Source organism: Actinotalea soli (genome assembly GCF_017565425.1).
Lineage (GTDB): Bacteria > Actinomycetota > Actinomycetes > Actinomycetales > Cellulomonadaceae > Actinotalea > Actinotalea soli.
This window is the reverse complement of the sequence record NZ_JAGEMK010000008.1, coordinates 56,279-111,811: the sequence shown is the minus strand read 5'-3', so window position 1 is coordinate 111,811 and position 55,533 is coordinate 56,279. Positions and strand designations below refer to the sequence as shown.

Sequence of the window (55,533 nt, the reverse complement as noted above, 5' to 3'; positions counted from 1 at the left end):
CCAGGTCGCGCAGCAGGCCCTGCACCGAGCGGCCCGCACGCGGGACGCGCGCCCGTACGTGACGGTCGACCACCTCGACGCCGCCCGGCCCGGGGACCAGGGTCGCGAGTCGCTCGGCGGCCGCGCTCAGCTGGGCGGGGTCGTGCACCTCGAGGTCGACCAGGTCCCCGGCCACCTGCGCCTTGAGGTTGTCGGCGGTGTCCGAGGCGACGATGCGGCCCTGGTCGATGATGATGATCCGGTCGGAGAGCGCGTCGGCCTCGTCCAGGTAGTGCGTGGTGAGCAGCACGGTGACCCCGAGCCGGTCCCGCAGGCCCCGGATGTGCTCCCACAGGTTCGCTCGGGCCTGGGGGTCCAGGCCCGTGGTGGGCTCGTCGAGGAAGACGAGCTTGGGCTCGTGGATCAGGCCCATGACGATGTCGAGGCGTCGCTTCTGCCCGCCGGACATGTTCTTGGGCATCCGCGCCCACAGCCCCGGCAGGTCCATCTGCTCGAAGAGGGCCTTGCCCCGCTCCTCGACCAGGCGCTGGGGCAGGCCGTAGAGCATCCCGTGGTCGACCACCTCGTCCCCCGCGCGGGCCCCGCTGAAGGCGCCGCCCGCCTGCGAGACGTACCCGATGCGACGTCGTACCTCGACCGACTGGGTCGCGACGTCGTAGCCCGCGACGGTCGCGGTGCCGGCCGTGGGCCGCAGCAGGGTGGTGAGCATGCGCAGCGTCGTCGTCTTGCCCGCGCCGTTGGGGCCGAGGAAGCCGACCACCTCGCCCTCGCTCACGTCGAGGTCGACGCCGTCCACGGCGCGGACCTCCTCGCGCTGCCGCCCCCGCTTGGTGTGGAAGGTCTGGACCAGACCGCGTGCATGGATCACGAGGATCCCCTCCCGTCGATGAGTGCCCGGGCCCACCCGACGCCGGACAGCGCGACCCTCCCGGGTCCCTCGGCGCGCGTCAACGACAATTCGGGCGCACCGGGTCGCACGAGAGAAGACCGGGTCGATCGAGGAAACTCATCGGGGTCTGATGATCGGGCGGCGGTGACACCCGTCCACGCACAGCGTCCTCACAGGTGCGGTTGCTAGCGTTCACCGCGAGGGCCCGCCGCTGCCCCCCCTGCGCGGCGGGCCCTCCTCCCTGCACGAGGCGGCCCGGCTCCCTGCACGAGGAGGCCCGGCCGTCAGCCTGCCGTCGTGGGTCGCCGCTCCATCGGCACGTGCGGGATGCCGTCCTCGTCGTAGTTCTCGCCCGCGCGGACGAACCCGTACCGGCCGTACCACTGCTCGAGATGGGCCTGGGCGCCCAGGTGGATGGTCGCCGTCGGGCCGCACAGCGTGATGCCCTCCTCGAGCAGCCGTCCGGCGACGCCGCGACCGCGGGCAGCGGGGCTGGTCGCCACGCGGCCGATCGACGGGGAGTCGCTCCCGGTGCGCAGCACGCGGATGCAGCCCAGCACGGCGCCGTCCTCGTGGGCCCACACCTGGAGGGTGTCGGGGAGCAGGTCCTGCCCGTCGAGGTCCGGGTACGGGCACTCCTGCTCGACGACGAACACGTCGACCCGCAGCTGCAGCAGGGGGTAGAGCTCGGCGGCCGTGATCTGCGTCGCGGTCCTGGTCTCGATCGTGATGCCCACGCGGGGATGGTACGGGGCGCGGGGCGCCGTCGTCGGGCCGGATCACCCCAGCCCGAGCACGTCCCAGCCCAGCCGCAGGATCAGCCCGCCGACGACGACGAGGAACACCGCCCGGACGAAGGCGCTGCCCCGGGCCACGGCCATCCGCGCCCCGACGTAGGCGCCCAGGATGTTCGCGACGCCCATCATCAGCCCGAGCACCCACAACGGGGCGCCCTGCAGGGCGAAGATGATCAGCGCGCCGAGGTTGGTCACCGTGTTGATGATCTTGGCGTTGGCCGAGGCCTCGAGGAAGGCGTACCCCAGCAGCCCCACGAGCCCGATCACCAGGAAGCTGCCCGTGCCGGGACCGACGAGCCCGTCGTACGCGCCGATCCCGAGGCCCAGCGCCGCTGCCGTCCCGGTGTGCCGCACGCCGGAGTACCGCAGCCTCGTGACCCGCCCCGCGCCGGGGCGGGCCACGGTCCACACCGCGACGACCACCAGGGCCACCAGCACGATCGGCGTGATGACCTCCCCGGGCAGGAAGCTCGCCAGCGCCGCCCCGCCCGCTCCGCCGAGCAGGGCTGCGAGCGCCATCGGCGCCGCCGTCCGTAGCCCGGGCTGGACGCGTCGGTAGAACACGGCCGCGCTCACGCTCGTACCCATGATCCCCGCGAGCTTGTTGGTCGCGAGGGCCTGCAGCGGGCTGATCCCCGGGACGAGCAGCAGCGCGGGCAGCTGCACGAGCCCCCCGCCCCCGACGACGGCGTCGATCCAGCCCGCGAGCAACGCCGCGGCGAGCAGCAGCAGGATGGTGGTGGTGTCGAGGTCCGCGACCCCGGCGACGACGTGGTTCACGCCGCGAGGCTAGCCCCGCCCCCGCCCCACCCGCGCACCCCGCCCCCACCCCAGCCCCACCCCAGCCCTCCCGTTCGCCGAGGTCGCACATCTGCACCGAGGTCGTCCATGCGCGCGTGCGTCCTCAGTGCAGAAGTGCGACCTCGGTGCTGGCCGGGCTGGCGGTGCTGGCAGGGCTGGCCGCGGAGGGGGCTGGGCTAGTGGGTGAGGGCGGGGCGGGGCGTGAGGCGGAGGCTTGGGAAGGTGCGGCGGACGCGGGCCGCGAGGACGTGCGGGCGCGCAAGGTCCTCCTTGGTGAGCCTGAGGAGGCGCCACCCTTGGTCGAGGAGCGCGTCCTCGCGCCGCTTCTCCTCGATGACGACGTCGGCCGGCTGGTCGGCGTACTTGCCGCGGCCGTCGTACTCGGCGAGCACCCGTTCGGCGGGCCAGCCGAGGTCGGCCCAGAAGGTGCCGAGGTGCGTCTGGACCGGGACCTGGGTCTGCGGGCGGGGGAGTCCGATCTCGACGAGCTCAAGGCGAGCCAGGCTCTCCCCGGCCGACTCCGCGCCGTCGTCGGCGAGATCGAGGGTCAGCCGGGCCCGGACGACGCCGCGGCGGCCGGGCATCGAGGCGAGGAGCCGGGCGCACCTCTGCCGGTCCGCGCCCCGGCGGAGGGCAGCATCCGCGACGACCACCCCGCCACGCACCGACTCGGCCATCGCGCAGTCGACCACCGTGCGCTCGAGGCTGGTGACCCGCACGCCATGGAGGACGACGACGTCGTCGGGCGAGAGGTCGCGTCGGTGGCGGACGACGTCCGGGCTCGCGCCCGACCGCGCGCGGAAGTGCTGGACGACGTGGGTGACCGTCGGTGTGCGGAGCGTCGGTAGCCCCCAGAGCAGGGCGGCTGACGTGTGGCTCAGGACGGTGTCTGCGGTCAGCTGGGTACCGAGCGCGGCGATGCGCGCGAGGGCGAGGGCCCGGCGGTGGTCAGCGACCTCGAGTGTCGTCGCGTCGACGAAGGCTCCCGGCCGGACGCGCACCCACGTGCCGTCCCGCACGAGGCCCGCCACCACGGACCGATGATGGTCCCGTGCCAGGTGCACCCGCGGCAGCGGCGACGCCACGGCACCCAGCGCCCCGGTCTCTCGTGCCCTCGTCCCCTGTGCGGCCGGACCCCACGGTCCCGCCACCTGCGCCCCACCTCGCGTCCCCACCCCCCGACCCTCCCGTGCCGCGCCCTCGCCAGGCAGGTTGTCCACATCCCCCACATCGAGGTCGCACATCTGCGCCCAGGACGCACCGGAGCAGGTGCGTCCTCGCGGGGGACGTGCGACCTCGGCGGGGTGTGGGAGGTGGGCGGGACGAGCGTGGGGGTCAGGTGCTGAGGGCGTGCAGGGATCGGCCGTGGGGGTCGCTGCGAGCGCGCGGCACCCCGTCGACCATGACGACGAAGCGGGGGTCGCTCGCGCCCGGGGTCGGGGCAGCGCTCGCGGGGAGCACGCGCTCGCCCTCGTTGCTGACCCAGTGGCCTGGCAGTGCCGTGACCATGTCGACGAAGGCTGAGCGGGCGTCGGCGTCGAGGTAGGCGAGCACGGCACTGTGGACCACGACGAGGGTTGCGTCAGCGGGAGCCTCGGCCGCGACGGACGGCAGGGTCTCGAGCAGGTCCCCCGCGACGACGCGTGGTGGCTCCCGCCGGGCGACGGCCAGCGCAGCCCGCAGCCGGGAGCGCCGGTCCTCGTGCTCGGGCCAGACGAGTGTCTCGAGCCAGGCCCTCGCGTCGGGGTCGGTGACGGCGACCGGTGCGAGGTCGATCCCGGCGCGCCACGCGACCTCGGGCATGCGGGTGGGCGCCGACACCCCGGGTCCGAGCGAGCAGGGCAGGACGACCTCCGACCGCCCGTCCTGGGGGTCGAGAGCGGTCCCGTCGTCGTACCGGTAGGAGTACCTGTCCGGGAGCAGGCACAGCCCGGCCGACGCCCCGACCTCGAGGAGGGCGAGGGGCTGCGGGAGCTCGGCCAGGAAGGGCAGGAGGACCGCGCACCGGCCGGCCTCGTTGGTCTGCGTCGAGCGGGCGAGGATCGTGGCCTGCACCTCGGGCCACCGATCGAGCAGCGTCGCGCGGAGGCTCGCGTAGGTCCCTGCGGCACCATGCCACCGTGCCGCTGCGAAGACGAGGTTCGGCTGCCGCTTGCCTGCCGGCAACGTCGCGATCAGATCCGCGACGACGTCGTCCTCGCTGAGTGCGAGCGCCCATCGCTCGAAGGTCGGGGAGCTGCCGCGCGCCTCGCGCTCGCCGAACGCCCGGTAGGTCGCCGCGACGGCGGCGGTGCCCAGGTGGATCGTCGGGTCCATGGTCCCAGGATGGGCCACCTGACGCCGTCGTCCGTCAGTCGTGTGCGTCGTCCGTGCCGAAGCCCGGCTGGGTGGCGCGGTCCTCGAGCGGCTCGAGCTCCTGGAACACGGTGATCTGCAGGCCGGCGGGCGCCTCCAGGCGGGCGTTCAGCGATCGCCACGGCGTCACGGTCGGGGGCGCCAGCTCCTCCGCGCCGACCTCGACCAGCGCCTGCGTGGTCGCCTCCGCGTCGTCGACCTCGAAGGCCACGCGCAGGTGCGGGGCGACCTGACGCCCGACCTCCACCTCGTCGATCATGCGCTTCTGGGCGGGGTTGGCGATCTCCAGGGTGGCGCGACCCGCGTCGAGGATCGCCACGCGGGCGCCGCCCTCCCCCTGGAACGCGGCCTGCTCGGGCAGCCCCAGCACGTCGCGGTAGAAGGCGAGCGCCTGCTCGTAGTCGGCCGCCTCGACCACCAGCCGCAGCTGCCGCACCGGGCTGACCGGTGCGGGGTTCGTCAGGGCGAGGTCGGCCGGCACCGGGCTCGCCGTCGGGTCAGGGGATCGCGCGTCGTCGTCGCTCATCTCGCGACGGTAGGACGTGACACCGGTGTCAGGTGCCAGCATGGGTGGTCCTGATCGAGGGAGGGGTGGTTGTGCGGATCGGCGAGCTCGCGGCGAGCACCGGCGTCAGCCCCCGGTCGCTGCGCTACTACGAGCAGCAGGGCCTCATCACGAGCGCACGGACCCCCGCGGGCCACCGGCGCTACGACCCGGCCATGGTCGACGCCGTCATCCGGGTGCAGGAGCTGTTCGCCGCCGGGCTCTGCAGCTCGAAGATCGCCAGCCTGCTGCCCTGCCTGCAGGCGCCGCAGCGCGCGCGCACCCCGGCCTTGCTGGCTGACCTCCTCGAGCAGCGCGCGCGCCTGGACGCCGCCGAGCGTGAGATCCGCCGTGCCCGGCAGGTCCTCGACGAGGTCATCGACGCCCTGGACGACTGATCTGCAGGCTGGGCGACTCGCACCTAGACGACCCCGCCCCGCCCCGCCAGCCCCGACCCGCCGGTCCCGCGCGGCCAGCCCCGCTCGGTCCTGCGCCCGATGTGCGACGTCGCGGGCTGCAGGAGGAGGGGGAGGGGGGACCTCTTCTCAGGCTCCTAGCACTGGCCGCGGCGGCCCAGGCCAGCGGTGACCAGGGGCTCGTCCGGGCCGCTACCTGCGTCGAGGACGATCTCGCCGTTGTCCACGCAGGCGAGGTACTCGGCGACGTCGAGCCGGCGCAGCTGGAAGGTCCCGTTGCCCTCGAGCAGCGCGGACCCCCCGACGTCCACCACGTACGAGTCCGGGCCCCACGAGGGCTGCCGGCCCTGGCAGCTGCCGCCGTCGCTGTTCGGGTAGCCGGCAGCCGCCCGCCTGACGTCGCGGATGATCAGGTGCTCAGCCACGTCTACCGAGCAGAGCGACAGCGTGCCCGCGTCCTTGACGGTCAGGCCTCGGTGCGCGGTGATCTCGCTCAGGTCGATCCGCGTCCCCGGCTTGCTCGGCAGGTTCAACCACCCGCCCACGCTCACCTCGCGCAGGATGGCCGCCCCGAGCACGGTGACGTTCAGCGACTGCCCGACGTCGGCCTGGTAGAAGTCGATCCCGTTCGACCGGCCCATCACCGAGCCCACCACCGTGGCCTCGGTGAGCGCCAGGTAGCCGGCGTCGTCGAGCCAGACCCGCCCGTGCACGGTGCTGGCGGTCAGCGAGGCCGTCTCTGAGCTGATGAGGTCCCCGACGACGGAAGACCGGGTGACCCGGACCGAGCCGCCCCGGTCGACGAGCAGGTCCCCATGGATCCCGACCAGGTAGATCGAGCAGGTCGCGCCGTCGGGGACGCGGACGTCGGAGTACACCTGCTGGCTCTGGATGAGACCGGTGCAGAGCAACGGTTCTCCGGTGGTGGCGGGTGCCGCTGCTGCGGCCAACGCTCCCGCCACGGCGGTTGTCACCGTGAGCGCGAAGGCGCAGAGGGCCCGCGCGAGGCGTCGTGAAGGTGCGGTCATGGTGTCCCCCTGCTCGTTACAGCTCGTGCCGCGCCGCCACGCTGGTCATCCGCGGTGGGATCCAGTGTGCGGGGGCCGTTCGCTCATCACCAGCCCGGTCGTGGGTGGGCGACGCGCGTAGCGGTCGGTCTGTCGTCGGTGTGCGGTCCTCGGCGACGGGCAGGATGGCCTGATGCTCCCCGCCCGACGACGCCGTCACGAGCTCGTCCAGGCCTCGCTCGCCGCCCGCGACGACGACGAGCTGGTGGCTGCCCTCCGTGCCGCACCCACCGGCGTCGCCGGCGTGGGCGGTGGCACCTCGGTGCTCGACGTCGACGGTGTGCCGGTGTTCGCCAAACGGATCCCGATCACCGACCGGGAGCTGGCGCATCCCCGCAGCACCGCGAACCTCTTCGGTCTGCCGACCTCCTGCCAGTACGGGATGCACCGCCTCGCCGGCCCGGGCTTCGGGGCGTGGCGCGAGCTGGCCGCCACCACCTCCGTCACCGAGGGGGTCCTCGCCGGTGAGTCCGAGTCCTTCGCCCTGCTGCACCACTGGCGGGTTCTGCCGGGCCGCCCGCCTGTCGCGCCCGAGCACCGGGACGTCGAGGCGGTCGTCGCCCAGTTCGGGGGCGACCCGGCCGTGCGGATCCGGCTCGAGGAGCTGGCGGCCGCGACCTCCAGCCTCGTGCTCTTCTCCGAGCACCTCCCCGATGCGCTGGCCGACAGGTTGACCGACCCGCTGGGCAGTGCCGAGTGGCTCGCGCGGCAGCTCCTCGAGATCGTCACCTTCCTGCGTGGCCGCGAGCTGCTGCACATGGACGGGCACTTCGGGAACCTGCGGGCAGACGGCGACAGGATCTACCTCGTCGACTTCGGGCTGGCGATCTCACCACGGTTCGACCTGTCCGAGGCCGAGCGGGACGTCGTCGCGCAGAACGCCGACCACGATCCCGACTACGCCGCGATGCGACTGGTCAACTGGCTGGTCACCACGGTGTGCGGAGTGCCGGTGCCGACCAGCGGGGGACCGGTGGCCCGCAACGCGTACGTGCGCCGGTGCGCCGAGGGCGAGATCCCGTCTGCGGTGCCGGAGCCCGTGGCAGGCCTCCTTGCCCGGCACGCGGCTGCCGCGGCCCGGATGAACGAGTTCTGCTGGCGCCTGGTCGACGGTGACATCCGTGCTCAGTACTCCGGCCGCAGGGCTGGACCGTAGCCGGACGAGGCGAGGCTGAGCCGCGTGAGAGCGGGCGCGCCGCGGCCCGCAGTGGGACGGGCGCTAGGCCCGCCGGATCTGACCGAGGTCGCACACCTGCATCGGGAACGCACGTGTACCAGGGCGACCTGGGTGCAGACGTGCGTCCTCGGGAGGTGACCCGGGTCAGGCGGGCACGGGCCGACGGACGTCGACAGGCGTGCCGAACTCCGTGCGGACCCCGCGGGAGAACAGCACCGAGTCGGGGGGCCGGTGCGCCGTCGTCGAGAGTCCGCACGCCTCGACGAGCCGGTCGTCCAGGGTGAGCAGCTCGGCGGCGCGCAGCGGCCAGGTCTCGTGACGGTTGGGCACGTAGAGGGTGCGACCGAACGCACGCGCGTGCAGGCCCCAGCGTGCGGTGAGGAACTCGGCGACCGGGTCGCCGGGCGCGAGCGCCTCGCCCGGCCGGACGACGACGCGCGTCGTGGCGTCCCGCGGGCCTGGCCAGCGGCGCTGCGAGGCGTACGTGAGGACACCGTCGGCCTCGGTCACGCGCATCCGCGCCCACGTGTACGGGAGGGCGAACACCCCACGCGCGCCGAGGACGAACGCCAGCCGGGACGCCTCGAGCGTCAGGAAGACCACGCCCCGACGGCCTCGCTCGTCGACCGAGTAGAGGCGGACGTTGGTCTCGGGGAAGGTCCCGAGCCACGGGAGCCCGGGCCCACGCGCGGCCCCCGCACCGACCATGCGGAAGGGCACGAGGCCGACCCAGCTCGACCCGTCGTGGACGTCCGGTCGCGTGCCCGGCGGCATGAACGGCGCGACGACGTCGGGTGCGACGCACCAGTGGACGAAGGTGAGGTCGCGCCACGACTGCCGCATGATCGGCCGACCACCCAGCGCGGGCGCTGTCGCGGTCACGGGCTGGGAGGGCATGACGCCACTATGCACCTGCGACCGGGCGGGGCGACCCCCGTGGCGAGCAGGATGACTGCAGCATGGTGACGGCGACCGGCTGCGCGACGCGATCGACCTCGTCCGTGAGACGCAGCTCGCTCCCGAGCAGGTGCGTGCGGCGGCGGCTCTCGCAGGCCGTCCGTCGGCGGGGGAGTCGCTGCTCTCGGTGGTCTACGGCGAGTGACGGGTGGGCGCGTCCGGGTGGACGTCGATGCAGGCGGTCGTCGTCAGTCCCAGGTGATCGACAGCACGCGGCTGCCCTCCGGGACGGCGGGAGCGCCGACACGGTGCTCGACGACGTAGCCCTCGACGAGGCCGTCGGACTCGAGCCAGTCGGTGTCGACGAGGCCGGCGAGATCCTCGGCGTCGAGGCTGGTGCACACCGCGACCGCCTCGGCGAGCACCAGGTCGCTGCCCTCGGCCGTCTCGTCGTGGAGCTGGACCCGCACCCAGTCGACGTCGGGGTGCGCCTCGACCGAGCGCAGCCGCTCGGCGATCGCCGCGAGGGCCGGCCGGCCGTACCCCCACTGGTTGGGCGCGAGCGACTCCTCCTCGTCGTTGCCGAGGAAGAACTCGTCGATGGTGAGGAGCGGCAGGGCGTCGTCGACCGTGCGAGACAGGACGTCGTCGAGGGAGATCATGAAACGCGAGGGTAGCGGCGGGCTGCGGGGTCCGACGGAATAGCCCCCCCGTGGCTGAGGTTGAGCCTGGTGGACTCAACTCTAGGCCTCTGAACTTGCGCAGCACGGCGGAGCGCCGCAGACTTGAGCGCAGCAGGCTCAACCACGTAGAGGAAGGCACCACCCATGGCACGAGCAGTCGGCATCGACCTCGGCACCACCAACTCCGTCGTCTCCGTCCTCGAGGGCGGCGAGCCCACCGTCATCGCGAACGCCGAGGGCGCCCGCACCACCCCGTCGGTCGTGGCCTTCTCCAAGACCGGCGAGGTCCTGGTCGGCGAGATCGCCAAGCGCCAGGCCGTCACCAACGTCGACCGCACCATCAGCTCGGTCAAGCGCCACATGGGCACCGACTGGAAGGTCGAGATCGACGACAAGTCCTACGGCCCGCAGGAGATCTCGGCCCGCGTGCTGGGCAAGCTCAAGCGTGACGCCGAGGAGTACCTGGGCGAGCCCGTCACCGACGCGGTCATCACCGTCCCGGCCTACTTCAACGACGCCGAGCGCCAGGCCACGAAGGACGCCGGTCAGGTCGCCGGCCTGAACGTGCTCCGGATCGTCAACGAGCCCACCGCCGCGGCCCTGGCCTACGGCCTGGACAAGGGCAAGGAGGACGAGCTGATCCTCGTCTTCGACCTCGGTGGCGGCACCTTCGACGTCTCCCTGCTCGAGGTCGGCAAGGACGAGGACGAGTTCTCGACCATCCAGGTCCGCGCGACGCACGGCGACAACCGCCTCGGCGGCGACGACTGGGACAACCGCATCGTCGAGCACCTGATCAAGCAGGTGAAGAACAACAACGGGGTCGACCTGTCGAAGGACAAGATCGCCCTGCAGCGTCTGCGCGAGGCCGCCGAGCAGGCCAAGAAGGAGCTCTCCTCCGCGACGAGCACCAACATCTCGATGCAGTACCTGTCGATGAGCGAGAACGGCCCGATCCACCTCGACGAGAAGATCACCCGGGCCCAGTTCCAGGAGATGACCAAGGACCTCCTCGAGCGCACCAAGGCCCCGTTCCAGCAGGTCATCAAGGACGCCGGGATCTCGGTCAACGACATCGACCACATCGTCCTCGTCGGCGGCTCGACCCGTATGCCGGCCGTGGCCGACGTCGTGCGTGACCTGACCGGTGGCAAGGAGCCCAACAAGGGCGTCAACCCCGACGAGGTCGTCGCCGTGGGCGCTGCCCTGCAGGCCGGTGTCATCAAGGGTGAGCGCAAGGACGTCCTGCTCATCGACGTCACCCCGCTGAGCCTCGGCATCGAGACCAAGGGCGGCGTGATGACCAAGCTCATCGAGCGCAACACGGCCATCCCGACCAAGCGCAGCGAGATCTTCTCGACGGCGGACGACAACCAGCCCTCGGTGCTCATCCAGGTGTTCCAGGGCGAGCGGGAGTTCGCGCGGGACAACAAGCCGCTCGGCACCTTCGAGCTCACGGGCATCGCCCCGGCCCCGCGCGGCGTGCCGCAGATCGAGGTCACCTTCGACATCGACGCCAACGGCATCGTGCACGTCTCCGCCAAGGACCGCGGCACCGGCACCGAGCAGAAGATGACCATCACGGGTGGCTCGGCCCTCCCCAAGGAGGACATCGACCGCATGGTCAAGGAGGCCGAGGAGCACGCCGCCGAGGACAAGCAGCGTCGCGAGGAGGCCGAGACCCGCAACCAGGCCGAGGCCCTCGCGTACTCGACCGAGAAGGTCCTGGCCGACAACGGCGACAAGGTCCCCGACGACGTCAAGACCGAGGTCGAGGCCGCCGTCGCCGAGCTCAAGACCGCCCTCGAGGGCGAGGACATCGAGGCCGTCAAGACCAAGCAGGCCGCGCTCTCGGCCGTCAGCCAGAAGATCGGCGAGGCCATCTACCAGGCTGACGAGGCCGCGGGGGCGACCGAGGGGGCGGCGACCGACGCGCCGACCGAGGGCAGCGCCTCGGACGAGGACGTCGTCGACGCCGAGATCGTGGACGAGGACGAGCGCAAGTGAGCGACCAGCACACGCCGCCGGTCGGGGACGAGGACTCCGACCGGCCGCGGTTCACCGACAAGCGACGCATCGACCCCGAGACGTACGCGGTGCGTGAGCAGCCCACCCCGGCTGGCACGCCCGACGACGCCCCGACGGGCGAGGCCGTCCCGGACGACGCCTCGAGCCTGATCGACGACGAGCCCGCCGTCGAGGGCGACCTCGCGGCGGCGCAGACCCAGGCCGCCGAGCGGCTCGAGGACCTGCAGCGTCTCCAGGCCGAGTACGTCAACTACCGGCGCCGCGTCGACCGGGACCGTCAGGTCTCGCGGGACAAGGCCGTCAGCGACGTCATCGAGTCCCTCTTCGGGGTGCTCGACGACATCGAGCTGGCCCGGCAGCACGGGGAGCTCGCCGAGGGGCCCTTCGCCTCGATCGCCGAGAAGCTCGAGGGAGCCCTCGGGCGCTTCGGCTGGGAGCGGTTCGGCGCCGTGGGCGAGGCCTTCGACCCGAACGTGCACGAGGCCCTCATGCACTCCCACTCGGACGAGGTCAGCGAGCCGACGGTCGTCCAGGTGCTCCAGCCCGGCCACCGGGTCGGCGAGCGCGTGGTGCGGGCGGCGCGGGTGGCCGTGGCCGAGCCCGAGTCCTGAGAGGCGTGCGACGAGAGCAGGGAGGGGGTAGGCGATGACAGGCCAGGACTGGTTCGAGAAGGACTTCTACGCGGCGCTCGGCGTGCCCAAGAACGCGGACGCGAGCGCCATCAAGAAGGCGTACCGGAAGAAGGCCCGGAGCCTGCACCCCGACCAGAACCCCGGGGACGACGCCGCCGAGGCGAAGTTCAAGGAGGTCGGTGAGGCCTACGCGGTGCTCTCCGACCCCGAGCAGCGCCAGCAGTACGACGCCATCCGCGCGATGGCCGGTGGCGGTGCCCGGTTCTCGGCCGGCTCGGGCGGGCCCAGCGCGGCGGGGGGCGCCGGCTTCGAGGACCTCTTCGGCGGGCTCTTCGGCGGCGGGCACCCCGGCGGTGGCCCGGCGACCTCCGGGGGCGGGCCCCGCGTCCGGTACTCCCAGGGCGGGGCGCCCCCGGGCGGCGCCGGCGGCGCTGGCTTCGAGGACATCCTCGGTGGCCTCTTCGGTGGCGGCGGTGCCCGTGGCCAGCAGCGCGGGACCGACCTCGAGGCCTCGACCACCCTGCCGTTCCGCAAGGCGGTCGACGGCTCGACCATCACGCTCTCGGTCGAGGGGCGTCGGGTCAACGCCCGCATCCCCGCGGGGGTGCGGGACGGTCAGAAGATCCGCCTGCGCGGCAAGGGTCGGCCCGGGGCCGGGGGAGCCCCGGCCGGCGACCTGGTCATCGCGGTCAAGGTCGAGCCGCACCCCGTCTTCACCCTCGACGGGCACGACCTGCGCGTGACGGTCCCGGTGACCTTCGCCGAGGCTGCCCTCGGGGCCGAGGTCGACGTGCCGACCCTCGACGGCGGGACCGTGCGGGTCAAGGTGCCCGAGGGCACGCCGTCGGGCCGGACGCTGCGGGTGCGCGGCCGCGGGATCACCGTGGGGGAGCGCACCGGGGACCTGCTGGTCAGCGTCCAGGTGGCTGTCCCGCAGCGGTTGTCCGACGCCGCCCGCACGGCGGTCGAGGAGTTCGCGAGGGCCACCGAGGGTGCGGACGTCCGCAGCGAGCTGCGGGCACGAGCGGTGCAGTGACATGGCGACGGGGTACGACGCACCAGTCTTCGTGATCTCGGTCGCGGCTGACCTCGCCGGCATGCACCCGCAGACACTGCGTCAGTACGACCGCCTCGGGCTCGTCTCTCCCGGACGAGCCCGAGGCCGTGGCCGGCGCTACTCCCTGCGGGACGTCGAGACCCTCCGCGAGATCCAGCGGCTCTCCCAGGAGGAGGGCATCAACCTGGTCGGCATCAAACGGATCCTCGCCCTCGAGGCGGAGGTCGAGCGCCTGACCGAGCAGGTCGAGAGGCTCCGCGCCGGCGCCGAGCCCGGTCACCGCGTCTTCGCGGCCGGCCCCCAGGGCGAGGTCGTCGCCCTGCCCCGCGGGCACCGTCCCGCACGGGTCACCTCGAGCGGCGCCCTGGTCGTCTGGCGGCCGTCAGGGCGCTGAGCTCGCCGTCCCCCCGACCGCGGGTGATCCCCACGTCCCCGGGCTGCGGTCGCACCGCCGTCCTCACCGGGTGAGGAGGGCCAGCGCGTCCGCGACCAGCCTCGCCTCGTCGTCGTCGATGGCGAGCTTGGTGAAGCCTCCGCGCCGGCCGAGCACCGCGAGTCCGTGGAGGGTGGCCCACACGGTCCGCGCGAGGACGCGCGGGTCCGCCCCCGGAGGCAGAGCCCCGGCGTCCTGCGCGGCGACGACGGCGTCCACGAGGACCTCGAAGGTCGGCACGCCCGAGGCCAGCACGGCGGGACCGCGGTCGGTGAACATGATCCCGAAGACCGCCGGGTGCTCCCGCGCGAAGCGAAGGTAGGCCACACCGAGCGCATCGAGCCGCTCGCGGGCGTCGGTGGTCGAGCTCGCCGCCTGGGTGAGCGCGCGGCCGAACTCGCGGTAGCCCTCTCCGCAGAGCTCGTCGACGAGCGCGTCCTTGTCCGCGAAGTGCCGGTAGGGCGCCGCGGTGCTGACGCCGAGGCGCCGCGCCAGGGCGCTCAGGCTGAAGCTGTCCGCCCCGCCCTCGGCGAGCAGCTCGCGCGCGCCGTCGAGCAGAGCCTCCCGCAGCGCCCCGTGGTGGTAGCTCGTGCGCGCGGGTCGAGGGGTGGACGGCATGTTGACGACCGTAACATCGCGCCATATGTTGCGACCGCTTACAATGTGAACGGCTCTCGCATCGGAGGACCCCGTGGTCTCGACCCAGCCCGCCCTGCCCCAGCCCAGCCCTGGCCCTCTCCGGCCCGGCGGCCCGCGGGCCCGATCGCCCTCGCGGCGCCCCTCGCGCGGCCGCGCCGGCCTCGCCCTCACCAGCGTTCTCGCGCTCGGCGTCGCGGTGTTCTCCCTCGGCCTGTACGGGACGGCGAGCCTCGACCAGCTCGCGGAGGACGGCGTGGGCCTCGGGGGCGCCTACGCGGCGGCGGGCCCCGTGTTCCAGGGTGCGCTGTACGTGCACATCGTCACGGCATCGGTCGCGCTGCTCCTTGGTCCGCTGCAGTTCGTCGCCGCCCTGCGACGGCGCGCCCTGGGGCTGCACCGGGCCGTCGGTCGGGTGTACATGTTCTCCGTGGGTCTCGGCGGCCTCTCGAGCCTGGTCCTCCTCCCGGTGAACTCGGCAGGGTTCGTCGGGGCCTTCGGCTTCGGGGCGCTCGCGGTGCTCTGGCTCCTCACCGGCCTCCGGGCCCTGCGGGCCGTCCGCTCCGGGGACCTGGCCGGGCACCAGGCGTGGATGATCCGCAACTACGCCCTCACCTTCGCGGCCGTGATGCTGCGGCTGTGGCTCGGGGTGCTGATCGGGGTCCAGGTGCCGTTCGCCGGGCCGGAGACCGACGCCGAGGCACTGTTCTCGAACGCCTACGCGGCGGTGCCCTTCCTCTGCTGGCTGCCAAACCTGGTCGTCGCCGAGTGGCTCGTGCGGCGCCGGGGCCTGCCCTCGTACGCCCTGCCGGCCCAGGTCCCGCAGCTGGGGTCTGCCGACTCGACATCTGGGGGCCGAACGGGTGAAGATCAGGCCCCTCGCGGCGTCGTCACGTCACGGGCCGCAAGCCTCTGACCGGCACTTCCGCCGCCGGGGCCGGGGACGAAACGGACATATCCAGTGTGGCTCCCGGTGACGTAACTACACGGTTGCAACACAAGTCCTAGTGGCACTTGGCGGGGGGCACCACTAGAGGTAGTGTTGTTCTCGCCGCAGACGCGAACTGCGGGACGAACCATCTGGGAGATACCACCGTGACGATCACCGTCTACAGCAAGCCGAACTGCGTGCAGTGCGTGGCCACCTACCGCGCCCTGGACAAGGCGGGCCTGGACTACACGATCGTCGACCTCACGACGGACACCGAGGCCTTCGACATGGTCGTCTCGCTGGGTCACCAGGCAGCGCCCGTGGTCGTCGCCGGTGAGCAGCACTGGTCGGGGTACCGGCCCGACCGGATCTCGGGACTTCTCGAGACCCGCGCGCTCGCCAGCGCCTGACGACCACTCTCGCGGTCCCGGCGCTCTGAGCGTCGCCACCGCCACCCCGGCAGTCCACCGCCGGCAGCACCACCCCTAGCGCCACCGGCCGGTTCTGGTCGGTGGCGCGTCGTCCCACCGGGGAGCAGAGAGGTCGACCATGAGCTCGCTCGTGTACTTCTCCAGCGTCTCGGGCAACACCCAGCGTTTCGTGGAACGGTTGGGCCTGCCGGCCCGCCGGATCCCTCTGCGTCCCACCGACCCCTTCCTGCGCGTCGACGAGCCGTACGTGCTCGTCGTCCCGACGTACGGAGGCGGCAACGAGGGGGGCGCAGTGCCTCGGCAGGTCATCAAGTTCCTCAACGACCAGCACAACCGGGGCCTTCTGCGCGGCGTCATCGCCGCGGGCAACACCAACTTCGGCGAGGCCTTCTGCATCGCCGGCGACATCATCAGCGCGAAGTGCCAGGTCCCGTACCTGTACCGCTTCGAGCTTCTGGGAACGAGCGAGGACGTCGAGCGCGTCCGCGACGGATTGGAGCGGTTGTGGCAGCAGCAGTCACAGATACCAGCGTGACGCAGGGGTTGGACTACCACGCCCTCAACGCGATGTTGAACCTGTACGGGCCGAACGGGGAGATCCAGTTCGACCGTGACCGTGAGGCGGCGCGCGAGTACTTCCTCCAGCACGTCAACCAGAACACGGTCTTCTTCCACGACCTCGAGGAGAAGCTCGACTACCTCGTCGAGAACAAGTACTACGAGCCTGAGGTCCTGGCCAAGTACGACCGCTCCTTCGTCAAGACGCTGTTCCAGTACGCGTACTCGAAGAAGTTCCGGTTCCAGACCTTCCTGGGCGCCTTCAAGTACTACACCTCGTACACGCTCAAGACCTTCGACGGGAAGCGGTACCTCGAGCGCTTCGAGGACCGCGTCTGCATGGTCGCCCTGTCCCTGGCCGAGGGTGACCAGGACTTCGCGATCTCCCTGGTCGACGAGATCGTCTCGGGTCGCTTTCAGCCCGCGACCCCCACGTTCCTCAACCTCGGCAAGGCCCAGCGCGGCGAGGCGGTCTCCTGCTTCCTGCTGCGCATCGAGGACAACATGGAGTCGATCGCCCGCGGCATCAACTCCGCCCTACAGCTGTCCAAGCGCGGCGGGGGCGTGGCCCTGCTGCTGTCGAACATCCGCGAGCACGGCGCCCCGATCAAGCACATCGAGAACCAGTCCTCGGGCGTCATCCCCGTGATGAAGCTCCTCGAGGACTCCTTCTCCTACGCGAACCAGCTCGGGGCCCGTCAGGGTGCGGGTGCGGTGTACCTGCACGCCCACCACCCGGACATCTTCCGGTTCCTGGACACCAAGCGGGAGAACGCGGACGAGAAGATCCGCATCAAGACCCTCTCGCTGGGCGTCGTTATCCCCGACATCACCTTCGAGCTCGCCAAGAACAACGAGCCGATGTACCTGTTCAGCCCCTACGACGTCGAGCGCGTCTACGGGGTGCCCTTCGCGGACATCTCGGTCACCGAGAAGTACCACGAGATGGTCGACGACGCGCGCATCCGCAAGACCAAGATCAACGCGCGTGAGTTCTTCCAGACCCTCGCGGAGCTGCAGTTCGAGTCCGGGTACCCGTACGTCATGTTCGAGGACACGGTGAACCGGGCCAACCCGATCAAGGGCAAGATCACCCACTCGAACCTGTGCTCGGAGATCCTCCAGGTCTCGACGCCGTCGACGTACAACACGGACCTGTCCTACGAGCACGTGGGCCGGGACATCTCCTGCAACCTCGGCTCGATGAACATCGCCCTGGCGATGGACTCCCCGGACCTGGGCAAGACCGTCGAGACCGCGATCCGCGCCCTCACGGCCGTCTCGGACCAGACCTCGATCGACTCGGTGCCCTCGATCCGCCGCGCCAACGCTGGTGGCCACGCCATCGGCCTGGGGCAGATGAACCTGCACGGCTACCTCGCCCGGGAGCGGATCTACTACGGGTCCGAGGAGGGCATCGACTTCACGAACATCTACTTCTACACGGTCGCCTACCACGCGATCCGGTCCTCGAACTTGCTGGCCAAGGAGCGCAACCAGCGGTTCGACGGCTTCGAGGAGTCGGCGTACGCCACCGGTGAGTACTTCACCAAGTACACCGAGCAGGTCTGGGAGCCGGCCACCGAGCGGGTGCGTGAGCTGTTCGCCGAGGCCGGCGTGCACATCCCCACCCAGGAGGACTGGCGCGAGCTGTCCGCCTCGGTGCAGGAGCACGGGCTGTACAACCAGAACCTGCAGGCCGTGCCGCCCACCGGCTCGATCTCCTACATCAACAACTCGACCTCCTCGATCCACCCGATCGTGTCCAAGATCGAGATCCGCAAGGAGGGCAAGATCGGGCGCGTCTACTACCCGGCGCCCTTCATGACCAACGACAACCTGGACTACTACCAGGACGCGTACGAGATCGGCTACGAGAAGGTCATCGACACGTACGCGGCGGCGACCCAGCACGTGGACCAGGGCCTGTCCCTGACGCTGTTCTTCAAGGACACCGCCACCACGCGTGACGTCAACCGGGCGCAGATCTACGCTTGGCGCAAGGGCATCAAGACGCTGTACTACATCCGCCTGCGCCAGCTCGCGCTGCAGGGCACCGAGGTCGAGGGCTGCGTCTCGTGCATGCTGTGACGGCTCTGCCCGCCACGGCTGCCGCGCCCGCGCCCCGCCTCACCCGCCCCCGAACGAACGCCTGAGGATCACGATGGAGAAGCTCAAGCTGGTCAGCCAGGTCTCGGCGATCAACTGGAACCGCCTCGAGGACGACAAGGACCTCGAGGTCTGGGACCGCCTGGTCGGGAACTTCTGGCTGCCCGAGAAGGTGCCGGTCTCGAACGACATCCAGTCCTGGAACACCCTGACCGAGCACGAGAAGACGCTCACCATGCGCGTCTTCACGGGCCTGACCCTCCTGGACACCATCCAGGGCACGGTCGGCGCGGTCAGCCTCATCCCGGACGCCCGCACCCCCCACGAGGAGGCGGTGCTCACCAACATCGCCTTCATGGAGTCGGTGCACGCGAAGTCGTACTCGTCGATCTTCTCGACCCTGTGCAACACGCGGGAGATCGACGAGGCCTTCCGCTGGTCGGAGGAGAACGTCAACCTCCAGCGCAAGGCCGAGATCGTCATGAACTACTACCGGGGTGACGAGCCGCTCAAGCGGAAGGTCGCGAGCACCCTGCTCGAGTCCTTCCTCTTCTACTCGGGCTTCTACCTGCCGATGCACTGGTCGAGCCGAGCCAAGCTCACCAACACCGCCGACGTGATCCGGCTGATCATCCGTGACGAGGCCGTCCACGGGTACTACATCGGCTACAAGTACCAGAAGGGCCTCGCCGAGCTGACCTCGGCCGAGCAGCAGGAGCTCAAGGACTACACGTTCGAGCTGCTCTTCGAGCTGTACGACAACGAGGTCGAGTACACGCAGGACCTCTACGACGGCGTCGGCCTCACCGAGGACGTCAAGAAGTTCCTGCGCTACAACGCCAACAAGGCGCTGATGAACCTCGGGTACGAGGGCCTCTTCCCCAAGGACGAGACCGACGTCAACCCGGCGATCCTCTCCGCCCTGTCGCCCAACGCCGACGAGAACCACGACTTCTTCTCCGGCTCGGGCTCGTCCTACGTGATCGGCAAGGCCGTCAACACCGAGGACGACGACTGGGACTTCTGAGCCCAGCCCAGCACCGCCGTGGGGCCCGGGGGCCCCCCCGGGGGCCCCGGGCCCGACGGCGTTCTCGACGTGTGGGCTCAGCCCCCGAGCCGCTGCCACAGGAACGTGTACGCCAGGGCCGCCATGTGCGCCGCCTGGGCGTTGGTCGCCGCTCCGCCGTGCCCGCCCTCGATGTTCTCGTAGGAGAGCACCTCGCGGCCGCCGTCGATCAGCAGGGCCGCCATCTTGCGGGCGTGGCCGGGGTGCACGCGGTCGTCGCGGGTCGAGGTCGTGAACAGCACCGGGGGGTAGGCGCGTTCGGGGTCGACCAGGTGGTACGGGGAGAAGGTCTGGACGAACTCCCACTGCTCGGGGTCGTCGGGGTCGCCGTACTCGGCCATCCACGAGGCGCCGGCGAGGAGCTGGTTGTAGCGGCGCATGTCCAGCAGGGGCACCTGGCAGACGATCGCGCCGAAGAGCTCAGGGTACTGGGTCAGCATGTTGCCCATGAGCAGCCCACCGTTGCTGCCGCCCTGGGCGCCGAGCTGGGCGTGGGTGGTGATGCCACGCTCGACGAGGTCGCGGGCCACGGCGGCGAAGTCCTCGTACGCGCGGTGGCGGTCCTTGCCGAGGGCGGCCTGGTGCCAGCCCGGCCCGAACTCACCGCCGCCCCGGATGTTGGCGACCACGTACGCACCGCCCCGGGCCAGCCAGGCACGACCCACCCCGCCCGAGTACGCGGGGGTCAGGGAGATCTCGAAGCCGCCGTACCCGTAGAGCAGGGTCGGCACCGGGCCCTCGGCGGCGACGGGACGCACCAGGAAGTAGGGGATGCGCGTGCCGTCGGCCGAGGTCGCCATGTGCTGGGCCACGGTCAGGCCGCTCGCGTCGAAGAAGGCCGGCCCGCGCTTGAGGTGCTCGACCTGCACGGCCGACGTCGGGTCCGTGGCCTCGGTGGCCCCACGGGCGTCCGCGACCTCGCCCAGGCTCACCCGGGAGAAGGTGGTGGGGGTCAGGTAGTCGGTGCCCGTGAGCCACAGGTCGTCCGAGTCGTTCGAGTCGACCGCGGCGACGCTCAGCGTCCCGAGGGCCGGGGCGCCGACGTCGGCCGCCCCGAGGGTGCGGCGGGACCACCCGCCGTCGCGCGGGGTGAGGACCTCGAGGTGGTGGGTCACGTCGTCGAGCACCGTGAGGACCAGGTGGCTGCGGGTCCAGCTGGTCCCGGCCAGGGAGGAGGAGGGCGTCGGGGTGAACAGGGCCTCGAGGTCACGGCCGCCGGCCAGGAAGTCGACCAGGCGGGTGCCGAGCAGGGCCCCGGCCGGGTGGGTGGCACCGTCGACCTCCCAGGGCTCGCGCAGCTCGACCAGCAGCCACTCGCGCTTGAGGCTGACCTCGGCGCTGGTGGGCACCTCGAGGCGGGTCGCGACGTCGTCGGGCCCCAGGAGGTAGACCTCCTGGTGGTAGAAGTCCAGGGCGCGGACCACGATGTCGCGCTCGAAGCCGGGGGTGCGGTCGTGGTGGGCGCTCACGGCGAGGTCCTCGACCGTGCCCTCGAAGACCACCTCGGCCTGCTCGAGCGGCGTGCCGCGGTGCCAGCGACGTGCGATGCGCGGGTAGCCCGAGGTCGTGGTCGAGCCCGGGCCGGTGTCGGTCGCGACGAACAGGGTGTCCCGGTCGATCCAGCTGACCCCGCCCTTGGCCTCGGGGCGCACGAACCCGTCGGTGACGAAGGTGCGGGTCTCGAGGTCGAACTCGCGGGTCACGTCGGCGTCCGAGCCCCCGCGGGACAGGTCGAGCAGGGCGCGGGTCGAGCCCGGGCGCAGGCGGCTCGCGCCGTGCCACACCCAGCTCTCGCCCTCGGCCTCGGCCAGGGCGTCCAGGTCCAGCAGCACCTCCCACGTGGGGGTGGGTGTGCGGTACTCGTCGAGGGTGGTGCGTCGCCACAGCCCGCGCACGTGCTCGGCGTCGCGCCAGAAGTTGTACAGGTGACCGTCGGCCTCGACGACCACGGGGATCTTCTCCTGCGAGTCGAGGACCTCGAGGACCTCCCCGCGGATGCGCTCGAGCTCGGGCCCCTCGAGGGCGGCCATCGCCTCGGCGTTGCGCTCCTCGACCCACCGCAGCGCCTCGGGGCCCTCGACCTCCTCGAGCCAGAGGTACGGGTCGGCGGGGGCGGTCGCCACGGAGCTGTCGCGCGGCCCGGAGGACGGTGAGGTGGGGGAGGTCACCGGGTCATCCTTGGGTGCGTCGACCCTTCCCGGCAAACGAACGGGCCAGGGTCCACGTCACACCTAGCGGCGCAGGTCGTCCAGGAGGTTCACGGCCCGGGCGTGGGTCTCGGGCAGGGGCTCGATCCAGATGCGCGGGGGCTGGCGCATGAGCTCGGCGATCTGGAGCCGGTCGGCGTGCTCGTTGACCTGGTCGCGCATGCGGCGCACGGTCTCGCCGAGCTCCCAGTCCCGCCCGACGAGGACGGCGAAGGCCCCGCCACCGAGCGCGGCCATCGGGTGCCCGGGGGCCAGGGCTGACGTGAGCGCGCGGCCCATCGCGGCCGACCGGGCCATGCGCCGCCACGGCGGGACGTCCCCGGCGGCGACGTCGATGAGGACCAGGCAGTGGGTCATGAAGGCGTGGTGGGCGTGCTTGCCGGCGAGCCCGTAGGTCTCGGCGAGGCGGACACCCAGGTAGTCGACGGTCGGCAGGCCGGACTCGGCGTCCATGCAGCCGCCGTGCACCGCGGTGGTGTCCTTCGCGGCGGACCAGCCCTCGCACAGCGAGCGCAGCACGTCGAGGCCGGGCTCGGCGTCGACCAGGCGGTACAGGACGGCCAGATCGTCGAGGGTCTCGGCGATCCCGACCCCGGCGGCGCCGCGCACCTCGCCCAGACGGAAGGCAGGGGCGGTCGCGTCGCGGCGTGCGCTGACTGCCTCGGTCAGGGCGTCGACGGCGGGGTGGTACCAGTCACCGGGTCGCAGCCAGACGGAGTCCACCGTCGTGGCGCGCCACTGCTCGCGCAGGCTCGCGGCCGGCGCGTCGTGGAGCTGCTCGGAAGGTCTCACGGAGGATGAGAGCGGCGAACCGTCGAGTCATGACGCGACTCCGGGAAAAAATCTTCGCGCCCTGCAAAGTCCCAGCGTGCCGGACGTGCGGTGTCATCCCTCGGACGGCGGCAGCCACGGCTTGACGCAGCATGAGAACCTGTGCGATGGAAAACCGTGCACCGGGCGCGGTGAGGAGGCCGGCGTGACGAGCATCGCCAGCGGTTGGGAGCTCGCTTCCGACGCCGAGCTCATCACCGCGGTGCGCTCCGGGGAGTCCGCGGCCTTCGGCACGCTCTACGAGCGGCACGTCGACGCTGCCCGAGCCGTCGCCAGACAGTACTCGAACTCCGCGGCCGACGCCGAGGACGCCGTCGCCGACGCCTTCTCCAACGTCTTCGCCACCGTCCAGCAGGGCGGCGGGCCCGACGTCGCCTTCCGGGCCTACCTCTTCACGGCCCTGCGGCGGGTCGCCCTCAAGCGGATCGAGACGGGCCGTCGCACCGAGCCCACCGACGACCTCGAGGCCTTCGAGACGGCGGCCGGCGCGGTCGAGTCGACCGAGGAGCCGACCATGGTCGGCTTCGAGCGCGGCCTGGTCTCCGACGCGTACAAGTCCCTGCCTGAACGGTGGCAGGCGGTGCTCTGGTACACCGAGGTCGAGGAGCTCAGCCCGGCCGAGATCGCTCCGGTGCTCGGCCTGACCGCCAACGGCGTCGCCGCACTGGCCTACCGCGCCCGGGAGGGCCTGCGCCAGGCCTACCTCCAGCAGCACCTCGCCGCCCCCCAGGACGAGGCCTGCACCATCGTCAACCCCAAGCTCGGCGCCTACGTGCGTGGTGGCCTGGCCAAGCGCGAGACCGCCATGGTCGAGCTGCACCTCGACGACTGCGGCCACTGCCGCGGGCTCGTCCTCGAGCTCGGCGACGTCAACCACGGCATGCGCGTGGTCATCGCCCCCCTGGTCCTCGGTGGCGCGGCGTACGTGGTGCTGCACGGCCTGGGCTTCGGCGGTGCGGTCGGTGCCAGCGCGACGGCGGTCTCGGCCTCCGGGGCGACGGTGGCGGCCGGGACGGGCAACGGCGCGGGTGGCAGCGGGGGCACGGGCACCGGTGGCGGTACCGGCACGGGCGCGGGAGGTGCCGGGGCCGGTGGTTCCGGCGCAGGTGCCGGCGCGACGACCGCTGGAGCGGGTGCCGGGACGACGGCGGGCGGTGCGGGCGTCGGCGGGACCGTCGCAGCAGCCGGTGCGGGTGCCGGGGCGACCGGGGCCGTCGGTGCCGGAGCGGCGGCGGCCACCGGCATCGTCGCCGCGATCGCCGGGGCGCCGCTGGCCCTGGGGCTCGTCGCTGCTGCCGTGGTCGTGGCGGGGGCCGTCGGTGTCGCCGGTGCCATGGGCGTGTTCTCCGGTGCCGAGCCCGGGCCCACCGCCGTCGAGCAGCAGACCGACCCGGACACCGGCACCACGGGCGACGAGACCGTCGCCTCCGGCGAGGACCTTGGTGGCACCGACCTCTTCGAGGACCCCTCGACCACACCTGACGAGACAGCCCCAGAGGTGGCCGACCCGACGGACCCGACGTCGATCCCGCCGTTCACGCCGCAGCCCCCGCCGGCCGCGGAGCCGCCGACGGCCGGAGACACGGCGCCCGCTCCCGAGCCCGCGCCGGTGCCCGACCCCGCACCGGTGCCTGGCGAGCCGGTGCCCGAGCCGCAGGCCCCGCAGGAGCCGCCCCCTGGTCCCCCTGCGCCGCCCGCAGAGCCCGAGACGCCACGCGGCCCGGCCGTCGTGACGATCGGTGGGTCGGTCGCGGAGACCTCCGTCTCCTCGGGCCCGGCCTCGGTGGTCGACATCCCCATCACCAACGAGGGCCAGGTCCTGTCGGGTGCCGTGCTGATCGCCTTCGACTTCCCGGCCGACGTTCCGGGATCCGTCGAACCGATCGTCACCGCTCCCGGGTTCGGCAGTGCACGGACCTCGGTGTCAGCGTCCTGGTCCTGCGAGCCGGGCGGTGCCGCCTCCCAGACCTGGACCTGCGAGACCTCGGGGATCGCGCCGGGGGCGACGGCCAGGCTGAGCGCGCGGGTCACGCTCGGGTACAGCTCCACCCCCAACACCGACACCACCGCGTCGATCGGGCTGCGGACCTGGATCCAGGGCGACGGGCAGGTGCATCGCGCGACGCTGAGGGGCCGTGTGACCTCGGCACCGGCCGACGTGAACCTCGAGATGACGGGATCCGCGGACCCCGTGCTGCCGGGTGCACCGCAGTCGCTCACGGTGCGCGCCACCAACGTCGGGGGGACTGACGCGCGGGCGGTGCAGCTCCGCGCGTCCGTCCCGGCGGGTCGTCTCCAGGTCGCGCCGTCGGCCTGGGCGCCCTGCGACGGGCAGCTCTGCGCGACCGTGGACGTCCCGGCAAGCGGAGCCGTCGCCGTCCCCCTCCCCGTGAGCGCCGCGCCCGGTCTGCTGGACGTCGACGAGCAGGTCGACGTCCAGGTGCGGGCCGGCGAGAGGGAGGCGGTCCAGGCGGTCTCGGTGCGCTCGGCCCCGGCCGCGCTCGCGGTGACCCCGGTCGACGTCGGCCCGGATCCTGTGCGGCTCGATGCCCCGAGGACCGTCCGGTTCGAGGTCACCAACACCGGCGGCACCACCAGCGCGCCGGCGCAGGTGCGCCTCGCGGGCGTGCCCGCCGGGCTGTCGGTGACCACCCCGGACGGCGCTGCCTGGACCACGTGCGGCACCAGCACCGTGTGCGCCGACGCCGGGGTGATCGCCCCCGGGGGCGTCGCGCCGACCACCGTCTCGGCCGTGCTCGCGTCGGGCACCGCCCGGCCCGGGGCCGCTGACCTGTCCGTCTCGGTGGGGGCCGCGGGCCAGGACGTCCCGGGCGGCACCCTGCGGGTCGTCGTCCAGGGGCCGGCCCGGCTCGCCGTGGCAGCGCCGAGCGAGGTCGTGGTGGAGCACGGAGATCAGGTGCCGCTGTCCCTGCGGGTCACGAACAGCGGTGAGTCGGTGGCCACGGGCGTCACCATGACGGTCCAGCTCTCCGACAGGATCGGGTGGACCAGTCAGAGCAACGCGTGGAGCTGCTCCCAGTCGGGCCTCGCGGTCACCTGCGCCCTCGGCGGTCCGGGCATCAGCCCTGGCGGTGAGGCGGTGCTGGCCGGACGGCTCTCCGCGCGGGACAACAGCCACCACGACCGGACGCCGACCCTCGCGGTCACCGCGCGGGCGGACGCAGGGGTGCAGTCCGGTCCGCAGGAGATCGACGTCATCCGCGAGTGGCGGCGGGGCGCCTGGTACGAGAACGGCGACCGCGTCATCCACAACGGCGTGCTCTACGAGAGGTACGGCGGTCCGGGCGAGGCGGGGACAGAGCCGTCGGGCCTCCTCACCTGGTGGCGCGTCGTCCAGCTCCGTCCCTGACGGGCGCCGGCGCCCGCGTCCTCACCCCTCCGCGACGGCCTCCGCGGACCCGTCTCCCGGCTCACCCCGTGACGCGGCCTGCAGGGCCGCATCGACCAGGTCCTCACCGGACACGAGCTCGAGCGTGAGCCCCGACGTCGCAGGCTCGTCGAGCATGCCGACGAGCACGGCGGCGACGTCCTCGCGGGGCACCTGCTCGCGCGGGACGCTCGCCTCGAGGGTCACGTGGCCGGTGCCGGCGTCGTCGGTCAGCCCGCCGGGACGCAGGATCGTCCAGTCCAGGTCCCGCGTGCGCAGCTCGACCTCGGCGGCGTGCTTGGCCTCGAGGTAGGCGCGGAAGGTCTCGTCCTCGACCTGGTCGGCCTCGTCGGCCCCCATCGAGGAGACCAGCAGGTAGCGGCGCACCTGGGCCTGCTCGGCGGCGTCGGCCAGGAGCACCGCGGCCGCGCGGTCGACCGTGTCCTTGCGGGCGGGGCCCGAGCCCGGGCCGGCGCCGGCGGCGAAGACCACCGCGTCGGCGCCGTCGAGCACCGCCGCCACCTCGCTCGGCGTGCTGTGCTCGAGGTCGAGCACCACGGCCTCCGCGCCGATCGCGGCGAGGTCGGGAACGTGGTCAGGGTTGCGGACCAGCCCCACGGCCGTGTCGCCGCGGGCGGCGAGCATCCGGCTCAGGTGCATGGCGATCTTCCCGTGGCCTCCGGCGATGACGATGCGCATGCCTCCCACGCTAAGCCCGCGGGGGCGAACCAGCGCGGGCAGGCCCCAGCCGCTGGGCCCACCGCGACCACGGCGGGGTGTCCCGCCAGTTGACGGCCAGGGTGCGGAACGCGCGACGGAACCGTCGTCGGAGCAGCTCCCCGCCCTGCAGCGACCTGCCGGAGACGCCCACCCGCAGGGTCGGGTCGTAGCGCACGACCAGGCGCGGCCCCAGCACGAAGGACAGGTCGACGTCGTCGTGCAGCTCGGGGTCGGTGCGGTGCACCTCGGCACTCACCGCCTCCCAGCGGGAGCGGCGCATCGCCATGTTCGAGCCCCAGAGCGGCCGGTGGGCGAGGGCGGCGTGCATGGTCACGTAGTAGGACCACAGGTACAGGCGCCCGTGCAGCCTCGAGCGGCCCGGGGGCAGGTCGTAGAAGTCCCCCGAGCCGGTGAGGGCCTCGAGCTCGGGGGAGTCCTCGAAGGCCCGCGCGATGCGGACGAGCCAGTCCGCCGGGGGGCGGGAGTCCGCGTCGCACCGGACGACGACCTCGCCCCGGGCCGCGTCGTAGCCGGTGGCGGCGGCCGCGGGGATGCCGCGGGCCGGCTCGGGGACCACACGTGCGCCGTGAGCCAGGGCGACCTCGGCGGTGCTGTCGCGGGAGCCGTTGTCGACGACGACCACCTCGAGGGGCGGCAGGGTCTGGGCGTCGAGGAGGGTGAGGCAGCGCTCGAGGGCGGGGGCGTCGTCCTTGGCGGGGATGACGACCGAGAGGGTCAGGGGCACGGGGCCATCCTGCCTCCTCGTGGTGCGTGCGCCGGCCCTGCGAGCCCGCGCACTGCTGTGTTCGCCTCGACAGGTCGCCGTGCTCGTGGTGTCCTGTGCCAACGCGAGAGCGGCATCGCGCGCGCGAGCGGGGCGACGTCGAATATGCTCAGCATGCTGAGGATGTGAGTCGATCTCCCTGACGAGGCTGTCCGGTCCGGCGACGAGAGGTAGCACGTGCCCCCCACGACGGAGACTGTCGTTCTTCTGGACGACGACGGTGCGCGCATCGGCACCGCCGACAAGGCCTCCGTGCACACCGCGGACACCCATCTCCACCTGGCCTTCAGCTGCCACGTGATCGACGGCGAGGGGCGCCTGCTCATGACGCGTCGCGCGCTGAGCAAGAAGACCTGGCCCGGGGTGTGGACCAACTCGGTGTGCGGGCACCCCGGCCCGGACGAGTCCTTCGAGGACGCGATCCGACGCCGCGCCGAGTTCGAGCTCGGCCTCACCGTGACCGACGTCGAGCTCGTGCTGCCGGACTTCCGCTACCGCGCGGTCGACGCCTCGGGCATCGTCGAGAACGAGATCTGCCCCGTCTACACCGCGCGGACCGGTGGCGCCCCGCTGCCGAACCCCGACGAGGTCATGGACGTCGCGTGGATCCGCCCCGAGGACCTGCACCACGTGGTCGCGGTCGCGCACTGGGCCCTGAGCCCGTGGCTGGTCGAGCACGCCGCGGACCTGAGCCTCGCGATGCTGGCGGGGGAGCCTGCGGGGCCGACAGCGGGTAGACCATGACCATGACCGCCCCACGGGCCGCGCAGGCCACCAGCCCGGACCAGCGGGTCGAGGACCTGCTGCGCGAGGTGCTGGGCGGGGCGCGCGAGCAGGCAGGGGCCTTCGGCTCGGACTACCAGCGGCTGTGGTCGGAGATCGAGCGCAGCGTCTGCGGGGGCAAGCGGTTCCGCTCCTCGATCGTCCTGGGCACCCACCGGGCCCTGGGCGGCACGGCCCTCGAGGACGCCGTCCCCGTCGCGGCGGCCTTCGAGCTGCTGCACACGGCCTTCCTCATCCACGACGACCTCATCGACCGGGACACCGTGCGCCGCGGCGAGCCCAACCTCGCGGCCACCATGCGCGCCTCGGCCCTGGCCACCGGGGCCGACGACGAGCGCGCGCAGCGCTGGTCCGAGGCAGCGGCCGTCCTCGCGGGGGACCTCGCGCTCAGCCGCGCGCACCGCCTGGTCGCCGGCGTCGGGCTGTGCGAGCGCCGCCGCACCGCCCTGCTCGACCTCATGGACGAGACCCTGCTGGTCTCGGCGGGCGGCGAGCTCGACGACACCGCCTTCGGTCTGGGCATCGGGGCCCCGGGACTGCGCGAGGCCCTGCTGGTCTGCGAGTCCAAGACCGCGATGTACTCCTTCCGCGCCCCCCTGCGGGCCGGGGCGATCATCGCCGGGGCAGGGGCCGACGTCCTGCGCGAGCTCGACCGCATCGGACGCATGCTCGGCCGCGCCTTCCAGCTGGTCGACGACCTGCTGGGCGTCTTCGCCCCCGAGGAGCTGATCGGCAAGTCCAACGTGAGCGACCTGCGCGAGGGCAAGCTCACCGCCCTGGTGCTGCACGCCCGCACCCTGCCCGAGTGGTCCGAGATCGAGCCCGACTTCGGCCGCGCGGACCTCGACGCCGCGACCGCGGACCGGCTGCGCGTCGCCCTCGCCCGCAGCGCGGCCCCCGGGATGGTGGCCGACCACGTGCGGGCCGACCTCGAGAGCGTCCGCGCCTCCCTGGGGGTGCTGCCCCGTACTCTCGCCCCTGTGGTGGGTGCGGTGGTGGACCAGGTCGACGGCTCCCTCGAGACGGTGCTGGCTCACGTCGAGGAGGCCCGGTGCCGCCGGTGAGCAGGCTCGACCTGTACGACGCTGTGGCTGAGCGTTCGGCCGACCTCGTCGTGCGCGAGTACTCGACGAGCTTCGGCCTCGCCACGCGTCTGCTCGACGCACGCAGCCGCACCCACATCCGCAACGTCTACGCCCTGGTGCGTCTCGCGGACGAGGTGGTCGACGGCGCGACGGCCGAGGCCGGGGGCGACGTCACCACCGCGCGCCGGCTGCTCGACCGGCTCGAGGAGGAGGCCCTCGAGGCCGTCGAGGTCGGCTACAGCACCAATGTGCTGGTCCACGCCTACGCCCGGACGGCGCGGACGGCGGGGTTCGGCGCCGACCTCACGGTGCCCTTCTTCGCCTCGATGCGGATGGACCTCGAGCAGACGGCGCACGACGCCGCGAGCCTGGCCGCGTACATCTACGGCAGCGCCGAGGTGGTCGGGCTGATGTGCCTGCGCGTCTTCCTCCTCGACGAGCCCGCGGCGGTCCGCGACGCGCGCTACGCCGAGCTGACCCCGGGGGCGCGGGCCCTGGGCGCCGCCTTCCAGAAGATCAACTTCCTGCGGGACCTCGCCGACGACGCGGACCGCCTCGGCCGCAGCTACTTCGTCGACGTCGACCCCGCCCACCTGACCGAGGAGCAGAAGGCCGAGATCTTGGCTGACATCGACACCGACCTGAGGGTCGCCGCCACCGCCCTGCCCCAGCTGCCCCGTCCCGCGCGCCGCGCCGTCGGCGTCGCCTACGGCCTGTTCGCCGAGCTGACCAGCCGCCTCGCGGCCACCCCGGCCGTCGAGATCGCCCGCACGCGCATCCGGGTGCCCGGGCCGGTCAAGCTCCGGGTCGCGGCCCAGGCCCTGCGCGCGACGGCGGTCCCGGCATGACTCGGCACGGCGCTCCCGACCGCACCGCCGTCGTCATCGGCGGGGGCATCTCGGGGCTCGCGACCGCGGCGCTCCTCGCGCGCGAGGGCCACCAGGTGACCCTGCTCGAGGCCCGCGAGGACGTCGGCGGACGGGCGGCCACCTGGCAGTCCGACGGGTTCACCTTCGACATCGGGCCCTCCTGGTACCTGATGCCCGAGGTCTTCGACCACTTCTTCCAGCTGCTCGGCACCACCACCGCCGAGCAGCTCGACCTGGTGCGCCTGGACCCTGCCTACCGGGTGTACTACGAGAAGCACGACCCGCTGGACGTGCGCTCCGACGTCGAGGACGCCGTGCGCCTCTTCGAGGAGGTCGAGCCCGGGGCCGGCGCGAGGCTGCGCGAGTACCTCGACTCGGCCTCGGACACGTACACCACGGCCCTGCAGTACTTCCTCTACACGACCTTCGCCTCGCTGCTGCCCCTCGCGAAGGCCGACGTGACGACGCGCGCTCCGCGCCTGGCCAAGCTGCTCACCCAGTCCCTCGAGAAGCGCATCCACGCCACCGCGCAGGACACCCGGCTGCGCCAGATCCTCGGCTACCCCGCGGTGTTCCTCGGCTCGGCCCCGAGCCTCACGCCGAGCATGTACCACCTGATGAGCCACCTGGACCTGGTCGACGGCGTGCTCTACCCGCAGGGCGGCTTCGGCACCCTCATCACCGCGATCCGTGACCTCGCGATCGCCGAGGGGGTCGAGGTGCGGACCGGGGCCGAGGTGCTCGCGATCACCACCGAGCCCACGGGCCGGGTCGGCGGCAGCGAGCGCCGTGGCCTGCCCGGGCACCGCAAGGCCCGCGCCACCGGGGTCCGGTACAGCGACAGCGAGGGCGTCCACGAGCTCGCGGCCGAGGTCGTCGTCTCGACCGCGGACCTGCACCACACCGAGCGGGACCTGCTGCCGCCGCACCTGCGCAGCCACTCGCGGCGCTGGTGGGACAAGCAGGTGCCCGGCCCCAGCACCGTGATGATCTACCTCGGCGTCGAGGGCGAGCTGCCCGAGCTCGCCCACCACAGCCTGTTCTTCGCCGAGAACTGGGACGAGACCTTCGACCGGATCTTCGCCCCGCGCGACGAGGGCCCCGTCGTCATGCCCGACCCGACCTCGGTGTACGTCTCCCGGGTGACCGCGACCGATCCCGACGCGGCGCCCGCGGGCCACGAGAACGTCGTCGTGCTGGTGCCCGTGCCGCCCGACGAGCGGCTCGGCCGTGGCGGGATCGACGGCGCGGGGGACCCCTGGGTCGAGAAGGTCGCCGACGCGGCCATCTCCCAGCTCGCCGCCTGGGCCGGGATCCCGGACCTCGCCGCGCGCGTCGTCGTGCGGCGCACCGTGGGCCCGGGGGACTGGGCCGGGGACCTCAACTCCTGGCGCGGCACCGCCCTGGGCCCGGCGCACACCCTGCGGCAGAGCGCGATGTTCCGGGCCGGCAACGTCTCGCGGCGCGTCGAGGGCCTCTACCTGGCGGGTGGGTCGGTGATCCCCGGGATCGGGCTGCCCATGTGCCTCATCAGCGCCGAGCTCGTGGTCAAGAGGCTGCGCGGGGACACCTCGACCGGGCCGCTGCCCGAACCCCTCGCCCCGCCGCGCCACGTCGTCGCCCCCGGGCCGGGTCAGCCTCCGCCGGCGGGGGCCGCATGAGCTTCGCCTACGGCGTCGCGCTCCTGATCTCGATCACGGGGATGGTGGTCCTCGACCACCGGTTCCGGCTCTTCTTCTTCGCCGACGCGCGCCGCGCCGCCGTCGTGCTCGTCGCGGGGGTGCTGTTCTTCGTCGTGTGGGACCTCGTCGGCATCGCGACCGGGGTGTTCTTCCGCGGGGAGACCGAGTTCATGACCGGGCTCCAGCTCGCCCCCGAGCTCCCGGTCGAGGAGATCGGCTTCCTCACCCTGCTCTGCTACCTCACGATGAACCTGTACGCCGGGGCCGGGCACGTGCTCGCGGCCCGGAGTCAGGGTCGGCGGGGTCGGGCTGCGGAGGTGGGTCGGTGACCTACCTGGTGATCAACGCGATCTTCCTGCCGGTCGCCCTGGCTGTGCTCGGGCTCGCGTGGTGGTGGGGTGGGCGTCGCGCGGGCGGGGCGGGTGCCGGTCGGGCGGGTGCGGGGCGGGTGCGGACCCGGCCCTCGCTGCGGGCCCTGGGCATCACGACCGTGGTGCTGCTGGTCATGACGGCGGTCTTCGACAACCTCATGATCCGCTCGGGCCTGGTGGCCTACGACGACGAGCAGCGGATCGGCTGGAGCATCGGGGTCGCCCCCATCGAGGACTTCGCGTACTCGGTGGCTGCGGTGCTGCTGCTCCCTGCGCTGTGGCACCTGCTGGGCCGGCGTCGTCGGGAGGACGAGGCATGACCGAGACGTTGCGCCAGCTGACCCTCAGCTCACGTCCGCTGAGCTGGGTCAACACCGCGTACCCCTTCGCCGCGGCGTACGTGATGGTGACGCGCGAGGTCGACGTCGTCCTCGTGGTCGGGACCCTGTTCTTCCTCATCCCGTACAACCTGCTGATGTACGGGATCAACGACGTCTTCGACTACGAGTCCGACCTCAAGAACCCGCGCAAGGGCGGGGTCGAGGGGGCGCTGCTCGACCGTCGTCTGCACCGCACCACGCTCCTGGCCGCGACCCTGCTGCCGGTGCCCTTCGTCGTGTGGCTCGTGACGGTCGGGTCGCCGGCCTCCTGGTTGGTGCTCGCGGGGTCGCTCTTCGCGGTGGTCGCGTACTCGGCGCCCCGGCTGCGGTTCAAGGAGCGGCCCGTCCTGGACTCGCTCACCTCGAGCACCCACTTCGCCTCCCCGGCCCTGTACGGCCTGGTCCTCGCCGGGGAGCCCATCGGGCGCGGCACGTGGCTGATCCTCGCGGCCTTCTTCCTCTGGGGGGTGGCGAGCCAGGCCTTCGGCGCCGTGCAGGACGTCACGGCGGACCGCGAGGGGGGCATCTCCTCGATCGCCACGGTGCTGGGCCCGCGCACCACGGTGCGCTTCGCCCTCGCCTGCTACGTCGCGGCCGGGCTGCTGATGATCGCGGTCCCGTGGCCCGGGCCCCTCGCCGGCCTGCTGGTGCTGCCCTACGTGGTGCTGTGCTGGCCCTATCGATCGGTCACCGAGGCCGAGGCCGAGACCGCCAACCGTGGCTGGCGCCAGTTCCTCGGCGCGAACTACGTCGTCGGCTTCTTCGTCACGATGCTCCTCATCTGGACCGCCCTCACCTGACCCAACCCACCCACGCGTTCTCGTGTCAGAACCTCAGGTACCCAGGGGTACCTGAGGTTCTGACACGAGAGTGGTGGGTCAGCGGAGGCGGACGGAGAGGCAGGTGACGCAGCCCTCGAGCTTCTCGAACTCGGTGACCGGGGTGGTGACGACGGTCAGTCCGCGGGCGCGGAGCAGCTCGGCGGTTCGCGGGGCGTGGGCCGAGAGCAGCACGGTCGTCTCGTCGAGGACGACGACGGCGGTGCCCTCGGCCTCGGGGACGGCGAGGAAGCTGGGGAAGATGCCCGGGTCGTCGACGATCGGCTCGTAGCCGATGACCGTGCCGTCGGGCAGGGCCGTGACCGCCGTCTTGAGGTGCAGGGCCTTGGTCAGCGGGACCGTCACCACGGTCCGACCGAGGGGCTCGACGATCGCGGTGAGCTGGGCGATGCCCTCGTCGTTGGTGCGGCTGCTGCGGCCGACGTAGACCGTCGAGCCGACCTTGAGCACGTCTCCACCCTCGAGGGTGCCCGGGGCGGTGATCCGGTGGATCGTGATCGGCTCGCCCTGCGCGCGGAGGGCCTCGAGGGCGCGGGCCATGCTCTCGACCTCGCCGCGGCGGCTGTCCGCCCCGGGGGAGGTGAGGATCGCGGCGTCGTCGACCATGACGACGACGTCCTCGACGAAGACCCCGTCCGGCTGGTCCTCGGCGGCCTCGATCTGCTGCACCTCCCAGCCGTGGGCGGTGAAGGCCGCGCGATAGGCGTCCCACTGGGTCCGGGCGAGCCCGGCGTCGACGGGCTGACGCTCGAGGTGGGTCAGCTCACCGTCCTCGAGTCGCCCCGACGGGGGCCGGACCAGGATGCGAGGTCGCGTCGTCATAGGGCCCATCCTGGCCCACCCACCTCGTTGAGATGTCACTCTGTGGCGCATCGCCACCGCGGAAGTGCCAAGAAGTGACATCTCAACGCTGGCGGGCGATGGGGGTGATGCGGGCGCAGGGGAGCGGCACTGCCGGGTCGCGGAGCAAGCCCCCTGGTCACGCGACCCGACAGTGCCCTAAGTCCTCAGCCAGCATCCCCCGAGCCGACGAGGACGTCCACGGGCGCGGGGCCGACGGGCCCCGCGCCCTCGACGGTGACGACGTGCGAGAAGCCCCCCAGCTTCTTCCGCAGGCGTCGCACCTGTCCATCGAGGGCGCGCGACGACGGGGCGTGCGCGCCCAGGGCTCGTGCCGGCTCACGGTGGCTCACCGGCGAACCGGCGGTCACGGCAGAGTCGACACGAGTCATGACAGGAGTGTGACTGCCTCGGAGCCCGGCCACCAAGGTCGATCCCGTCGGATCTCACATGGTGGACGGTTCTCACCCGGTCGGGTGCACCCTGTCAGGACAAAACGTCAGCAAGCGGGCGCGGTCACACCAGGCCGTAGAGGCGGTCCCCGGCGTCGCCCAGCCCGGGCACGATGTAGGCCTTCTCGTCGAGCCGCTCGTCGACGGCCGCGACGACGACGTTCACGTCGGCCCGGTCGCCCACGTGCTTCTCGACCAGGGCCAGGCCCTCGGGGGCCGCGAGCAGGCAGATGCAGGTCACGTCCCGCGCGCCACGCTCGAAGAGGTAGTCGATGCTCGCGATGAGCGTGCCGCCGGTGGCGAGCATCGGGTCCAGGACGAAGCACTGGCGGCCCGAGAGGTCGTCCGGCAGACGGTTGGCGTAGGTGATGGCCTGCAGGGTCTCCTCGTCGCGCTGGAGCCCCAGGAACCCGACCTCGGCCGTGGGGAGCAGACGGGTCATGCCCTCGAGCATCCCGAGCCCGGCCCGCAGGATCGGCACCACCAGCGGGCGCGGCTCGGCCAGGTGGGTGCCCGTGGTGACGGCCACCGGGGTCTGGACCTCGATCTCGACGGTGCGGACCTCTCGCGTGGCCTCGTAGGCGAGGAGCGTGACGAGCTCCTCGACGAGCTGGCGGAAGACCGGGGAGGGGGTGTCCTTGTCCCTCAGGACGGACAGCTTGTGGGCGACCAGCGGGTGGTCGGCGACGTGCAGGCGCATGGGTGCACCGTACCGGCTGCGTGCCGCGGGAGGATGGGCCCATGAAGGTGTCCGACGCCGATCTGGCGCACATGCGCGTGGCCCTCGCCGAGGCCCGGGCCTGCCTGGCGACCGGGGACGTGCCCGTGGGGGCCGTCGTGATCGGGCCGGGGGGCGACGTCGTCGGGCGGGGTCGGAACCGGCGCGAGGCCGTGGGGGACCCGACCGCCCATGCCGAGGTGCTGGCCCTGCGGGAGGCCGCCGAGCGGCTGGGCCGGTGGCGGCTAGACGACTGCACCTTGGTGGTGACCCTCGAGCCCTGCGCCATGTGCGCCGGTGCGGTGGTGCTGGCCCGCGTCGAGCGGCTGGTCCTGGGTGCCTGGGACCCCAAGGCGGGCGCGACCGGCTCGGTCCACGACCTGGTCCGCGACCGCCGTCTCAACCACCAGGTCGAGGTGCTCGGCGGCGTCCTCGAGCAGGACTGCGCCGCCCTCCTCCGCGACTTCTTCGCCCCCCACCGCTAGCCCCCCACCTCGTGTCAGAAGCACAGGTGGCCCTGGGTATCTGAGGTTCTGACACGAGATCCCGCGAGGCTCGTGTCAGAGGCTCAGGGTGCCCCAGGTATCCCAGGTTCTGACACGAGAGTGAGGCCAGCTCGTGTCAGAAGCAGCGGGTGCTCTGGGTATCCCAGCGTCTGACACGAGGTGGGGGGTTAGAGGTAAGTGGCCAGGGCGCGGAGGGTGGGGGTGGTGCCGGCCTCGAGGCGGAGGTCGGCGAGGTGGTCGCTGCGGGTCGGGCCGCGGTTGATGATCACCACGGGGTGGCCGGCCCTGGAGGCCTGCGTGACGAACCGGCGGCCCGAGAGCACCGTCAGGGAGGTCCCGGCGACGACGAGGGCCTCGGCCGCGTCGACCAGGGCCGTCGCGCGGGCCACCCGCTCCTTGGGCACGTTCTCGCCGAAGTAGACGATGTCCGGCTTGAGCAGCCCGCCGCACACCGCGCAGTCCGCGACCACGAACCCCTCGGTCGACTCGACGACGGCGTCCGCGTCGGGAGCGATCTCGACGTCGGCCACCGCCCCGACCGCCTCGGCGAAGCCCGGGTTGAGGGCCTCGAGCCGCACCGCGAGCTCGTCCCGGCTGACCCGGGTCCCGCAGCTCAGGCAGATCACGTCGGCGTAGGTGCCGTGCAGGTCGATCACGGTGCGGCTGCCCGCGAGCTGGTGCAGCCGGTCCACGTTCTGCGTGATCACCCCGACGACGGCGCCCCGCCCCTCCATCGCGGCGATCGCCTCGTGGCCCGGGTTGGGCCGGGTGCGGTGCACGTGCCGCCAGCCCACGTGGTTGCGGGCCCAGTAGGTGCGCCGGAAGGCGGCGTCGCCCACGAACTGCTGGTACGTCATGGGGGTGCGCGGCGGGGAGTCCGGCCCGCGGTAGTCGGGGATGCCCGAGTCCGTCGAGATCCCCGCCCCCGTGAGCACCACGAACGGTCGGCCGGCGAGCAGCTCCGCGGCGCGCTCGACCTGCTGCGCGTCGGCGGCGGCGTCGGGCGGGGGGACGGGTGTGGGGGGAGGGCTCGGGGGAGTGCTGCTCAGCGGGGTGGTGCTCACCTCCTCACGGTACGACGGCGAGCTCCTTGGTCACCTCCGGGGAGCGCGGCAGCGGCGCCGGGCTGCGCCGTCGGACCTCGCCCGGGGCGAGGCCGAACTCGCGCCGGAAGGCCCGCGAGAAGGCCGCCTCCGAGACGTAGCCGACCTCGTGCGCGACGCTGGCCACCGGGCCCTCCCCGGCGGCCAGGCGGTCGTGGGCCAGGCGCAGCCGCCACCAGGTGACGTACCGCATGGCCGGCTCGCCGAGCAGGGCCGTGCAGCGGGCGGCGAAGGCCGAGCGGGACAGGTGCGCGAGGGCCGCGAGCCGGTCGAGGGTCCAGGGGTGCGCGGGGGAGCGGTGCACCGCGGCGAGGGCGGCCCCGACGTGCTCGTCGCGCAGGGCCGCCAGCCAGCCCTGCGCCCCGGCCTGACTGGAGTCGAGCCAGGCCCGCAGCACCTGGACGGCCAGCACGTCGGCGAGACGGGTCAGGACGGTCTCCCCACCGGGCCGGTCGGCCGAGGCCTCGCGCGCGATCAGTCGCATGGTGCTGTGCACCCAGCCCAGGTCGTCGTCGGTCCACACGTCGACCACGAGGGAGGGGGGCAGCTCGGCGAGGAGTCGCCCGGCGGCCACGTGGTCCAGTCGCAACGCGCTGCAGGTCGCCAGGGTGGGCTCGCCCCCGCCGCCGTGACGCAGCACCTCGTACCGGTCGCTCAGGGTCTCGACGGGGATGTCGAACAGGGGGGTCGCGCGCGCCGCGGGGTCGCTGGTCAGGCGGTGCCGGACCCCGGGGGCCACCAGGCCCACGGTGCCCTGGTCGAGGGCCCTGGGCGGTGCGCCGTCGACCGCGAGCCACGCCCGGCCCGAGGTCACCACGTGCAGGAAGAGCAGGTCGTCGACCGCCGGGAGGTCGATGCCCCACGGGGCCGTGAGCTCCGAGCGGCAGTACAGCGCGCCGTCGAGGCGCAGCAGGTGGAGGGCCTCGCCGACAGGGTCGGGGCGCGGCGCAGGGAAGGACCGCGCGTGCTGGCGGGGTGCGTTGCTGGTCACGGGACGAGCCTCGCAGCGCCGGAAGGGTGCGTCCAGGGCCCTCGGACGAACGGCACAGGAGGGCGGACGTGAGGGCATGGATCGTGCGAGCCGGGCGCCAGAAGGTGGAGCCGTCACCCAGACCAAGGAGCAGATCATGACCAGCACCACCGCCCCGAGCACCACCGCCGTCCACGTCCTCGGCGCGACCGGCAAGACCGGCCACCGCGTCATCTCCCGGCTCGAGCAGGCCGGGGTCCCCGTCGTCGGCCGGTCGCGCCGATCGACCCCGCCCTTCGACTGGCAGGACCGCAGCACCTGGGCCCCGGCCATCGCCGGAGCCACCGCCCTCTACGTCGCCTACGTGCCCGACCTCGCCGTCGACGGCGCCCCCGAGGACGTCGCCGAGCTGGTCACCCTGGCGCGGGTTGCCGGGGTCGAGCACGTGGTGCTGCTCTCGGGGCGGGGCGAGGCGAACGCCCGCCGGGCCGAGCTCGTGCTCGAGGAGTCCGGGCTCGAGTGGACGGTGGTCCGCGCCTCGTGGTTCATGCAGAACTTCTCCGAGGGCGCCCTGCGCGACGGCGTGCTCAGCGGCATGGTCGCGCTGCCGGCCGGGCACGTCCCCGAGCCCTTCGTCGACCTCGACGACGTCGCGGACCTGGTCGTCGCCGCCCTCACCGACCCGGCCCTGCGCGGTCGGGTGCACGAGGTGACCGGGCCGCAGGCCCTGACGTTCACGGAGGTCGCCGAGGTGATCGCGACGACGACCGGACGTGAGGTCGGCTACCTGGCGATGGACCCCGAGGAGTTCCGTGCGGTCCTCACCGCCGAGGCCGGCGCCGACTACGCCGACATGCTGACCGACCTGTGCCTGGAGGTCTTCGACGGGCGCAACGTCCACCCGGTCGACGGCGTGCAGGCGGCCCTCGGGCGCCCGGCCCGCAGCCTCGCCGAGTTCGCGCGTGATGCGGCTGCGGCGGGCGCCTGGGGGTGAGATCGAGGCAACCAGGCGCGCTCGATTGGGAGCGCACGCACCTGACCAGGTAGCCTCTCTGGCGAGGTAGCGTGTCCGAGCGGCCTAAGGAGCACGCCTCGAAAGCGTGTGTGGGTGAAAGTCCACCGTGGGTTCAAATCCCACCGCTACCGCCACGGGGTCCTGACGAGCTCAGGCCCTTGACGTGACAGAACCCCTCGCGGGGCCCCGGAAGGGCGTCCTGCGGGGGGTTCAGTCGTGCGTGGCCCGGCCGCGGACCGCGTGCACCGCCGTCCGCAGACGGCCGTCACTGGATCCGGAACTCGGCGGCGTCCGGCTGGCCGAGGCCGTACTTCTCCCGGAGGAAGTTGCCGGTGGTGCTCAGCTCGGCCGTGAGGCGACGGTGGCGGCTCGCGTCGAGGGCGTCGGCCTGGGCCGAGAGGATCCGCAGCTGCTCGGTCAGCTCCTCGTCGGGGGTGCGCCCGTTGGGCTGGCGCTCCTGCACGCTGCTCGGCGCGATCGCCAGGTAGTGCTTGAGGACGCTCGGCAGGTACCGCCGGGCCATGGCGTCCAGCTCGTACTCGAACCGCGGGTCCGCGGTCGGCTCGTGCTGCTCGGCTGCGATCACGGCGTCCAGCACCTGGCAGGTGTGCAGCACGGTCTGGTGGGTGTTGCCCGGCAGGCGGTGCCTGTTCTGGTCGGCGTGCCTGCGGACCCAGGCGACCGCCGAGGGCAGGTGCTCGGACCCCTCCACGGCGGTGGTGCGCGGCGCGCGGGCCGGTTCGACGTCCGTGGAGGCCTTGGGGCGGCCGCGCTTCCACCACCGGCGACGTGCCGGCAGCCACAGGTCACGCAGGTGCCACGAGCGGACGCCCGAGGCGATCGTGGCCGTCACCGCGAGCAGGGCGGGCGGCCCCCAGAAGTCCAGCACGAACACGGCCACGGAGAAGGCCCCGGCGTAGAGCAGGCCCTCGAGCGTCGTCCTGAGGTTCTTGCGCACCGCGCCGATGACGAGCACCAGGTAGGCGAGGAGGGGGAAGAAGACGACGACGGCCGTCACCTTGACCACGTTGCCCAGCGTCAGCCGCGACATGGTCAGCGCCTCCCCGGGTCTGCTGTGGCGGCGTCGGACGCGTGGCTGCGCTCCAGGTGCAGGCGGGCGCGGCTGACCTGGCCCTCGAGGGCCGTCGCCGTCTGCTTCATCGACCGTGTGGCCTCGGCCTTGTACCGGTCGATCTCGTCCATCGCCTGGAACACGGTGTCGAACGCCTGCTGCAGCTTCTCGGTGTCCACGGTGGCCCGGGACGCCTGCTGCTGGATGGCGGTGCCCTGCGCCCGCAGCAGCTCGGAGGTGGCGACGATCATGTCCGAGGTCGTCGCGTTGAGCGCGTCGACCTGGGTGAGCACGATCCGCTGCTGACCCAGCGCCTGGGAGGTGATCACGGCGACACGCAGCGCGGCCATGGTGGTGTCCAGGGCGCGGTCCACGCCCTTGATGAGCTCGATGTTGTTCTTCTTCACGACGTCGAGCGCCAGGTAGCCCTGGACCGCGACCGCCATCTGGGTCATGAGGTCCTGGTGACGCTGGCGCAGGGAGAACAGGGCGTCCGACTCGAGGGCGGCGGCGTCGTCACCCCTGCCCTCGCTGCGCAGGGCGGCGATGCGCTCCTCGAGACCGTCGCCCAGGTGGCGCGCGAGGACGGCCACGTCGGCCAGCTCGCTGAGCGCCTGCCACAGGGCGTCGCGCTCGGTCTGGATGGCGGCGTTGTCCTGCCGCAGCTCGTCCTGACCGCCCTGGAGCGCCTTGGTGATGGCGTTGAGCTGCTCCTGGGCGGCCTCGTACTTCTGGAAGTACCGCTGCAGCCTGGTGCCGCCGGGCATGAACTTGAAGGTCCGCCTGGCGCCGGTGAGGTCGTGCCGCTTGGGGTCCAGCTCGGTGACGATCTGCCGGAGCTCCGCCAGGGTCGTGCCCGTGCGCGCGGCCGGGTCGGTGCCGCTGGCCGCCAGAGCCGCTGCCGGCCGCTGGAGCATCCGGTTGGCGGAGTCACCGGCCTGCTGCATCACGCCCTCCCCCAGCCGGGTGAGACGGGCGAGCTTGGCCTGGAACTCCGGGCTGTGCAGCGGGGCCTGGAGCAGGTCGTCGAGGTGGGCCTGCGCCGTCTCGGCGTGCTTGCGCTGCGCCTCGGCATCCACGAGCACCATGCCGCCGACCTTCTCCGGCTGGTGGACGGTGACCGCGGTCGTCGGCGACGGCGGCTCGAGCTCGAACGAGTCCTCGAGCTGCCCTGGCTCGTCCCGGTCAAGGCCGCGCGGGTGTGACATGTGCCCTCCTCGGACTCGGGGTCTGAGCCGATTCTCCCTCAAACCCGTCCGGGACGGGGCTGCGGCCGGGGGGACGTTCTCGCGCGCCCGCCGTCCGGTCTGCCCGCGCCCCGTCGGGCAGAGCGCGGGCGGCCGGCGCGACGTCTCAGGGAATCTTGTTGAACGTGTCCGGGTCCGGCCCGGTGCGGTGGTCGCGGTTGAGCTCGGAGATGTCCGCGAGGTCGACGGTGCTCAGCTCGAAGCCGAAGACGTCGAAGTTCTCCTCCATGCGCGAGCGGGTCACCGACTTGGGGAAGACGATGTCGCCGCGCTGCAGGTGCCAGCGCAGCGTCACCTGGGCAGGGGTGCGGCCGTGGGACTCGGCGATGCGCACGATCGTCGGGTCGTCGAGCACCAGGCCCTGGGCGATCGGGCTCCACGCCTCGGTGGCGATGTCGTGCTCGGCGCCGTAGGCGCGCACCTCGTCCTGGGTGAGGTACGGGTGCACCTCGATCTGGTTGACGGCGGGCGGGATCGTCGTCTCGGCGTGCAGACGGTTCAGGTGGTGGGGCTGGAAGTTGGAGACGCCGATGGCCTTGGCGCGACCCGAACGGTAGAAGTCCTCCATGGCCCCCCAGGTCTCCACGAAGTTCGTCACGGTGGCGAGCGGCCAGTGGATGAGGAACAGGTCGACGTGCTCGAGCCCGAGCTCCTCGAGGGTCCGGTCGAAGGCCTGGGCCGCGACCTCGGGGTCGTGGGCGTTGTTGTTGAGCTTGCTGGTGATGAAGACCTCGTCGCGGTCCAGGCCGGACTCCGCGACGGCCTCGCCCACGCCCTTCTCGTTGCCGTACATCTGGGCGGTGTCGATGTGCCGGTAGCCCACCTCGAAGGCCTGCAGGACGGCGTCCTTGGTCTCCGCCGGGTCGATCTGGAAGACGCCGTAGCCCAGCTGGGGGATCTCGACGCCGTTGTTCAGGCTGATGTTCGGGACGGTGCTCATCTCCCCATTCGACAGCCTCGGCGCCGACCTCGCCTGTTGGCGGGCCCACCCGCTGCTCGACCCGCCGCCCAGGGGTCGCCCCGGTAGGCCCCTGTCCGACAGCCGGACGGTTTGGATCCGCACTGAGGTGAGCCTTACCTTAGGCCCATGCCCGACGACCTCCTGCTCGACGCCCCTGTGCTTCCGGGCGCCCTCGCACCGGACCTCGCCGCGCACCCGACCCTGCTCGAGGCCGCTGGTGCGAGCGCCGGCTACCGCGGCGAGACGGTGGTCCACGACGTCGACCTGCGCCTGCGGGCGGGCCAGGTGACGACCCTGGTCGGCCCCAACGGCAGCGGCAAGTCCACCCTGCTGCGCACCCTCGCGGCCCTGCACCCCCGCTCGGGCGGGCAGGTTGGCGTCGGCGCACCCGGCGAGGCCCAGGACGTCGGCGACCTCTCCCGCCGCGAGCTCGCGCACCGCCTCACGCTGCTGTCCCAGAGCCGCCCGACGCCGGGTGGGGTCACCGTCCGCGAGCTCGTCGAGTACGGGCGCCACCCGCACCGCGGGCGCTGGCGGTCCGCCGACCCCGAGGGCGCCGTGGCGGTCGACCGGGCCATGCACCTCACCGGCACCACCCATCTGGGCGACCGTCCGGTCGACAACCTCTCGGGCGGCCAGCTGCAGCGCGTGTGGCTCGCCGCCTGCCTCGCCCAGGACACCCCGGTGCTCCTCCTCGACGAGCCGACGACCTTCCTCGACCTGCGCTACCAGGCCGAGCTGCTCGACATCGTCCGGGACCTGGCCGACACCCACGGCATCGCCGTCGGCCTGGTGCTGCACGACCTCGACCAGGCCGCGGCCGTCGCGGACACGGTCGTCCTGCTCGTCGACGGCCGGGTGGTCGCCTCCGGTCCGCCCGAGGTCGTGCTGACCTCCGAGCACCTGACCGCCGCGTACGGCATCGCCGTCGAGGTGGACCACGACCCGCGGACCGGCCTCCTGCGCACCCGCGTGCGTGCCCGCCACCACGAGCGCACCCGCCGCGCCCCGGCGCCCCAGAACCCCACCCCCTGAGCCCGCGGCACCTGCTGCCGGCACACAGCTGATCCATCCCTGAGGAGACCTGATGAGAGCACGTCCCGCTGCGACCGCCGCCCTGGTGGGCGTCCTGGCGCTCGCCGCCTGCGGCACCACCGAGCAGGCCCCGAGCGACGCGACGACCCCCGACGGCGAGGCGGGCACCGCGGACACGTCGGTCACCGTCACCGACGCCCGCGGGGTCGAGGTCACCCTGGACGCCCCGGCCGAGCGGGTGGCCGTGACCGAGTGGAACGTCGCCGAGTACCTCGTCTCCCTCGGCGTCGAGCCCGTCGGCGTGGCTGACGTCACGGGCTTCGAGACGTGGGACACCACGGTCGAGCTCCCCGAGGACGTCGCGGACATCGGCGGTCGCGGCGAGCCCAGCATCGACACCCTCGCGGCCCTGGACCTCGACGTCCTGTTCGTCACCGGTTCCCTCGTGGAAGGGGCGGTCGAGCAGATCGAGGAGACCATCCCGGTCGTCGTCGTGCCCGGTGGGGACGCCGCCGACCCCGTCGGATCCATGTTCGACAACGTCGACCTGGTCGCCGAGGTCACCGGCACCCAGGACGCAGCCCAGACGTTGCAGGCCGAGTACGACGACGCGGTCGAGGCGGCCCGGGCCGAGCTCGGTGACGTCTCGGACGTCCCGGTGGCCTTCGCCGACGGCTACGACACCGGCGAGGCCGTGACCGTCCGGCCCTTCACCAGCGGCTCCCTCATCGGTGGGGTCCTGGGCGACCTGGGGTTCACCGACGCCTGGGCCGAGCTGCCCGACCTCGAGGCCGACCCTGCCTACGGCCTCGCCCAGGTCGACGTCGAGGGCCTCACGCAGCTCCCCGAGGACACCCGCTTCTGGTACATGGCCAACGGTGACGACGACGTCTTCGCCACGGCCCTCGCCGAGAACAGCATCTGGACCTCGCTGCCCTTCACCGCCGATGCCGTGCGGTTCCCCGACGGCATCTGGGGCTTCGGTGGCCCCGAGTCCATGATCCGCACCATCGACGCGGCCGTCGACGCGATCGGATGACCACCACCACGACGTCGGGCCCGGTCGGTTCCCGCGAGGCGCCAACCGGTACCGACGTCGTGGGCGGTGCCCCCGAGGCGACGCGCGTCCCGGGGGTCCTCGCCCTCGTCCTCGGCCTGCTCGTCCTGCTGGTCCCGCTGTCCCTGTGGCAGCTGACCCAGGGGACCTCAGGACTGGGCGCGGCCGACGTCTGGCAGTGGGCGCTGGGGCGGTCGGACGACCAGGCTGCCGCGGTGGTCCTCAGCTCGCGGGCCCCACGGCTGCTCGCAGCCCTGGCCGCCGGGCTGGCCCTCGGTGCGGCGGGCACCGTCCTCCAGTCGATCACCCGCAACCCCCTGGCCTCCCCGGACACCCTCGCGGTGCACAGCGGGGCCCACCTCGCGCTCTCCCTCGGCGCCCTGGGCGGACTGCCCGGCGCCTTCCTCGGAGACGTGGTCCTCGCCTTCGCCGGCGGCCTGCTGTCGGCGGGCGCGGTCCTGCTGCTCAGCGGCACCTCGGGGGCTGCCGGCACCCGGCTCGTGCTCGGTGGCACCGCGCTGGCAGCAGCCATGACCTCGGTGACCACCGCGATGGTGATCCTGTGGCCGATGGAGGCCCGCGGGCTCATCGCGTGGTCGGCCGGCTCCCTCGGGCAGAACGGCCTCGGCACCGTCCGCTGGTCGCTGCCGATCATCGTGGGAGTCCTGCTCCTCCTGCTGCTCCAGGCCCGCCAGCTCGACCTGCTGCGCCTGGGGGACGACCAGGCCGCGACCCTGGGCATGAACGTGCGACGCACCCGCGTGGTCGCCCTCGTCACCGCCGTGCTGCTCGCGGCCACCGCCGTCGCGACGACCGGGCCCCTGGGCTTCGTCGGGCTCGCGGCCCCGGCCCTGGTGCGGATGCTCATCCCGTGGGTGCGCGGGCTGCACCGCCACCGCGCCCTGCTGCTCGTCGCTGCCCTGGCCGCCACCGACCTCGTGCTCGCCGCCGACGTCGGTCTCCGGGCCGTCGTCGGGGCGCAGGCCGCCGTCATGGTCCCCACCGGCACGGTCACCGCCCTGGTCGGGGGCGTGGTGGTCATCCTCGTCGCGCTCCGGCTGCGGTCCCGCTCCCTCGGGGACGCCCGCTCCGCGCTCCCTGTCGACGGGGTGGGTGTCCGACGCCGGCGTGCTGTCGTGGTCGTGACCACCGGGGCGCTGCTGGCCGCCGTGGTCGGTGCCCTGCTGCTGGGTGACCGGATGCTCCTGCTGGGCGACGTCGCCGTCTGGTTGCGCGGCGAGGCCGGTCCCGTGGTCGAGGGGGTGCTCGGCACCCGCGTCCCCCGGGTGGTGGCTGCCGTGCTCGCCGGGGCTGCGCTCGCCGTCGCCGGTACCGCCGTGCAGGCCTCGGCGCGGAACCCGCTCGCCGACCCGACGATCATCGGCGTCTCGGGCGGTGCGTCGGTCGGTGCGGTGCTGCTCGTGACCTTCGCCCCGCTCGCGGGCTTCTGGGCCCTCGCGGGGGCGGCCGGCCTCGGGGCCCTGGTCTCCTCGGCCGTCCTGTTCGGGCTGGTCGCCCGGCGCGGCATGGCCTCGGACACCTTCATCCTCGTGGGGCTCGGCATCTCCTACGTGACGACCGCGCTCGTGACGATCCTCGTCGTGGCCACCGACCCCTTCAACGCCTCCAAGGCCCTCACCTGGCTCGCGGGGTCCACCTACGGCCGCACCTTCGAGCACCTCGTCCCCCTGGCCCTGGGGTGCCTGGTGCTGGTGCCGTTCCTGTGGGCCCAGCACCGGCGCCTGGACCTCATCTCGATCGACGAGGACACCCCGCGCGTGCTGGGCCTCTCGCCCGGGCGCACCCGCGCCTCGCTGCTGATCGCCGCCGTGCTGCTCACCGGGGTCGCCGTCGCGGCCATCGGGCTCATCGGGTTCGTCGGCCTGGTCGCCCCGCACGCCGCACGCGCTCTGGTGGGCCGTCGCCACCGGCTCGTCGTCCCGCTGGCTGCCGTGCTCGGTGCCCTGCTGGTGCTCGTCGCCGACACCGTCGGCCGGACGGCCGCCGCCCCCACCCAGCTCCCCGCCGGGCTGGTCACCGCGCTGGTGGGCACCCCGTACTTCCTCTGGCTGCTGGCCCGGACCCAGCGCAACGAGTCCTAGGAGCTCTCCGCTGTCGCGACGGCGTCCAGGGAGGGCTGAGAGGCTGGCACCCTAGGGCCATGAGCGACCGTGGCAAGACCTGGACGCGGGTCGTCGTCGCGGCCCATCTCGTCCTGGGCCCCGCCAGCGTGCTCGTCGTGGTGGCCCTCGCCCAGATCGGCTCGTCGGCGTCGGTCGTCGCGCTCGTCGCGGTCGCCGCGACGGGGCTGCACGTCGCGCTCGCGTGCGCTCGTCGACGGATCGGCCCCGCGATGCTCCTCGCATCGACGTCGATGGCAGTGCTGGCGCTGGTGCCGATGCCAGGGTGGTCGACAGGGGTCCTGATGCCGTCGGCGGTGTGCTTCCTGCTGGTGTCGTGGAGAGCGACGTTGGTGGCCCCGGACCCGTGGCCTCGTGCGGTCCTGGTCGTGGGCATCGGCGGCGTCGTGCTGGCGGAGGGCGTCGCCGCCGTGCGGATGGACGACAGCGCTCCGGCGGGGTTGCAGCTGGTCGAGGCAGGTCTGCTGCTCGCCGTCGTCGTGGGCACGTGGTCCGCGGCCCAGCGCACCAGGATCCGTCGAGAGCGTGCGGAGGAGCTGGAGCGGGACCGCCTCGTGGCCGCCCGGCTCGCCGAGCGGGCGAGCATCCGACGGGATCTGCACGACGTCATCGGGCACTCGCTCGCGCTCATGGTCGCGCAGGCCGAGGCGGCGCGCGTGGGGGCCCGGGACGACGCGGTGCGCGACTCCATCGGGCAGGTCGCCGAGACGGGGCGGCACGCGCTCGCGGGTCTCCGCGCGATGCTGCGCGTCCTGGACGCCGAGCCGTCGGGCACGGCGCTCGTACCGTCCCTGGAAGGCCTGCCCGCACTCGTCCGAGCGGCCGTGACACCGCTGCATGACGTCACGCTCCGCGTGGAGGGGGCGCCCGTGGTGCTCGCGCCGGATGCTGAGGTGGCTCTCGTCCGGGTGGCGCAGGAGGGCATCTCGAACGCGCTCAGGCACCTCGAGGTTCCTCTCGCGGTGGAGGTGCGGCTGACGTGGTCGGCTACCGGCGCGACCCTCGCGGTGCACGACGACGGGGGAGCCGGGGTGCGCGCCGCGGGCGACGCGGGGTCGGGCCTCATCGGTCTCGCCGAGCGTGTCGCGGCGGCTGGCGGCCAGCTCGAGATCGACCGGGACCGTGACGGCTGGCTGGTTCGGGCTACGGTGCCGTCCCTCGCCGATGGTCCGAGGGAGGCGGTGACGTGACCACCAGGGTTCGCGTGCTGCTCGTCGACGACCAGGCGCTGCTGCGTTCAGCTCTCGCCACCGTGCTGGGAGCGGACCCGCGCATCGACGTCGTCGGCGAGGCAGGGGACGGGGACGAGGCCGTCGAGGCCGTCCGCGCGCACCGGGTCGACGTCGTGCTCATGGACATCCGGATGCCACGGCTCGACGGGATCCGCGCCACGGAGCGGGTGGTGCGCCTCTCGCCGGCCACCCGCGTGCTCGTGCTGACGACGTTCGATTCCGACGACCTCGTCATGGGTGCGCTGCGCGCCGGGGCGAGCGGCTTCCTGACGAAGGACGCCCGGCCCGAGGCGCTCGTCGCCGCGATCTGCGACGTGGCCAGCGGCAGCTCCGTGCTCGCTCCGCACGTCACGACGGCGGTCCTCGAGCACGTGCGGAAGGCGCCCGCCATGGACCCCTCCGCCCTCTCGACGTTGTCGACCCGCGAGGTCGAGATCTTCCACCTGCTCGCTGCCGGATGCTCGAACGCCGAGATCGGTCAGCGGCTCCATCTCGCCTACGACACCGTCAAGACGCACGTGCGTGCCGTCCTGGCGAAGCTCGGTCTGCGGGACCGCGTGCACGCGGTCATCTTCGCCTACGAGCACGGGCTCGTCGGCCGCACTCACCCTCCGGGGTGAGTGACGAGGCCCCGCAGGGCGATGCCGAGGGTCCCGGTCACGCGGAAGTCTCGTCTCGACGGCGGTGACCCCACCCGCCGCGAGCGAACGAGAGGCTCGTCGTGACCCGCATCAGCCCCGCCCTGGCCCCACCGACCGCTCCACCAGGTCGAGGCCTCGATCCTGTCGCACGGCGCGCCGTCGCCTGGTTCCTCGGCACCTTGGCAGTCCTGACGGCAGCCGTGATGGTCCCGCTGTGGGTCGTCGGTGCCGATGCTGACGCGTTCAACGCAGCCGTCCCCCTGCTCTCGTGGGCGCCCGCGCTCTCGGCCCTCACCGCGCACCTCCTCACCGGCAGGCGCACGACGTTCGCCCGGTGGACGGCGCTGCGCCCTCTCGCGTCGCGGCGCGTCGCGGGGACGTGCGCGTCGGTGCTCGGCGTCTTCCTCGTCGTCCCTGCCATGACCACTGCCCTCGGCGTCGCCACGGGGGTCGTCGAGTGGCAGCCGACGGCGGAGGCGTGGGGCCTGGCGCCGCTCGTGCTCCCGTTCGCGCTCCTCGCGCTCGTCACCGTCGTCGGGGAGGAGATCGGCTGGCGGGGCGCCCTGCAGACGACGCTCGCACCGTGGGGTGCGTGGCGTGCGAGCCTCCTCATCGCGGGGCTCTGGTCGTTGTGGCACCTGCCGCTGACGCTCGGCTACGCCTCTACCGGCGACCTCGCCGTGCGTGACGTCGTCGCCACGAGTGTCGACCTGCTCGTCGTGGGGGTCCTGCTCTCGGCGGCGCGCCTCGCGTCCTCGTCCATGTGGCCGGCGGCGTGGGCGCACGCCCTGATGAACTCCACCCTCGCCTTCGCCGAGTCGAACCTCACCACGTCGGCACGGGAGCTCGCGGACGGCCCCTTCTGGGCGGCGCAGGCCATCACCTGGGTCGTCCTCGCCGTCACCGCCGGCGGCGCCATGGCTGTCACATCCCGGGCGCCCAGCACGTCGAGGTGGTGACGGCTGCCACCCCGGCGGCCCGGCACCAGGAGGACGTCATGGCCCGGATCGACCCGCCCGCCCGTCAGCGCCTGTCCACGCGGCTCGTCGCCGCGATGACCCGCCGCATGTTCGGCCAGGTCATGGAGCCCGGCATGGTGACAGCCCACCACCGCGGGGTGTTCTGGTCCCAGCTCCTCGGCGAGGTGACCCTGATGCGGTCCCGGCACCACCTGCCCGAGACCCTCCGTGACCTGGTCCAGCACCGCGTCGCCGTCGTGATCGGCTGCCCGTGGTGCATCGACTTCGGCGCGATGCTCGCGCTGCGTGCCGGGGTGACGCGCGAGCAGCTGCTCGCCGTCCCCGAGTACGCGGCCTCACCCCTGTTCACCGGTCTCGAGAAGCGCGCCATGGCCCTCGCCGACGCCGCGACGGCCACCCCGCCGCACGTCACCGACGAGCAGGTCGCGACCCTCCGCGAGGAGCTGGGCGAGGCCGGTCTCGTCGAGCTCGTCCACCTCGTCGCCCTGGAGAACCACCGGTCGCGCCTCAACCACGCGCTGGGCGTCACCTCGCAGGGCTTCACCGACAGCGAGGTCTGCGCGCTCCCTCCGCGGTGAGCCGACGGCGGTGCGGTGGCGGGCGAACGACGGCCGGCTCCCTCAGCGCCGCGCCGCGCCGAGCCCCGCGAGCTTCTCCGGGTTGCGCACCACGTCGATCCCGTGGACGAGCCCGTCGGGGCCCACGCGCGGCAGCACCACGGTCGCACCGGCCTCGATCCGGCTGCCGGGGTGCGGCCTGATCCGCACCACGACACCGACCTCCCCGTTGACGAGCACCGTCTCGAGGTCGACCTCCGCGTCGTGGGCCATCTGCCAGAGCCCGAGGAAGAAGCGCGCGACCTTGTCGGCACCGAGCACCGGCCGGAGCGCGGCGCTGACCCGCCCGCCGCCGTCCGAGGTCAGGACCACGCCAGGGGCCAGCGCGCTCACCACCTCCCCGAGGTCACCCGCAGCGACCGCCCGGAGGAAGGCGTCGACGACGGCGCGCTGCTGGTCCCTCGGCACGGCGGGGGGTGGGGCACCCTGCTGCACGGCTCGTCGCGCGCGTGAGGCGAGCTGGCGGGCGTTCGCCTCACTCGTGTCGAGCACGCTCGCGACCTGGTCGAAGGGCACGTCGAAGACGTCGTGCAGCACGAAGGCGACGCGCTGCCCAGGGTTCAGGTGCGCGAGCACCGTGAGGAGGGCGAGCCGCATCGACTCGTCGACCTCGGCCAGCTCCGCCGGCCCCGGCACCTGGCTCACCACGGGCTCGGGCAGCCACGGTCCCACGTACTGCTCGCGCCGCGTCTGTGCGGCGCGGAGGCGGTCCAGGCACAGCCGCGAGGCCACCGTCGTGAGCCATGCGGGGAGGTTGCGGATCTCGGCACGGTCCTGGTCGGCGAGGCGCAACCAGACCTCCTGTGCCACGTCCTCGGCGTCGTGCACGCTGCCGAGCATCCGGTAGGCCAGGCCGAGGAGCCGCGCCCGCTCGGCCTCGAACTCGGTGACGACGTCGTCCATCCGGGTCCCCTCCTCAGGCTGGTCTCGCGTCGATCCCGCGAGACCCACCCAGGGTGTCAGGACCCGGCGAGGCCCGCGAAGGTCAGCGCCACGACGAGGAAGGCGATGGCCAGCACCAGCCCGAACCGCCACCACCAGTGCAGGGTCACCGTCGACGGCGCCCCGCCCGCCATGGCCTCCTGGTCGCTCAGCTCCCGCGTGGCCCAGCCCGCCTCGGTCCACGTGGCCACGCTGTACCTCTGCTTGAAGGCCAGCTGGAACAGCCAGAAGATGTGCACGTAGCTGTACGTCAGCGCCAGCGCCTGCTCAGCGCTGACCTGCGCGCTCTTGCTCTTGCGACCCCAGCCGAAGAAGATCACGACCTGCCCCCCGAAAGATGCCCGTTGTGCCCCGGGACGTCCAGAGCGCCCACATGGTAGCGACGCCGCGAGGTGCGCGGCGTCGACCGTCCGGATACCCGATGACTTCGCCGTCCGGCGCTGGTCTGATGCAGGAGTGCGACCCGCGACGGGCGGGTCCAGGACCGCGGAGGCCCCGATGGCCACGATCGTCTCGACCCTGTTCATCTCCCTCGACGGCGTCGCCGAGGTCGACCCCACCTGGCACTTCCCGTACTTCGACGAGCGGATGGGGGAGGCGGTCGGCGAGGACTACGAGGACGTCGACGTCCTGCTCCTCGGTCGCGTGACCTACGACAGCTTCGTGGGCGCGTGGCCCGACCGCGAGGCCGCAGGTGGGGAGGACGCCGAGTTCGCCGCCCAGCTCGGTGACACCCGCAAGCTCGTGGCCACCCGCGGGGACCAGGACCTCGGCTGGCGCAACGTCGAGCGGGTCACGGACCTCGTCCCGGCGGTCACGGCAGTCTCCGCCGAGCCCGGGGTGAACAAGATCCTCGTCGCAGGCTCGATCTCCGTGGTGCGGCAGCTCATGGCCGCGGGCCTCCTGGACGAGCTGCGCCTGTTCGTCCACCCGATCGCCGCGCGTCACGGCGAGCGGCTCTTCGACGAGGGGGAGCCGACCTACCCGCTGCGCCTGCTGCGGTCCGAGGCCCTGCCCACCGGAGTGCTGCGCCTGGTCTACGCCCGCAGTGAGCTGCCGGCCGGCTGAGGGACGACGGCTGCTGATCTGCGTCGGCTCGCAACCGCTGGTCCTCCCGTCCGAGGCGTTCGGGATCGTTCGGGATCCTCCGGAACGATCGCCGCGCAGGTCAGACCTTCCATAGCGTCCGGGGCGACGCCGGCATCCGACCGGTTCGGCATCTTCACAGAGGAGCAGACGACGAACACGACGAAGAAGGTCCTCACCCGGGCCGCAGTGATCCTTGGCCTGGCCGTGGCGGGGACGATCGGCGCGGGCTCGGCGGCCTCGGCCGGGACCTTGGTCTGCGTGACCTGGCCCGCGAGCCAGAACGGCCACGGCGTCGACGAGACCCGGTGCGACAACGGCGAGTTCCAGATCATCATCTTCGGCTGACGCGGCGCAGCGCCCCGCGATCGCCCTGGCCGGCGAGGGCTTGCCCTCGCCGGCCGGCCCGGCTCGGGGCGGCGCGCAGGGGCCCCGCTCCGTCATGGTTCTGCTCAGAGCCGGCCCTGCTCCGCCCGGTCACGGATGCCGCGCAGCATGCGCTCGGTCATGAGCAGGCTCACCCAGCTGACCGGCTCGACCATGCGCCCCGCCCACGGCGCCCGGTACCGGTAGCGCTCGCGGACCAGCAGCCGGGTGCCGCGCGCGCCCCAGGGCTGCAGGACGAAGGCCCAGGTGAAGTCGAAGGGCGCCTCGCCCTGTCCCCGACCCGTGTCGGTGCCCTCGGCCCCGCACGAGTCGAGCTCGTCGGCGGGCACCGGGGCCACGCCCTGGAGCACCAGGGCCTGGTCAGGCTCGACCACCGCGGCGACCAGCCCCGCCTGGGCGGCCAGGCGGACCTCGTCCCCGACCGCGAGGTCCTGCCACTCGGGGTGCACCCGGTCGGCGTTGTGGATGTCGAGGCCGAGGAGGTTCTCGAGCGCCTCGTAGCTGTAGAACCCGCCACGGCCCTGCCCCATCTGGACCAGCCACGGCCACACGTCCTCGGGGGGTGCGTCGACGTCGATCGCGCGGGTGGCGACCAGGTCGGCCTCGGGCAGCAGCTCGTCACCCGGCAAGGGCGCCATCCGCTCGGCCTCCGTCGTCCCGAGCCCCAGGGCGCGCTCGCGGGCGACCCGGTACAGGACGACCCCCAGCCCGAGAAGGACGGCGGCGCGGAGGGTCCGGTGCAGGCGCATGGCCTCAGTCAAGCCCTCGGGCGCAGGACCGACCAGGGACGATCGACCCTGCCGGAGGACGTGCCCCGACCAGCCTCCCCGTCGGCCCCCGGGTCTCCTAGTCTCTGGACCATGAACCAGTCGCTGCGCGGACCCAAGATCTTGACGTTCTCCGGGGTGGCAGCGCTCGTGCTGTCGATCGCTGCCGGGGTGGTGGCGGCGGTGATGTTCCTCGGGCTCCTGCCGACCGGGGTCCTGTCCTCGAACGGGGGCGACGGGCCGGACGCCGTCGGCTCGGTCGAGGCCCCCGGCACCATGGAGGTCGACCTCGAGGCCGACCTCGCCTACGCCTTCTACCTGGCGCGCGACGCCGGGATGTCGAACGCCAGGCTCGAGTCGCGGCCCGAGGTCACCGGCCCCGACGGCGAGGAGGTGCACGTCTCGTCCGCCCCGTCGGTCTCGGGGAACATCGGACGCGGCGGCACCCGGGCGGCCACGGTCGGCGGCTTCCGCGCCGACACCTCCGGGACGTACACGGTCGACGTCCCCCCAGCGCTCTTCGCGGGGGACGGCGCCCGGGTGATCCTCGTCGAGGACCAGGAGGTGATGCCCTTCGTCACGGGCATCTTCGGCACCGTCGTCCTGGTCCTCGTGGCCGTCGCGCTGGGCATCCTCGCCCTGGGCCTCCTCGCCGGCGGGATCGTCTGGTGGGTGGTCCGGCGCCGCGCGGCGCCCTCAGCGCCGTCGGTGCCTGCTCGCCCCTGACCCTCGTCCAGCTGCTCGACCTCAGTGCTGCTCGAAGGCCAGGGCCATCGCGCGCTGCTCCTCGAGCACCTGGCTCATGCGGGTCTGCACCTCGTCCATCCGGCCGATCGTGGCGTTGATGTCCTCGATGCCCCGCGCGACCGTCGCGGTGTTGGTCTGGATGTCCGTCACGCGCTCGCCGACCCGGGAGGTCGCGGTCGTGGTCTCGCCCGCGAGCTCCTTGACCTCGGTCGCGACGACCGCGAAGCCCCGGCCGGCCTGACCCGCGCGGGCCGCCTCGATGGTGGCGTTGAGGGCCAGCAGGTTCGTCTGGTCGGCGATCGAGGAGATGACCTTGATGACCTCGCCGATCGCGCTCGAGGACTCGCTGAGCGCCCGCACCTCGGTGGCCACCGACGTCGCCTGCGCGACGGCGTCGAGGGCCACCTCGCCGGCCTCGGTCGCGCTCGCGCTCAGCCGCTCGACGCTGCCCAGCAGCGCGGTCGCCGCCTTGGCGTCCCGGTCCGCACGACGCAGGATGTCCAGCCGCTGGGAGACCAGTCGCGCCACGTTGCGCAGCGCTGCGGCCCGGTTCTCGGACAGCTCGAGGGTGGTGGTCACGAAGAAGTCCATCGTGCCGACCACCTGGTCGTCGACGATGATCGGCAGGCACACCCCGGACTTGACCCCGGCCCGCTGGGCGGCGGGGGCCCGGACGCAGTCCTGGAGCTCGCCCAGGTCGGCGACGAAGACGAGGTCCCGGGCCCGCCACGCGCGGCCGGACAGCCCGACACCCTCGGCGAAGCTGGCGCTCAGCGTGACCTTGCGGAACTCCTCACCGGCCGTGCCCGACTCCACCTGGAAGCGCACCACGCGGGCCTCCTCGTCCAGGGCCCAGAACGAGCCGTAGGCCCAGCCGAACTCCTTGCGCACGGCGTCGAGGGCGGCGCGCAACGCCGAGTTCTCGTCCCGGCAGGCACCCACCTCGGAGACCACGGTGGTGACGGCCTGCTGGTCGCGGGCGGACTCGCGCTGACGCTCGACCGTGACCATCGTGGTCAGGGTCTGGGACACCACGCGCGACAGGGCACTGAGGACAGCAGGTCGGGTGGCGCTCGCGGTGCTCGGGGTCGAGGAGAAGAAGTCGAGGAGCATGACGATCCGGTCACCGCGGCGCACCGGGAGCGACATCGCGGCGCGTGCACCAGCGTCCAGGGCCGCCGCGCCTCGGGCGCAGTTGGGTCGCTCGCCGGTGATGTCCACCATGTCGAGCACCTCCCCGCGTTCCCAGGCCATGCCGCAGATGCCCAGCCCGCGGGAGGTCCGGTGGGTCGGCGTCATGCTCGTCAGCTCGCGCGACAGCTCGCCGACCTGGCAGACGAAGTCCAGCTCGTCCCCGGACCGCGGGACGGCCCAGGCCGAGGCGTACTCGTAGCCGAAGGCCCGGCGAGCGCTGTCGAGCACGGCACGGATGCCGTCCGAGGAGCTGCTCGCGCGACCGAGCTCCTCGATCACCGCGTCGAGGGCGCGGATCTCGGCTGCCATGACCTCGCGCTCGTCGGGGCGGGAGGTCTCGGGGCGTCGTCGCATGCGCATGGCCATGTGTCCTCGGG

At 72.8% G+C, this 55,533-nt stretch carries 57 protein-coding genes and 1 tRNA gene (1 of these 58 running past the window's edge); 32 read left to right on the top strand and 26 right to left on the bottom strand.

What is annotated here, in order from left to right; all coding sequences use genetic code 11:
- The 6 genes from J4G33_RS13855 to J4G33_RS13830 all read right to left on the bottom strand — a co-directional run.
- Nucleotides 1-868, bottom strand: the 5' portion of a protein-coding gene (locus tag J4G33_RS13855) for an ATP-binding cassette domain-containing protein (RefSeq protein WP_208056580.1). It extends 230 nt beyond the left edge of the window; the window shows 868 of its 1,098 coding nt (coding positions 1-868); its start codon is at nt 866-868; the stop codon falls past the left edge of the window.
- Nucleotides 869-1,173: 305 nt separating this feature from the next.
- Nucleotides 1,174-1,626 carry a GNAT family N-acetyltransferase gene (locus J4G33_RS13850; protein ID WP_208056579.1) on the bottom strand — a complete coding sequence of 151 codons (453 nt, stop codon included), beginning with the start codon at nt 1,624-1,626 and terminating at the stop codon, nt 1,174-1,176.
- 42 nt (nt 1,627-1,668) lie between these two features.
- The gene (locus J4G33_RS13845; protein WP_208056578.1) at nt 1,669-2,466 is read right to left on the bottom strand and encodes a TSUP family transporter; all 798 of its coding nucleotides are present in this window, start codon (nt 2,464-2,466) and stop codon (nt 1,669-1,671) included.
- Nucleotides 2,467-2,663: 197 nt separating this feature from the next.
- Nucleotides 2,664-3,521: a hypothetical protein gene (locus J4G33_RS13840; RefSeq protein ID WP_208056577.1), complete on the bottom strand. Its 858-nt coding sequence runs from the start codon at nt 3,519-3,521 to the stop codon at nt 2,664-2,666.
- A gap of 301 nt (nt 3,522-3,822) precedes the next feature.
- Complete coding sequence (locus J4G33_RS13835; RefSeq protein ID WP_208056576.1) at nt 3,823-4,803, bottom strand: DUF2332 domain-containing protein; 981 nt, start codon at nt 4,801-4,803, stop codon at nt 3,823-3,825.
- Nucleotides 4,804-4,837: 34 nt separating this feature from the next.
- Nucleotides 4,838-5,368, bottom strand: coding sequence for a VOC family protein (locus J4G33_RS13830; protein WP_208056575.1), 531 nt, complete (start codon nt 5,366-5,368; stop codon nt 4,838-4,840).
- Nucleotides 5,369-5,433: 65 nt separating this feature from the next.
- Here J4G33_RS13830 and J4G33_RS13825 point away from each other — a divergent pair, with 65 nt between their 5' ends.
- A complete protein-coding gene (locus J4G33_RS13825; protein WP_307793906.1) occupies nt 5,434-5,784 on the top strand; it encodes a MerR family DNA-binding transcriptional regulator in 351 nt (116 codons plus the stop codon).
- A gap of 155 nt (nt 5,785-5,939) precedes the next feature.
- Here the strand turns inward: J4G33_RS13825 and J4G33_RS13820 are convergent, their stop codons facing one another.
- Entirely contained in the window at nt 5,940-6,830 is an 891-nt protein-coding gene (locus J4G33_RS13820) for a hypothetical protein (RefSeq protein WP_208056574.1), read from the bottom strand.
- Nucleotides 6,831-7,002: 172 nt separating this feature from the next.
- On the opposite strand from J4G33_RS13820, the gene J4G33_RS13815 reads away from it, so the two are divergent.
- Entirely contained in the window at nt 7,003-8,025 is a 1,023-nt protein-coding gene (locus tag J4G33_RS13815) for a serine/threonine protein phosphatase (RefSeq protein ID WP_243759106.1), read from the top strand.
- Between the two features lie 165 nt (nt 8,026-8,190).
- Here the strand turns inward: J4G33_RS13815 and J4G33_RS13810 are convergent, their stop codons facing one another.
- A complete protein-coding gene (locus tag J4G33_RS13810) occupies nt 8,191-8,943 on the bottom strand; it encodes a YqjF family protein (protein ID WP_208056573.1) in 753 nt (250 codons plus the stop codon).
- Nucleotides 8,944-9,191: 248 nt separating this feature from the next.
- Entirely contained in the window at nt 9,192-9,605 is a 414-nt protein-coding gene (locus J4G33_RS13805; protein ID WP_208056572.1) for a YfbO family protein, read from the bottom strand.
- 165 nt (nt 9,606-9,770) lie between these two features.
- On the opposite strand from J4G33_RS13805, the gene dnaK reads away from it, so the two are divergent.
- The 4 genes from dnaK to J4G33_RS13785 are packed head-to-tail and all read left to right on the top strand — an operon-like array spanning nt 9,771 to nt 13,737.
- Nucleotides 9,771-11,633, top strand: a complete 1,863-nt coding sequence (gene dnaK, locus J4G33_RS13800; RefSeq protein ID WP_208056571.1) for a molecular chaperone DnaK — start codon at nt 9,771-9,773, stop codon at nt 11,631-11,633.
- Nucleotides 11,630-12,265 carry a nucleotide exchange factor GrpE gene (grpE, locus tag J4G33_RS13795; RefSeq protein ID WP_208056570.1) on the top strand — a complete coding sequence of 212 codons (636 nt, stop codon included), beginning with the start codon at nt 11,630-11,632 and terminating at the stop codon, nt 12,263-12,265. The genes dnaK and grpE overlap by 4 nt, the downstream gene beginning before the upstream one ends.
- Before the next feature lie 34 nt (nt 12,266-12,299).
- On the top strand, nt 12,300-13,322 hold the full coding sequence (locus J4G33_RS13790) for a DnaJ C-terminal domain-containing protein (RefSeq protein WP_208056569.1): 1,023 nt from the start codon (nt 12,300-12,302) through the stop codon (nt 13,320-13,322).
- A 1-nt stretch (nt 13,323) separates the two neighbouring features.
- Nucleotides 13,324-13,737, top strand: a complete 414-nt coding sequence (locus tag J4G33_RS13785) for a heat shock protein transcriptional repressor HspR (RefSeq protein WP_208056568.1) — start codon at nt 13,324-13,326, stop codon at nt 13,735-13,737.
- A gap of 63 nt (nt 13,738-13,800) precedes the next feature.
- Here J4G33_RS13785 and J4G33_RS13780 read toward each other — a convergent pair whose 3' ends face one another.
- Nucleotides 13,801-14,394, bottom strand: a complete 594-nt coding sequence (locus tag J4G33_RS13780) for a TetR/AcrR family transcriptional regulator (RefSeq protein ID WP_208056567.1) — start codon at nt 14,392-14,394, stop codon at nt 13,801-13,803.
- 73 nt (nt 14,395-14,467) lie between these two features.
- Here J4G33_RS13780 and J4G33_RS13775 point away from each other — a divergent pair, with 73 nt between their 5' ends.
- From J4G33_RS13775 to nrdF, 5 genes are all read left to right on the top strand, one after another.
- Nucleotides 14,468-15,328, top strand: coding sequence for a DUF2306 domain-containing protein (locus tag J4G33_RS13775; RefSeq protein ID WP_307793905.1), 861 nt, complete (start codon nt 14,468-14,470; stop codon nt 15,326-15,328).
- A 179-nt stretch (nt 15,329-15,507) separates the two neighbouring features.
- Complete coding sequence (gene nrdH, locus J4G33_RS13770) at nt 15,508-15,753, top strand: glutaredoxin-like protein NrdH (protein WP_208056566.1); 246 nt, start codon at nt 15,508-15,510, stop codon at nt 15,751-15,753.
- 139 nt (nt 15,754-15,892) lie between these two features.
- Nucleotides 15,893-16,309, top strand: a complete 417-nt coding sequence (gene nrdI, locus J4G33_RS13765) for a class Ib ribonucleoside-diphosphate reductase assembly flavoprotein NrdI (RefSeq protein WP_208056565.1) — start codon at nt 15,893-15,895, stop codon at nt 16,307-16,309.
- Nucleotides 16,279-18,423 carry a class 1b ribonucleoside-diphosphate reductase subunit alpha gene (gene nrdE / locus J4G33_RS13760; protein WP_372435069.1) on the top strand — a complete coding sequence of 715 codons (2,145 nt, stop codon included), beginning with the start codon at nt 16,279-16,281 and terminating at the stop codon, nt 18,421-18,423. The genes nrdI and nrdE overlap by 31 nt, the downstream gene beginning before the upstream one ends.
- 73 nt (nt 18,424-18,496) lie before the next feature.
- Nucleotides 18,497-19,468: a class 1b ribonucleoside-diphosphate reductase subunit beta gene (gene nrdF, locus J4G33_RS13755; RefSeq protein ID WP_208056563.1), complete on the top strand. Its 972-nt coding sequence runs from the start codon at nt 18,497-18,499 to the stop codon at nt 19,466-19,468.
- Nucleotides 19,469-19,545: 77 nt separating this feature from the next.
- On the opposite strand, the gene J4G33_RS13750 is transcribed toward nrdF, so the two are convergent.
- Nucleotides 19,546-21,675 carry a prolyl oligopeptidase family serine peptidase gene (locus J4G33_RS13750; protein ID WP_208056562.1) on the bottom strand — a complete coding sequence of 710 codons (2,130 nt, stop codon included), beginning with the start codon at nt 21,673-21,675 and terminating at the stop codon, nt 19,546-19,548.
- A gap of 63 nt (nt 21,676-21,738) precedes the next feature.
- Nucleotides 21,739-22,506: a hypothetical protein gene (locus J4G33_RS13745; protein WP_208056561.1), complete on the bottom strand. Its 768-nt coding sequence runs from the start codon at nt 22,504-22,506 to the stop codon at nt 21,739-21,741.
- A 184-nt stretch (nt 22,507-22,690) separates the two neighbouring features.
- Here J4G33_RS13745 and J4G33_RS17640 point away from each other — a divergent pair, with 184 nt between their 5' ends.
- The gene (locus J4G33_RS17640) at nt 22,691-25,915 is read left to right on the top strand and encodes a sigma-70 family RNA polymerase sigma factor (RefSeq protein WP_208056560.1); all 3,225 of its coding nucleotides are present in this window, start codon (nt 22,691-22,693) and stop codon (nt 25,913-25,915) included.
- 21 nt (nt 25,916-25,936) lie between these two features.
- On the opposite strand, the gene J4G33_RS13735 is transcribed toward J4G33_RS17640, so the two are convergent.
- Together J4G33_RS13735 and J4G33_RS13730 are read right to left on the bottom strand one after the other, a co-directional pair.
- A complete protein-coding gene (locus J4G33_RS13735; RefSeq protein ID WP_208056559.1) occupies nt 25,937-26,632 on the bottom strand; it encodes an SDR family oxidoreductase in 696 nt (231 codons plus the stop codon).
- A gap of 10 nt (nt 26,633-26,642) precedes the next feature.
- Nucleotides 26,643-27,398, bottom strand: a complete 756-nt coding sequence (locus tag J4G33_RS13730) for a glycosyltransferase family 2 protein (RefSeq protein ID WP_307793904.1) — start codon at nt 27,396-27,398, stop codon at nt 26,643-26,645.
- Between the two features lie 216 nt (nt 27,399-27,614).
- On the opposite strand from J4G33_RS13730, the gene idi reads away from it, so the two are divergent.
- Genes idi through J4G33_RS13695 form a run of 7 tightly spaced genes read left to right on the top strand, consistent with a single transcriptional unit; the run spans nt 27,615 to nt 33,407 of the window.
- Complete coding sequence (gene idi, locus J4G33_RS13725; protein WP_208056557.1) at nt 27,615-28,181, top strand: isopentenyl-diphosphate Delta-isomerase; 567 nt, start codon at nt 27,615-27,617, stop codon at nt 28,179-28,181.
- Nucleotides 28,182-28,183: 2 nt separating this feature from the next.
- Nucleotides 28,184-29,284, top strand: coding sequence for a polyprenyl synthetase family protein (locus J4G33_RS13720; RefSeq protein WP_208056556.1), 1,101 nt, complete (start codon nt 28,184-28,186; stop codon nt 29,282-29,284).
- Nucleotides 29,281-30,153 (top strand): phytoene/squalene synthase family protein, encoded by an 873-nt coding sequence (locus J4G33_RS13715; protein ID WP_307793903.1) that lies wholly within the window; start codon nt 29,281-29,283, stop codon nt 30,151-30,153. The genes J4G33_RS13720 and J4G33_RS13715 overlap by 4 nt, the downstream gene beginning before the upstream one ends.
- A complete protein-coding gene (crtI, locus tag J4G33_RS13710) occupies nt 30,150-31,835 on the top strand; it encodes a phytoene desaturase family protein (RefSeq protein WP_208056554.1) in 1,686 nt (561 codons plus the stop codon). Before J4G33_RS13715 ends, crtI begins: the two co-directional genes overlap by 4 nt.
- Nucleotides 31,832-32,185 (top strand): lycopene cyclase domain-containing protein, encoded by a 354-nt coding sequence (locus tag J4G33_RS13705; protein ID WP_208056553.1) that lies wholly within the window; start codon nt 31,832-31,834, stop codon nt 32,183-32,185. The genes crtI and J4G33_RS13705 overlap by 4 nt, the downstream gene beginning before the upstream one ends.
- Nucleotides 32,182-32,547, top strand: a complete 366-nt coding sequence (locus J4G33_RS13700; protein ID WP_208056552.1) for a lycopene cyclase domain-containing protein — start codon at nt 32,182-32,184, stop codon at nt 32,545-32,547. Before J4G33_RS13705 ends, J4G33_RS13700 begins: the two co-directional genes overlap by 4 nt.
- Nucleotides 32,544-33,407, top strand: a complete 864-nt coding sequence (locus J4G33_RS13695) for a prenyltransferase (RefSeq protein ID WP_208056551.1) — start codon at nt 32,544-32,546, stop codon at nt 33,405-33,407. The genes J4G33_RS13700 and J4G33_RS13695 overlap by 4 nt, the downstream gene beginning before the upstream one ends.
- 78 nt (nt 33,408-33,485) lie before the next feature.
- On the opposite strand, the gene ddaH is transcribed toward J4G33_RS13695, so the two are convergent.
- The 3 genes from ddaH to upp all read right to left on the bottom strand — a co-directional run bounded on the left by ddaH (nt 33,486) and on the right by upp (nt 35,438).
- Entirely contained in the window at nt 33,486-34,268 is a 783-nt protein-coding gene (ddaH, locus tag J4G33_RS13690) for a dimethylargininase (protein WP_208056550.1), read from the bottom strand.
- Nucleotides 34,269-34,453: 185 nt separating this feature from the next.
- Nucleotides 34,454-34,678 carry a helix-turn-helix domain-containing protein gene (locus J4G33_RS13685; protein WP_208056549.1) on the bottom strand — a complete coding sequence of 75 codons (225 nt, stop codon included), beginning with the start codon at nt 34,676-34,678 and terminating at the stop codon, nt 34,454-34,456.
- A 124-nt stretch (nt 34,679-34,802) separates the two neighbouring features.
- The gene (gene upp / locus J4G33_RS13680; protein WP_208056548.1) at nt 34,803-35,438 is read right to left on the bottom strand and encodes a uracil phosphoribosyltransferase; all 636 of its coding nucleotides are present in this window, start codon (nt 35,436-35,438) and stop codon (nt 34,803-34,805) included.
- Between the two features lie 41 nt (nt 35,439-35,479).
- Between upp and tadA the strand changes: the two genes are divergently transcribed.
- Complete coding sequence (gene tadA, locus J4G33_RS13675) at nt 35,480-35,941, top strand: tRNA adenosine(34) deaminase TadA (protein WP_243759105.1); 462 nt, start codon at nt 35,480-35,482, stop codon at nt 35,939-35,941.
- Between the two features lie 188 nt (nt 35,942-36,129).
- On the opposite strand, the gene J4G33_RS13670 is transcribed toward tadA, so the two are convergent.
- Together J4G33_RS13670 and J4G33_RS13665 are read right to left on the bottom strand one after the other, a co-directional pair.
- Nucleotides 36,130-37,026 (bottom strand): Sir2 family NAD-dependent protein deacetylase, encoded by an 897-nt coding sequence (locus J4G33_RS13670; RefSeq protein WP_372435068.1) that lies wholly within the window; start codon nt 37,024-37,026, stop codon nt 36,130-36,132.
- 4 nt (nt 37,027-37,030) lie between these two features.
- Nucleotides 37,031-38,056, bottom strand: coding sequence for an AraC family transcriptional regulator (locus J4G33_RS13665; protein ID WP_307793902.1), 1,026 nt, complete (start codon nt 38,054-38,056; stop codon nt 37,031-37,033).
- A 136-nt stretch (nt 38,057-38,192) separates the two neighbouring features.
- On the opposite strand from J4G33_RS13665, the gene J4G33_RS13660 reads away from it, so the two are divergent.
- Nucleotides 38,193-39,029 carry an NAD(P)H-binding protein gene (locus tag J4G33_RS13660; RefSeq protein ID WP_208056546.1) on the top strand — a complete coding sequence of 279 codons (837 nt, stop codon included), beginning with the start codon at nt 38,193-38,195 and terminating at the stop codon, nt 39,027-39,029.
- Nucleotides 39,030-39,094: 65 nt separating this feature from the next.
- Nucleotides 39,095-39,184 (top strand) — tRNA-Ser (locus tag J4G33_RS13655).
- A gap of 131 nt (nt 39,185-39,315) precedes the next feature.
- On the opposite strand, the gene J4G33_RS13650 is transcribed toward J4G33_RS13655, so the two are convergent.
- The 3 genes from J4G33_RS13650 to J4G33_RS13640 form a co-directional block, all read right to left on the bottom strand.
- A complete protein-coding gene (locus J4G33_RS13650) occupies nt 39,316-40,101 on the bottom strand; it encodes a hypothetical protein (RefSeq protein ID WP_208056545.1) in 786 nt (261 codons plus the stop codon).
- A gap of 2 nt (nt 40,102-40,103) precedes the next feature.
- Nucleotides 40,104-41,330: a toxic anion resistance protein gene (locus tag J4G33_RS13645; protein WP_208056544.1), complete on the bottom strand. Its 1,227-nt coding sequence runs from the start codon at nt 41,328-41,330 to the stop codon at nt 40,104-40,106.
- Between the two features lie 145 nt (nt 41,331-41,475).
- Nucleotides 41,476-42,309, bottom strand: coding sequence for an aldo/keto reductase (locus J4G33_RS13640; protein WP_208056543.1), 834 nt, complete (start codon nt 42,307-42,309; stop codon nt 41,476-41,478).
- Nucleotides 42,310-42,456: 147 nt separating this feature from the next.
- On the opposite strand from J4G33_RS13640, the gene J4G33_RS13635 reads away from it, so the two are divergent.
- The 7 genes from J4G33_RS13635 to J4G33_RS13605 all read left to right on the top strand — a co-directional run bounded on the left by J4G33_RS13635 (nt 42,457) and on the right by J4G33_RS13605 (nt 49,994).
- Nucleotides 42,457-43,365, top strand: coding sequence for an ABC transporter ATP-binding protein (locus J4G33_RS13635; protein ID WP_208056542.1), 909 nt, complete (start codon nt 42,457-42,459; stop codon nt 43,363-43,365).
- Nucleotides 43,366-43,417: 52 nt separating this feature from the next.
- On the top strand, nt 43,418-44,404 hold the full coding sequence (locus tag J4G33_RS13630) for an iron-siderophore ABC transporter substrate-binding protein (protein ID WP_208056541.1): 987 nt from the start codon (nt 43,418-43,420) through the stop codon (nt 44,402-44,404).
- Entirely contained in the window at nt 44,401-46,524 is a 2,124-nt protein-coding gene (locus J4G33_RS13625; protein WP_208056540.1) for an iron ABC transporter permease, read from the top strand. The genes J4G33_RS13630 and J4G33_RS13625 overlap by 4 nt, the downstream gene beginning before the upstream one ends.
- A 59-nt stretch (nt 46,525-46,583) precedes the next feature.
- Nucleotides 46,584-47,753: a sensor histidine kinase gene (locus J4G33_RS13620; RefSeq protein ID WP_208056539.1), complete on the top strand. Its 1,170-nt coding sequence runs from the start codon at nt 46,584-46,586 to the stop codon at nt 47,751-47,753.
- Nucleotides 47,750-48,415, top strand: coding sequence for a response regulator (locus tag J4G33_RS13615; RefSeq protein WP_208056538.1), 666 nt, complete (start codon nt 47,750-47,752; stop codon nt 48,413-48,415). Before J4G33_RS13620 ends, J4G33_RS13615 begins: the two co-directional genes overlap by 4 nt.
- A 101-nt stretch (nt 48,416-48,516) precedes the next feature.
- Entirely contained in the window at nt 48,517-49,395 is an 879-nt protein-coding gene (locus J4G33_RS17865) for a CPBP family intramembrane glutamic endopeptidase (RefSeq protein WP_208056537.1), read from the top strand.
- Nucleotides 49,392-49,994, top strand: a complete 603-nt coding sequence (locus J4G33_RS13605) for a carboxymuconolactone decarboxylase family protein (protein WP_208056536.1) — start codon at nt 49,392-49,394, stop codon at nt 49,992-49,994. Before J4G33_RS17865 ends, J4G33_RS13605 begins: the two co-directional genes overlap by 4 nt.
- A 42-nt stretch (nt 49,995-50,036) precedes the next feature.
- Here J4G33_RS13605 and sigJ read toward each other — a convergent pair whose 3' ends face one another.
- Together sigJ and J4G33_RS13595 are read right to left on the bottom strand one after the other, a co-directional pair.
- Nucleotides 50,037-50,936: an RNA polymerase sigma factor SigJ gene (gene sigJ / locus J4G33_RS13600; protein WP_208056535.1), complete on the bottom strand. Its 900-nt coding sequence runs from the start codon at nt 50,934-50,936 to the stop codon at nt 50,037-50,039.
- Nucleotides 50,937-50,992: 56 nt separating this feature from the next.
- Nucleotides 50,993-51,295 (bottom strand): hypothetical protein, encoded by a 303-nt coding sequence (locus J4G33_RS13595; RefSeq protein ID WP_208056534.1) that lies wholly within the window; start codon nt 51,293-51,295, stop codon nt 50,993-50,995.
- A gap of 178 nt (nt 51,296-51,473) precedes the next feature.
- Between J4G33_RS13595 and J4G33_RS13590 the strand changes: the two genes are divergently transcribed.
- Together J4G33_RS13590 and J4G33_RS13585 are read left to right on the top strand one after the other, a co-directional pair.
- Nucleotides 51,474-52,043 (top strand): dihydrofolate reductase family protein, encoded by a 570-nt coding sequence (locus J4G33_RS13590; RefSeq protein WP_208056533.1) that lies wholly within the window; start codon nt 51,474-51,476, stop codon nt 52,041-52,043.
- A gap of 207 nt (nt 52,044-52,250) precedes the next feature.
- A complete protein-coding gene (locus tag J4G33_RS13585) occupies nt 52,251-52,409 on the top strand; it encodes a hypothetical protein (protein WP_208056532.1) in 159 nt (52 codons plus the stop codon).
- 104 nt (nt 52,410-52,513) lie between these two features.
- On the opposite strand, the gene J4G33_RS13580 is transcribed toward J4G33_RS13585, so the two are convergent.
- Nucleotides 52,514-53,197, bottom strand: a complete 684-nt coding sequence (locus J4G33_RS13580; protein ID WP_208056531.1) for an SRPBCC family protein — start codon at nt 53,195-53,197, stop codon at nt 52,514-52,516.
- A gap of 111 nt (nt 53,198-53,308) precedes the next feature.
- Here J4G33_RS13580 and J4G33_RS13575 point away from each other — a divergent pair, with 111 nt between their 5' ends.
- Nucleotides 53,309-53,941, top strand: coding sequence for a hypothetical protein (locus J4G33_RS13575; protein WP_208056530.1), 633 nt, complete (start codon nt 53,309-53,311; stop codon nt 53,939-53,941).
- A 21-nt stretch (nt 53,942-53,962) separates the two neighbouring features.
- On the opposite strand, the gene J4G33_RS13570 is transcribed toward J4G33_RS13575, so the two are convergent.
- Nucleotides 53,963-55,516 carry a methyl-accepting chemotaxis protein gene (locus tag J4G33_RS13570; protein WP_208056529.1) on the bottom strand — a complete coding sequence of 518 codons (1,554 nt, stop codon included), beginning with the start codon at nt 55,514-55,516 and terminating at the stop codon, nt 53,963-53,965.
- Nucleotides 55,517-55,533: the final 17 nt, after the last annotated feature.

Coding starts and splice junctions, on each gene's coding strand:
- J4G33_RS13835 (WP_208056576.1), bottom strand. CDS start 4,803: ATGGACCCGACGATCCACCTGGGCACCGCCGCCGTCGCGGCGACCTAC.
- J4G33_RS13830 (WP_208056575.1), bottom strand. CDS start 5,368: ATGAGCGACGACGACGCGCGATCCCCTGACCCGACGGCGAGCCCGGTG.
- J4G33_RS13820 (WP_208056574.1), bottom strand. CDS start 6,830: ATGACCGCACCTTCACGACGCCTCGCGCGGGCCCTCTGCGCCTTCGCG.
- J4G33_RS13815 (WP_243759106.1), top strand. CDS start 7,003: ATGCTCCCCGCCCGACGACGCCGTCACGAGCTCGTCCAGGCCTCGCTC.
- J4G33_RS13810 (WP_208056573.1), bottom strand. CDS start 8,943: ATGCCCTCCCAGCCCGTGACCGCGACAGCGCCCGCGCTGGGTGGTCGG.
- J4G33_RS13805 (WP_208056572.1), bottom strand. CDS start 9,605: ATGATCTCCCTCGACGACGTCCTGTCTCGCACGGTCGACGACGCCCTG.
- dnaK (WP_208056571.1), top strand. CDS start 9,771: ATGGCACGAGCAGTCGGCATCGACCTCGGCACCACCAACTCCGTCGTC.
- J4G33_RS13790 (WP_208056569.1), top strand. CDS start 12,300: ATGACAGGCCAGGACTGGTTCGAGAAGGACTTCTACGCGGCGCTCGGC.
- J4G33_RS13785 (WP_208056568.1), top strand. CDS start 13,324: ATGGCGACGGGGTACGACGCACCAGTCTTCGTGATCTCGGTCGCGGCT.
- J4G33_RS13780 (WP_208056567.1), bottom strand. CDS start 14,394: ATGCCGTCCACCCCTCGACCCGCGCGCACGAGCTACCACCACGGGGCG.
- nrdI (WP_208056565.1), top strand. CDS start 15,893: ATGAGCTCGCTCGTGTACTTCTCCAGCGTCTCGGGCAACACCCAGCGT.
- nrdF (WP_208056563.1), top strand. CDS start 18,497: ATGGAGAAGCTCAAGCTGGTCAGCCAGGTCTCGGCGATCAACTGGAAC.
- J4G33_RS13735 (WP_208056559.1), bottom strand. CDS start 26,632: ATGCGCATCGTCATCGCCGGAGGCCACGGGAAGATCGCCATGCACCTG.
- J4G33_RS13720 (WP_208056556.1), top strand. CDS start 28,184: ATGACCGCCCCACGGGCCGCGCAGGCCACCAGCCCGGACCAGCGGGTC.
- crtI (WP_208056554.1), top strand. CDS start 30,150: ATGACTCGGCACGGCGCTCCCGACCGCACCGCCGTCGTCATCGGCGGG.
- J4G33_RS13705 (WP_208056553.1), top strand. CDS start 31,832: ATGAGCTTCGCCTACGGCGTCGCGCTCCTGATCTCGATCACGGGGATG.
- J4G33_RS13695 (WP_208056551.1), top strand. CDS start 32,544: ATGACCGAGACGTTGCGCCAGCTGACCCTCAGCTCACGTCCGCTGAGC.
- ddaH (WP_208056550.1), bottom strand. CDS start 34,268: ATGACGACGCGACCTCGCATCCTGGTCCGGCCCCCGTCGGGGCGACTC.
- J4G33_RS13685 (WP_208056549.1), bottom strand. CDS start 34,678: ATGACTCGTGTCGACTCTGCCGTGACCGCCGGTTCGCCGGTGAGCCAC.
- upp (WP_208056548.1), bottom strand. CDS start 35,438: ATGCGCCTGCACGTCGCCGACCACCCGCTGGTCGCCCACAAGCTGTCC.
- tadA (WP_243759105.1), top strand. CDS start 35,480: ATGAAGGTGTCCGACGCCGATCTGGCGCACATGCGCGTGGCCCTCGCC.
- J4G33_RS13660 (WP_208056546.1), top strand. CDS start 38,193: ATGACCAGCACCACCGCCCCGAGCACCACCGCCGTCCACGTCCTCGGC.
- J4G33_RS13650 (WP_208056545.1), bottom strand. CDS start 40,101: ATGTCGCGGCTGACGCTGGGCAACGTGGTCAAGGTGACGGCCGTCGTC.
- J4G33_RS13645 (WP_208056544.1), bottom strand. CDS start 41,330: ATGTCACACCCGCGCGGCCTTGACCGGGACGAGCCAGGGCAGCTCGAG.
- J4G33_RS13640 (WP_208056543.1), bottom strand. CDS start 42,309: ATGAGCACCGTCCCGAACATCAGCCTGAACAACGGCGTCGAGATCCCC.
- J4G33_RS13635 (WP_208056542.1), top strand. CDS start 42,457: ATGCCCGACGACCTCCTGCTCGACGCCCCTGTGCTTCCGGGCGCCCTC.
- J4G33_RS13630 (WP_208056541.1), top strand. CDS start 43,418: ATGAGAGCACGTCCCGCTGCGACCGCCGCCCTGGTGGGCGTCCTGGCG.
- J4G33_RS13625 (WP_208056540.1), top strand. CDS start 44,401: ATGACCACCACCACGACGTCGGGCCCGGTCGGTTCCCGCGAGGCGCCA.
- J4G33_RS13620 (WP_208056539.1), top strand. CDS start 46,584: ATGAGCGACCGTGGCAAGACCTGGACGCGGGTCGTCGTCGCGGCCCAT.
- sigJ (WP_208056535.1), bottom strand. CDS start 50,936: ATGGACGACGTCGTCACCGAGTTCGAGGCCGAGCGGGCGCGGCTCCTC.
- J4G33_RS13590 (WP_208056533.1), top strand. CDS start 51,474: ATGGCCACGATCGTCTCGACCCTGTTCATCTCCCTCGACGGCGTCGCC.
- J4G33_RS13580 (WP_208056531.1), bottom strand. CDS start 53,197: ATGCGCCTGCACCGGACCCTCCGCGCCGCCGTCCTTCTCGGGCTGGGG.
- J4G33_RS13575 (WP_208056530.1), top strand. CDS start 53,309: ATGAACCAGTCGCTGCGCGGACCCAAGATCTTGACGTTCTCCGGGGTG.
- J4G33_RS13570 (WP_208056529.1), bottom strand. CDS start 55,516: ATGCGCATGCGACGACGCCCCGAGACCTCCCGCCCCGACGAGCGCGAG.